39 protein-coding genes and 7 pseudogenes are annotated in these 43485 nt (G+C 69.5%); 17 read left to right on the top strand and 29 right to left on the bottom strand.

The features are described from left to right. The 5 genes from RIF68_RS01440 to RIF68_RS01415 form a co-directional block, all read left to right on the top strand. The coding region (locus tag RIF68_RS01440; RefSeq protein ID WP_309049228.1) for an ATP-binding protein at positions 1 to 214 on the top strand (214 nt) is incomplete at its 5' end. 361 nt (positions 215 to 575) lie between these two features. Beyond that, positions 576 to 2027, top strand: a complete 1452-nt coding sequence (locus RIF68_RS01430) for a DUF6531 domain-containing protein (RefSeq protein ID WP_309049227.1) — start codon at positions 576 to 578, stop codon at positions 2025 to 2027. A gap of 31 nt (positions 2028 to 2058) precedes the next feature. Next, complete coding sequence (locus tag RIF68_RS01425) at positions 2059 to 5943, top strand: RHS repeat-associated core domain-containing protein (protein ID WP_309049226.1); 3885 nt, start codon at positions 2059 to 2061, stop codon at positions 5941 to 5943. Next, positions 5943 to 6251, top strand: coding sequence for a hypothetical protein (locus tag RIF68_RS01420; RefSeq protein ID WP_123985553.1), 309 nt, complete (start codon positions 5943 to 5945; stop codon positions 6249 to 6251). The genes RIF68_RS01425 and RIF68_RS01420 overlap by 1 nt, the downstream gene beginning before the upstream one ends. A gap of 64 nt (positions 6252 to 6315) precedes the next feature. Then, a complete protein-coding gene (locus RIF68_RS01415) occupies positions 6316 to 7248 on the top strand; it encodes a hypothetical protein (protein WP_309049232.1) in 933 nt (310 codons plus the stop codon). Here the strand turns inward: RIF68_RS01415 and RIF68_RS01410 are convergent. Together RIF68_RS01410 and RIF68_RS01405 are read right to left on the bottom strand one after the other, a co-directional pair. Beyond that, positions 7211 to 7498, bottom strand: a pseudogene (locus tag RIF68_RS01410) (transposase); the annotation flags it as partial. The gene RIF68_RS01415 and the pseudogene RIF68_RS01410 sit on opposite strands and share 38 nt — an antisense overlap. Before the next feature lie 59 nt (positions 7499 to 7557). Beyond that, positions 7558 to 9060 (bottom strand): MFS transporter, encoded by a 1503-nt coding sequence (locus tag RIF68_RS01405; RefSeq protein WP_076681829.1) that lies wholly within the window; start codon positions 9058 to 9060, stop codon positions 7558 to 7560. Positions 9061 to 9219: 159 nt separating this feature from the next. Between RIF68_RS01405 and RIF68_RS01400 the strand changes: the two genes are divergently transcribed. Further along, a complete protein-coding gene (locus RIF68_RS01400) occupies positions 9220 to 9696 on the top strand; it encodes a MarR family winged helix-turn-helix transcriptional regulator (protein ID WP_375165659.1) in 477 nt (158 codons plus the stop codon). A gap of 350 nt (positions 9697 to 10046) precedes the next feature. Here RIF68_RS01400 and RIF68_RS01395 read toward each other — a convergent pair whose 3' ends face one another. The 4 genes from RIF68_RS01395 to RIF68_RS01380 form a co-directional block, all read right to left on the bottom strand. Beyond that, complete coding sequence (locus RIF68_RS01395) at positions 10047 to 10289, bottom strand: hypothetical protein (RefSeq protein ID WP_076681839.1); 243 nt, start codon at positions 10287 to 10289, stop codon at positions 10047 to 10049. A gap of 129 nt (positions 10290 to 10418) precedes the next feature. Beyond that, entirely contained in the window at positions 10419 to 10571 is a 153-nt protein-coding gene (locus RIF68_RS01390; protein WP_309049225.1) for an integrase core domain-containing protein, read from the bottom strand. A 24-nt stretch (positions 10572 to 10595) separates the two neighbouring features. Beyond that, the gene (locus tag RIF68_RS01385; protein WP_309049224.1) at positions 10596 to 11228 is read right to left on the bottom strand and encodes an IS3 family transposase; all 633 of its coding nucleotides are present in this window, start codon (positions 11226 to 11228) and stop codon (positions 10596 to 10598) included. Then, a complete protein-coding gene (locus RIF68_RS01380; RefSeq protein WP_309049230.1) occupies positions 11225 to 11524 on the bottom strand; it encodes a transposase in 300 nt (99 codons plus the stop codon). Before RIF68_RS01380 ends, RIF68_RS01385 begins: the two co-directional genes overlap by 4 nt. A gap of 9 nt (positions 11525 to 11533) precedes the next feature. Between RIF68_RS01380 and RIF68_RS01375 the strand changes: the two are divergent. Both RIF68_RS01375 and RIF68_RS01370 read left to right on the top strand, forming a co-directional pair. After that, a pseudogene (locus tag RIF68_RS01375) lies at positions 11534 to 12223 on the top strand (ISL3 family transposase); the annotation flags it as partial. A gap of 164 nt (positions 12224 to 12387) precedes the next feature. Next, positions 12388 to 12804, top strand: coding sequence for a DUF4259 domain-containing protein (locus tag RIF68_RS01370; protein WP_076681844.1), 417 nt, complete (start codon positions 12388 to 12390; stop codon positions 12802 to 12804). A gap of 151 nt (positions 12805 to 12955) precedes the next feature. Here RIF68_RS01370 and RIF68_RS01365 read toward each other — a convergent pair whose 3' ends face one another. Both RIF68_RS01365 and RIF68_RS01360 read right to left on the bottom strand, forming a co-directional pair. Next, positions 12956 to 13492 (bottom strand): GNAT family N-acetyltransferase, encoded by a 537-nt coding sequence (locus RIF68_RS01365; RefSeq protein ID WP_076681847.1) that lies wholly within the window; start codon positions 13490 to 13492, stop codon positions 12956 to 12958. 149 nt (positions 13493 to 13641) lie between these two features. After that, positions 13642 to 13917, bottom strand: a pseudogene (locus RIF68_RS01360) (ATP-binding protein); the annotation flags it as partial. A 4-nt stretch (positions 13918 to 13921) separates the two neighbouring features. On the opposite strand from RIF68_RS01360, the gene RIF68_RS01355 reads away from it, so the two are divergent. Both RIF68_RS01355 and RIF68_RS01350 read left to right on the top strand, forming a co-directional pair. After that, entirely contained in the window at positions 13922 to 14254 is a 333-nt protein-coding gene (locus tag RIF68_RS01355) for a hypothetical protein (protein WP_237283273.1), read from the top strand. 51 nt (positions 14255 to 14305) lie between these two features. Beyond that, entirely contained in the window at positions 14306 to 14689 is a 384-nt protein-coding gene (locus RIF68_RS01350; RefSeq protein WP_309049223.1) for a hypothetical protein, read from the top strand. A gap of 533 nt (positions 14690 to 15222) precedes the next feature. Here the strand turns inward: RIF68_RS01350 and RIF68_RS01345 are convergent. The 5 genes and pseudogenes from RIF68_RS01345 to RIF68_RS01325 form a co-directional block, all read right to left on the bottom strand. After that, positions 15223 to 15630, bottom strand: coding sequence for an STAS domain-containing protein (locus RIF68_RS01345; protein ID WP_162933529.1), 408 nt, complete (start codon positions 15628 to 15630; stop codon positions 15223 to 15225). Between the two features lie 1067 nt (positions 15631 to 16697). Then, positions 16698 to 17174: pseudogene (locus tag RIF68_RS01340) on the bottom strand (transposase); the annotation flags it as partial. 87 nt (positions 17175 to 17261) lie between these two features. Next, the gene (locus RIF68_RS01335; protein WP_309049222.1) at positions 17262 to 18179 is read right to left on the bottom strand and encodes a hypothetical protein; all 918 of its coding nucleotides are present in this window, start codon (positions 18177 to 18179) and stop codon (positions 17262 to 17264) included. Positions 18180 to 18585: 406 nt separating this feature from the next. After that, entirely contained in the window at positions 18586 to 19704 is a 1119-nt protein-coding gene (locus RIF68_RS01330; RefSeq protein ID WP_076681860.1) for a YncE family protein, read from the bottom strand. A gap of 195 nt (positions 19705 to 19899) precedes the next feature. After that, positions 19900 to 20788: pseudogene (locus tag RIF68_RS01325) on the bottom strand (IS481 family transposase). Between RIF68_RS01325 and RIF68_RS36380 the strand changes: the two are divergent. After that, positions 20763 to 20855: pseudogene (locus RIF68_RS36380) on the top strand (helicase associated domain-containing protein); the annotation flags it as partial. The pseudogenes RIF68_RS01325 and RIF68_RS36380 sit on opposite strands and share 26 nt — an antisense overlap. Positions 20856 to 21067: 212 nt before the next feature. Here the strand turns inward: RIF68_RS36380 and RIF68_RS01320 are convergent. Beyond that, positions 21068 to 21502, bottom strand: a complete 435-nt coding sequence (locus RIF68_RS01320) for a DUF6892 domain-containing protein (RefSeq protein ID WP_076681863.1) — start codon at positions 21500 to 21502, stop codon at positions 21068 to 21070. Positions 21503 to 21701: 199 nt separating this feature from the next. Here RIF68_RS01320 and RIF68_RS01315 point away from each other — a divergent pair, with 199 nt between their 5' ends. Next, on the top strand, positions 21702 to 21872 hold the full coding sequence (locus RIF68_RS01315) for a hypothetical protein (protein ID WP_162933530.1): 171 nt from the start codon (positions 21702 to 21704) through the stop codon (positions 21870 to 21872). A 388-nt stretch (positions 21873 to 22260) separates the two neighbouring features. Here RIF68_RS01315 and RIF68_RS01310 read toward each other — a convergent pair whose 3' ends face one another. After that, entirely contained in the window at positions 22261 to 22560 is a 300-nt protein-coding gene (locus tag RIF68_RS01310; protein ID WP_076681865.1) for a DUF6342 family protein, read from the bottom strand. Positions 22561 to 23209: 649 nt separating this feature from the next. On the opposite strand from RIF68_RS01310, the gene RIF68_RS01305 reads away from it, so the two are divergent. Beyond that, entirely contained in the window at positions 23210 to 23527 is a 318-nt protein-coding gene (locus tag RIF68_RS01305; protein ID WP_309049221.1) for a hypothetical protein, read from the top strand. 500 nt (positions 23528 to 24027) lie between these two features. On the opposite strand, the gene RIF68_RS01300 is transcribed toward RIF68_RS01305, so the two are convergent. Together RIF68_RS01300 and RIF68_RS01295 are read right to left on the bottom strand one after the other, a co-directional pair. After that, a complete protein-coding gene (locus RIF68_RS01300) occupies positions 24028 to 25116 on the bottom strand; it encodes a hypothetical protein (protein WP_162933514.1) in 1089 nt (362 codons plus the stop codon). Next, complete coding sequence (locus RIF68_RS01295; protein ID WP_205576567.1) at positions 24999 to 25469, bottom strand: replication-relaxation family protein; 471 nt, start codon at positions 25467 to 25469, stop codon at positions 24999 to 25001. The genes RIF68_RS01300 and RIF68_RS01295 overlap by 118 nt, the downstream gene beginning before the upstream one ends. Before the next feature lie 36 nt (positions 25470 to 25505). Here RIF68_RS01295 and RIF68_RS01290 point away from each other — a divergent pair, with 36 nt between their 5' ends. From RIF68_RS01290 to RIF68_RS36375, 3 genes and pseudogenes are all read left to right on the top strand, one after another. Continuing rightward, complete coding sequence (locus tag RIF68_RS01290; RefSeq protein WP_309049220.1) at positions 25506 to 25745, top strand: TnsA-like heteromeric transposase endonuclease subunit; 240 nt, start codon at positions 25506 to 25508, stop codon at positions 25743 to 25745. 945 nt (positions 25746 to 26690) lie between these two features. Next, positions 26691 to 28241 carry a hypothetical protein gene (locus RIF68_RS01285; protein WP_076681886.1) on the top strand — a complete coding sequence of 517 codons (1551 nt, stop codon included), beginning with the start codon at positions 26691 to 26693 and terminating at the stop codon, positions 28239 to 28241. A 287-nt stretch (positions 28242 to 28528) separates the two neighbouring features. Further along, positions 28529 to 28698, top strand: a pseudogene (locus RIF68_RS36375) (IS5/IS1182 family transposase); the annotation flags it as partial. Positions 28699 to 29074: 376 nt separating this feature from the next. Here the strand turns inward: RIF68_RS36375 and RIF68_RS01275 are convergent. After that, entirely contained in the window at positions 29075 to 29371 is a 297-nt protein-coding gene (locus RIF68_RS01275; RefSeq protein WP_309049229.1) for a lantibiotic dehydratase, read from the bottom strand. Between RIF68_RS01275 and RIF68_RS01270 the strand changes: the two genes are divergently transcribed. Then, positions 29333 to 29608, top strand: a complete 276-nt coding sequence (locus tag RIF68_RS01270) for a hypothetical protein (protein ID WP_309049231.1) — start codon at positions 29333 to 29335, stop codon at positions 29606 to 29608. The two genes, RIF68_RS01275 and RIF68_RS01270, sit on opposite strands and share 39 nt — an antisense overlap. A 346-nt stretch (positions 29609 to 29954) precedes the next feature. Here the strand turns inward: RIF68_RS01270 and RIF68_RS01265 are convergent, their stop codons facing one another. From RIF68_RS01265 to RIF68_RS01215, 11 genes are all read right to left on the bottom strand, one after another. After that, positions 29955 to 30332: an integrase core domain-containing protein gene (locus RIF68_RS01265; RefSeq protein WP_375165658.1), complete on the bottom strand. Its 378-nt coding sequence runs from the start codon at positions 30330 to 30332 to the stop codon at positions 29955 to 29957. 273 nt (positions 30333 to 30605) lie between these two features. Further along, complete coding sequence (locus RIF68_RS01260) at positions 30606 to 30842, bottom strand: hypothetical protein (protein ID WP_076681898.1); 237 nt, start codon at positions 30840 to 30842, stop codon at positions 30606 to 30608. 46 nt (positions 30843 to 30888) lie between these two features. After that, a complete protein-coding gene (locus RIF68_RS01255) occupies positions 30889 to 31602 on the bottom strand; it encodes an alpha/beta fold hydrolase (RefSeq protein ID WP_076681900.1) in 714 nt (237 codons plus the stop codon). Positions 31603 to 31650: 48 nt separating this feature from the next. Then, the gene (locus tag RIF68_RS01250) at positions 31651 to 32541 is read right to left on the bottom strand and encodes a helix-turn-helix domain-containing protein (protein ID WP_309049219.1); all 891 of its coding nucleotides are present in this window, start codon (positions 32539 to 32541) and stop codon (positions 31651 to 31653) included. A 62-nt stretch (positions 32542 to 32603) separates the two neighbouring features. After that, positions 32604 to 33455 carry an alpha/beta fold hydrolase gene (locus tag RIF68_RS01245; RefSeq protein WP_237283279.1) on the bottom strand — a complete coding sequence of 284 codons (852 nt, stop codon included), beginning with the start codon at positions 33453 to 33455 and terminating at the stop codon, positions 32604 to 32606. A gap of 152 nt (positions 33456 to 33607) precedes the next feature. Then, positions 33608 to 34855: a helix-turn-helix domain-containing protein gene (locus RIF68_RS01240; RefSeq protein WP_309049218.1), complete on the bottom strand. Its 1248-nt coding sequence runs from the start codon at positions 34853 to 34855 to the stop codon at positions 33608 to 33610. Positions 34856 to 34993: 138 nt separating this feature from the next. Then, positions 34994 to 37807 (bottom strand): AAA family ATPase, encoded by a 2814-nt coding sequence (locus tag RIF68_RS01235; protein ID WP_309049217.1) that lies wholly within the window; start codon positions 37805 to 37807, stop codon positions 34994 to 34996. Positions 37808 to 37908: 101 nt separating this feature from the next. Next, entirely contained in the window at positions 37909 to 38523 is a 615-nt protein-coding gene (locus RIF68_RS01230; protein WP_076681910.1) for an FMN reductase, read from the bottom strand. Continuing rightward, positions 38520 to 39605: an LLM class flavin-dependent oxidoreductase gene (locus RIF68_RS01225; RefSeq protein ID WP_309049216.1), complete on the bottom strand. Its 1086-nt coding sequence runs from the start codon at positions 39603 to 39605 to the stop codon at positions 38520 to 38522. Before RIF68_RS01225 ends, RIF68_RS01230 begins: the two co-directional genes overlap by 4 nt. Positions 39606 to 39643: 38 nt before the next feature. After that, positions 39644 to 40480 (bottom strand): alpha/beta fold hydrolase, encoded by an 837-nt coding sequence (locus RIF68_RS01220; protein WP_076681914.1) that lies wholly within the window; start codon positions 40478 to 40480, stop codon positions 39644 to 39646. A 134-nt stretch (positions 40481 to 40614) separates the two neighbouring features. After that, complete coding sequence (locus tag RIF68_RS01215; RefSeq protein ID WP_309049215.1) at positions 40615 to 43374, bottom strand: AAA family ATPase; 2760 nt, start codon at positions 43372 to 43374, stop codon at positions 40615 to 40617. Between the last annotated feature and the right edge of the window lie 111 nt (positions 43375 to 43485).

Raw genomic sequence — 43485 nt, 5'->3', positions numbered from 1 at the left:
GGAAAAGAACAGCATCGCGATCGCTTCCAACGAGGCGTTCACCGGCTGGAGACGGACCTTTACCGACCCACGGCTCTGCGCAGCGATCGTTGACCGCCTCACGTTCAACGCCACCATTATCGAGACCGGAACCGAGTCCTACCGCCTGGCCCGCACCAAGGCGCAGCAGAACAACGACACGAAATCCACCATCACGGCGCAACGGAGTAACTGAGATCCGTCGCGGTGAACGAGGCAGGCACCAAACGCAGCCACATTGTGCCTCGTTCGCCTGGATCATCATGCAGGTAGTGCACGAAACGCTCGTCCCACAAAGCCTCGTCCGCACCCAAGTAGCGGGCAAGCTTGCGCCGCCCCCTCGGCATCACACGCCCCGGCCCCACCGGGCAGTTGTGTTCACGCCAAGTTGACCCCAGGCTCTCCGGAGCTCGGCTCCCCGAGCAGAAACGTTCCCCCTTCGCCCTCTCCGACCCGCCGTCGACATCCGGCCGAACCCGTTCTCGCGCGTTAGTGCGAACGGTTTGCGGACCAACATCACCGAGGCTCTGTCCACTGCTGCCTCACAGGTGATGACCATGCGCTCACAAGCGCGAAGACTCGTCCTGGCCTTCCTGGCCTTCGTCCTTCTCTCGACGGCGAACGCCGCCCCCTCCTGGGCGGTGTTCCCTGACCGGTCCGACGCCGCGTCCGCGGCGGGCGTCGCCCAGGTCGAGCCGCGTACGGCGGAAGACCTGCCCGACCCGCCCAAGGCCATGACACTGGCCGAGCGCCGCGCTCAGCTCACGAAGAAGCGGCACCAAGTGTCGCCCATGCGGGCCTACATGAACGCCCCCGAGCGGACGGCCAAGGGTGGCACACCTCACCGCCTCCCCGAACCGGTGCGCGGCAAACAGGGCATCGATCGCGGCCCCGCCGCCGAGGCGCCCGCCCGGCGGCTCGTGGCGGCGCCCGGGAACCCGACCTCGGTGTCGGCCTGGGCGAGCGCCTACCCCGGCATGCTGTCGATCGGCGGGCAGGTGAAGCTGCCGAAGCGGGGATCGACGTACAGCGGCCTGTGGCTCTACGTGATGGACGAGGCGGGCAAGCCCATCGTCCAGAAGGAGATCAAGAAGGCCACGGACAACCCCCAGGGGGACACCCCCGACTCCGGCGCCTGGTGCTACGACTGGTGGTCGAGCAACTCCTACCCGACCGACCAGTGCTTCTGGTGGGCGGGCAGCCAGCTGGGCGGCATCCTTCAGGACGGCAAGAAGTACTACGCCTGGGTCTTCCTCAACAGCTCCGACGGCTCCTCAAGCCCGGGCGGCACCAAGTCGCCGCTGGTGGAGGCGTTCTACACGCCCGGCATCCCGGGCGCGGCCGCGGGCATCTGCACCTGCTACGCCCAGGCCCACCGCGCAGACCCCGTCAACACGGCGACCGGCGTGTTCTACGAGCAGCTCACCGACGCCTCCCTGACGGGGCCCGGCGTACCGCTGACGCTGGAGCGCACCTACCGCTCCGACGTGACCGCCACCGGCCTCCTCGGGCGCGGCTGGACGACACCCTTCGACGCGCGGCTCACCCTCGCGACGGGCAAGGCGACGTACCGGACGGGGGACGGGGCGTCGTTCGTGTTCACGCAGGCGAGCGACGGCACGTACACCGCCCCCGCGGGCTCGGCGGCCAAGCTGGTCGAGGGCGCCGGCACATACACGGTCACCACGCCCGACCACACCGCGCGCACCTTCGACAGCGGCGGTCTGCTGACCTCCGTTGTCGGCGCGGCGGGCAAGGGCCTCAGCCTGACCTACGCCTCGGGCAAGCTCGCCTCCGTCAAGGACGCGGGCGGCCGCACCACCACCTTCACGCCCGGCACCGGCGGCCTGCTGTCCGAGGTGAGGCTGCCTGACGGCACGTCGGTCTCGTACGGCTACACCGGCGGCTTGCTGACCTCGGTCACCGACCCGGCGGGCCGCAGGTCCTCGTACGCGTACCTACGACACGGACAAGCGCCTGAAATCCTACACCGACCCCGCGGGCGGTGAGGTCAAGAACGTCTACGACAGCGCGGGCCGCGTGAAGTCGCAGACCGACCAGCGCGGCAAGACCACCACGTTCACCTGGGACGGCAAGAGCGGCGAGTCCCACACCACCGCGCCCGACGGCGGTGTGTGGACCGACGTGTACGCGGCGAACGTCCTGATGAAGACGGTCGACCCGTACGGCAAGAGCATCACCTACGACTACGACCGCAAGCTGCGCCCCAGCGCCATCACCGACCAGCGCGGCAACACCACCGAGATGACGTACGACGGCGCGGGCCGGATGGAGACCCGCACCTCCCCGGCCGCGCTCGGCTACAAGGAGAGCTGGGGCTACGACACCGCAGGCAACCTCACCAGCCACACCGACGGCCGCGGCCACAAGACGATCTACGGATACACCGCGAACCGGCTTACGTCGGCGACGGACCCGACGGGCGGCAAGACCCTCTACAAGTACACCGGGTTCGGTCAGCTGGAGACGGTGACCAGCCCGCGCGGCAAGGTCACCACGTACGGCTACGACTCCGCGGGCAACCGGACGTCGGTCACCACGCCCCTCGGCGAGAAGACGACGTTCACGCACGACAAGGCGGGCCGCGTCCTGACCAGGACCGACCCGCGCGGCAACGTCTCCGGTGCCGACCCGGACGCGTACACCACGACGTACACCTACGACGGCCGCGGCCTGCTCAGCACGGCCAAGGACGCGCTCGGCCGCACGACGGCCTACGAGTACAACGGCGCCGAGCAGCTCTCGTCGGTGCGCAACCCGGCGGGCGACACCGCCACCCTCGGCCACGACGACGCCGGGAACCTGACCCGCACCACCGACCAGGCGGGCAAGAGCCTCACCCGCGCCTACGACCCCAGCGGACGCCTCGCGTCGCGCACCGACGCCGAGGGCGGGAAGACCACCTACACGTACGACAAGGCGGGCCGTCTTCTCACCAGTGTCTCGGCGCGCGGCAACGTCTCCGGCGCCGACCCGGCCGCCTACACCACGACATACGAATACGACGCGGCCGGCAACCTGACGCTGACCACCGGCCCCACCGGCGCGAAGACGAAGACGACGTACGACGCGATCAACCGGCCGTCCGTGGTCACCGACCCGCTGGGCCACACCACCGGCTACGGCTACGACGCCAACAACAACGTCGTCAAGACAACGGACGCCGCGGGCAAGTCGACCACCGCCGTCTACGACAAGAACAACCGCCTCAGCAGCAGCACCGACCAACTCCGCAGGACCACGACCTACGCCTACGACCTCGACGGCAACCTGACCGGCCGCACCTCGCCGCTCGGTCACAAGTCGACCTGGACCTACGACGGCGACGGCCGCCGCGCCACATCGGTCGACCCGCGCGGCAACGCCACCGGCGCCGACCCCGACCAGTACACGACCACCTACGGTTACGACGAGGCGGGCAACCCCACCAAGGTCACCGACCCTCTCGGCGGCGTCACCACCACCGCGTACGACGCCCTCAACAAGGTCGTCGAGCGCAAGGATGCCGACGGCCGCACCACCGCCTACGGCTACGACGACCTGGACCAGCTCACCAAGGTCACCGCCCCCGGCGGCGCGATCACCGGCTACGGCTACGACAAGCTCGGCAACCTCACCGAGCGCACCGACGCGAACGGTCACGTCACCGCCTACGGCTACGACGCGGCGCACCGCCGCACCTCGGTCACCGACCCGCTGAAGCGGAAGACGTCCTACGCCTACGACGCGGAGGGGCACGTCGCCGAGAGGACCACCCCGCGCGGCACCACCGCCTACAGCTACGACCCGCGCGGCCTGCTCACCAAGACCGACTACTCGGACGGCACCCCCGACGCGACCTTCGGTTACGACGACGCCGGGCAGCTCACCGCCCGCACGAACGCCAAGATGTCCGAGGACTTCGGCTACGACCCCGTCGGCCGTCTCACCAAGACCCGCGGCTTCGGCTACACCTACGACGACGCCGGGCAGCTGCTCACCCGCAAGTACTCCGACGGCAACACCCTCACGTACACGTACGACGACGACGGCCGCACCGAGACCCTGGCCGCCGACGGCAAGACCACCACGTACACCTGGGACCCGGCGAACCGGCTGGCCAAGTCGGCGCTGCCGAACACCCAGACCGAGAGCCGCAGCTACGACCGGGCCGGACGCCTGACCGCCGTCACCTCCGCCAAGTCGGACACCACCGTCACCAAGACCTCCCTGACGCTGTCCGACGCGGGCCTGCCCGAGCGCGTCGACGTCACCCGGGCCGGTATCGGCACCGGCGGCTACGACCTCACCTACGACGCGGCCGGACGGCTCGCCTCCGGCTGCGCGCCCCAGCCCTGGGCGGCCGGATGCCCCGCCGCCCGCGCCACCACCTACACCTACGACAAGGTCGGCAACCGGCTGACCTCCACCCTCGGCGGGGCCTCCACCGGCTACGCCTACGACGACGCCGACCAGCTCACCTCCACCACCACCGGCACCACGACCACCGGCTACGAGCACGACGCCGAGGGCAACCGCACCAAGGCGGGCGCCGACACCTACACCTACGACCTGGCCGGACAGATCTCCGCCGCTACCGTCGGCGGCACCGCGTACAGCTACGACCACGACGCGAGCGGCAACCAGGTCACCACCCGCAAGGGCGCCGTGGTCACCTCCCGCACCCAGTGGGACCCGAACGCGCCGCTGCCGCTCCTGGCCACGGAGTACGACAGCGACTGGAAGATCCAGCAGTCCTACCGCTACGACCCCATAGGCCAGCCCATCGCCACCAAGAACGGCACCGGGGCGCTCTTCTTCTACCACCACGACACCCAGGGCTCCCCGGTCGACGTCACGTCCGGCACCGGCACCCTGCACCAGCGCTGGTCCTATGACTCGTTCGGCACCCGTGTCCTCGCCACCGCCACCGGCGGCGCGCCCGCGAGCACCCCGGGGTACACCGGTGCCCGGCACGAACCCACCACCGGCAACCTCGACCTGCACGCCCGCCAGTACGACACCACCACAGGGCGCTTCACCCGACCCGACCCGGCCGCCCGGGATCTGACGGCGCCCTACGTCTCCGCGTACGCCTACGCCGACAACGTGCCGAGCGCCCTCACCGACCCCAGCGGTCTGTCCCCGGACGACCCCGACAACGACCGGGTCGACAGCGTCGGCGAGGCCGCGGGCATCTTCAAGGACGCCTTCGTCGACGTCGCCAAGTCGCCGTTCGTGTTCCTCAAGGACATGAAAGACGCCGCCACCGGCGAGAACGGCGGCGCGGGCGGGTTCGTCGACAAGTACCTGCCCGTCCGTCCCGCGTACCGGCTCTACCGCGCCGAGAACATGCTCCGCCAGCAGGGCTGCGACGCCCTCGCCGACCTGTACTCCGACACCGCCGACGAACTCGTCCAGCAGCTCGTCCTCTCCGGTGTCGGCGGCCTCACGGGGTGGCGGCGGACCGCCGTCGCCACGGAGCCGGATCTCCAGTCCGGCGGCACGTCCTTCCGCAGGCCCCACAGCGAGACAGACTTCTGGATGGAGTGGGCGGACCACGCCTACGACGCGATCCGCGCCGACGCCCGGCTCGACCGGGTAGCCCAGTCCGCCGCGTCGCACGGCTACTCTGCCGCCGACATCAACCAGATCTACCGGCACCTGTTCATCGAGACGCACCAACTCGACGACGGCGTGCAGCGGTTCCACTCCAACCCCTATATCGCCAGGGCCTGGGAACGGCTCCAGGACGGAAACCCGCACCCCAGCGACTTCGACCTGCTGGCCCACGAGTTGTACGAGTCCAGCTGGATGCGGGAGCACGGCGATCAGAACTACCGCCGGGCTCACAAGGCGACCCTGGACGCGGGCCATGTCTGGGACGAGAACGCGCCCGCGGCCGACGGGATAGGGTTCCGGTGATGACAGCATCCTTCAGCTGCAAAATGATCGCTTCCCTGGACACCGGAGCGGGCGTCTACGCGTGGACGACCGTGGAGGGGATCACCGGGAACATCCTGATCGACCCGGAAGGGGTGATCGCTCGTCCTTGTACGGCGGCGGGAGATCCTCTCGGTGACACGCTGCTCGACAAGAGGGTCGGGAATGTGCAGAACCCCGACCCGGACCCGGGAGTCCGGACCGCTTTCCTGAAGATCGCGGCGGTGCTCTTCATGGAGAAGGAGCGGCAGGGGCGGCTGCCTGACGCGGTCACCCGCACCTACTGGTAGGAGTGGCACCTTCTGAGAGGCCGGGTCCCTGGCGGGCCCGGCCTCTCGGCGTGTGCGACGTCAGATGAACAGCATCGCCATGGCGCACACCGCGGGGGCCGTCGTGCCTGCCGACGGCCGCCGCTGGCTCATCACTCCTGGGAAACAAGACCGCCATGGCGGCGGAGGAGGCTCTTCCCGGCGAGCTGCTCGTCGCCCGCATCCGGGATGCGATGCTCGGCCTCGGCAACGCCCCCGACCCGTCATCGGCCGTGACGCCGATGCGGACTTCGCCCATACGCTCGCCGACCTCGACGCCTGCCGTTATGCCTCCCTCGCCGTCCGGCTGCCCCGGCTAATCCGCTCCGGACACGCGCTTTCCGGCAGCCGCGGCGAAACCCAAAACTGCCAGCTCCTGGCCAAGAGCTACCTGCTGGCCACCCGCATGCTCATCAAGATGGACGAGCAGCAGCTCGGCTGGACGGCCGTCGACCCTGCCCGCCAGTTGGCCAAGGCCGGCGGCGACATCCTCGCGGTCGCCGAGTCCGCCCGCCAACTCGCCGTCCTCGCACGAGGAGCGGGATGGCGTGACGAGGCCCTGTCGATCGCACTGTCCGCCGCCGACCACCCCGACCTGCGCGACACTGGGCGAGCTGGCGCCGCCGCGCGTGGACTGCTCATCCAATCCGCCACCTACACCGTGGCGCGGCGGGGCGACAAGGATGGGATGCGGCAGCTGACCGACGAGGCCGCGGGCATCGCCAAGGACCTCGGAGGGGAACGCTGTTGCGCGACCACGGCGAGGTTTCAGCCCGCTCACCGTGCAGCTCCGCCGCATCTCCGCCGAGAACTACGCCGGCCCCCCCTGGCAGCGCTCGCCGCCGCCCGTTCCATCTCGCTCAAGGAGCTGCCCAGCATCGAACGCCGCTCCCGCGCCCTAAAAGAGCGTTTTGTCCCGGCAGGGTTGTTTGGTTCGAGGTCCAGGTGTCGCGCCAGTTCGGGGTGGATTCTCGGGTGAGGCGTCTGCTTATGAGGTCGATCATGGCGACGTGGATCATGGCTTCGGATCGATGAGGGTGGGTTTCGTAGTCACGGGCGAGGCGGCGATGGCGCATGAGCCAGCCGAAGGTCCGCTCGACCACCCAGCGTCGCGGGATCACCTTGAAGCCTTTGGTTCCGGGTTCGCGTTGGACGACTTCCACGTCGATGCCGAGGCGGGCGCCGTGTTCGATGGCTCTGGTGCGGTAGCCGGTGTCGGCCCAGGCTTTCGCGGTTGCGTAGGACGTTGGCCCCGGGCTCCCTTGTCGTGCGCGTCCCCGGCCGGGGCTCAGATGGCGAGGTGCTGCTTGGCGCCGGAGCCGTCGGCGGTCGTCTCGGGGGTGACGCCGTGCTGCTCTTCTTCGGGGCGGCTCTTCTTGGGCAGCAGGAAGGTGATTGCGAAGAAGGCCCCCAGCAGGCACGCCTGGACGATCAGCGCGTGGTGGAAGCCGCCGCTGAAGTCACCGGTCTTGGCCTGGGCGAAGAACACCGAGCCGAAGACCGCGACGCCGATGGAGCCGCCGACCGCCTGGACCGCCGACAGGACGCCGGAGGCGGATCCGATCTCGTCGTCGTCGACCGCGGCCAGGATGAAGCTGAACAGGGCGGCGATCACCATGCCGGCGCCGATGCCCGCCACCGTCGTGCCGGGGACGATGTCCCAGATCGAGAACGAGGCTTCGTTGAGGCCGTGGAGCTCGAACCACAGCACGGCCGCGCCGGCCAGCTGGACCAGTGGTCCGATCTGGAGCACCTTGCGGCCTATCTTGTCGGCGAGGAACGCGCCGCTGATGGCGCCGCCGATCGCGGTTCCCACGGCGAGGGGCAGATTGCCCAGCCCCGCGTCACCGGCGGTGAAGTGCTGGCCGATCTGGAGGAACAGGGTCAGCACGAGCTGGGTGCCGATGAGCCCGCCGAAGAACAGGGTGATGCCGCCGAGGCCGACGGTGAAGGCGGGCTTGCGCAGCAGGCCCGGGGTCACCAGCGGCTCGCGGCCTGCGGCGGCCGTGCGGCGCTGCTGGAGGGCGAAGAGAGCGAGACCGATCACCGAGGCGGCCATGGACAGCCATGTCCACAGTGGCCAGCCCTCTTCCTGCCCCTGATTGAGCGGCAGCACCAGCAGGGCGCAGGACGCCACGATCAGAGCGGCGCCGGCCATGTCCACCCGAACCGTGCGGTCGCCCGCCTTCCTGGGCACGAACTCCGCGGCGACGACCAGCGCCGCGATGCCGATGGGCAGGTTGACCAGGAACACCGACCGCCAGCCCAGACCGAAGAAGTCGCCCTCGATGAGGAAACCGCCCAAGACCGGGCCGATGATGCCGCCCAGGCCGAGGACGGGGCCGAAGATCGCGAAGACCTTGGTGAGCTCGGGGCCGGAGAAGTTCTCCCGCAGCAGGCCCAGGCCCTGGGGCAGCAGCATCGCTCCGGCAGTGCCCTGCAGCAGGCGGAAGGCGATCAGCGACTCGATGTTCGGCGCGATCGCGCACAGCAGGGAGGCCGCGGTGAAGGTGGCGAGTCCGATCAGGAACATCCGGCGCCGGCCGTAGCGGTCGCCGAGGCGGCCACCGAGGACGAGCCCGGCGCCCAGGGTGAGGGCGTAGCCGCCGATCACCCACTGCAGTCCGACCGAGTCGGCACCGAGGGATTTCTCCAGGTCCGGTCCGGCGACGTTGACGATCGAGGCGTCCAGGAGATCCATGATCTCCGCGACGATCATCACCGTCAGGATCAGCCACCGCCACCGGTAGGGCTCGGTTGTCTCCTCGGGGGTGGGGGACGGATCACGCATTCCAGATACCTCCATGGTGAAGCAATTCCACCATGAAGGTAAAGTGGTGGCGGTAGGTTGTCAAAGCGGAGTGGCAGCGCGGACCGCGTGACAGGAGAGAAGGGCGAAGGCGTGGAGGAAGCAGTGCGCGACGGTGTCGCGGAGCAGCGGGAGCGGCTGATGGAGTCGCTGAGGATCTACGGCGGCCACTACGCCGAGCTCAGTCGGCGCTTCGCCGCCTGGCTGGGCCTGCACTCCACGGACGCGACCGCGGTCCTGGAGATCGCCGCCGCCGAGGAGCGCGGTGCCCCGCTGTCGCCGGCGCGGCTGAGCGAGCGGATCTCCCTGTCCACGGGCGCCACCACCGCGCTGCTGAACCGCCTCGAAGCGGCCGGGCACATCACGCGAGCCCGCGAGCACTCCGACCGGCGCATCGTCACACTGCGCAGCGGCGGGCACATCCAGGAACGGGCGGACGAGTTCTTCGGCCCGCTCGCCCACCGCCTCGACGGCGCGATGTCGCACTACCCGCCCCGGTTCCTGGAACAGGTCGAAGCGTTCATGGCCGACCTGAACACCACCATGGACAGGCACCTCACGGAACAGGACGCGGTGACACCGCGCTCCCCCCACGTCCCAGAGGGACGAACTCCCTGACCGGCTCGCTCCCAGCCACGTTTCCCTCACCCGCTCATCCTCTTCGCCCGCGGCCCGCCCTACGCACTCGGGGGGCAGCCGTCTTCGCTACGGGGCTGACCGGGGCCACTCCTCCTCGTCACCGTCCTCGGGCGCGTCCGGATCACGGAAGGGCCGCAGGCCCTGGTCCGGACCGCTGGCAGTGATGTTGAACAGGTACCGGCCCAGGAACCCGCTTCGGCGCCGTCCGGCTGCTCGTCGGGCCGGGGCTGTGGCCGGCTCGCCACTGCGCGGGCCGGACGCCGAAGCCGCCACGGCGGCGACGAGGTCCAAGTGGGAATTTATGTTCAGTTCGAACCGGCCGTACGGATTCACGTGCGTCCAGAACAGCGAGGGCAGGGCCGCCGGTCGGCGTCGGTGAGCTTCTTCTGCCATTTCTTCTCGGCGAGGATGTCCTGGAGGAGCTTGGTGTTGGCGTGCATCAGCCCGCTCCACTCATACCCGTCCAGCTCGGACGCGGGCACCCGTACCTGCCGGGCGACGAACTCCACCGCCTCGCCCGGCAGCTCGAACCGGCCCCGGGGTAACCGGCCGTACTGCGTGTAGGACTTCACAACACGGCGAAGGGCCTTGACCCGGGTCTTGGACGCGGGTTATGCGGCTGGGGTCAGCGTAGTTGGTGTTGTCCGGGGCGCTGCTTCGTGGGCGATAGGACTGCGTTGTCCGAGGCAGGAGTGACGGCGTCAGGTGTTGTAGCGGTGCAGCCAGCCGAAGGTTTCGAGGGGGGCATCGCGCTCGCTGGACCAGTGCTTGCGGCCCTGGAGCGTCTCGCGTGTGAAGGTCGCGTTGAAGGACTCGGCGAGTGCGTTGTCCGCACTGGAGCCGATCGCGCTCATCGACTGGCGGATGCCGACCTGACGTCAGGCAGCGGCGAAGGCCCGGCTGGTGTACTGGGCCCCGTGGTCGGTGTGCATGACCGCCCCGGTGAGGCTGCCGCGGGTGCGTTCGGCGGCGGCCAGGGCGTCGGTGACGAGATCGGTGCGCATGTGATCCGCGATCGCCCAGTCGGTCAGACGGCGCGAGGCGAGGTCGATCACGGTGGCCAGGTAGAGGAACCTGCCGCGCTTCAGCGGGAGATAGGCGATATCGCCTACGTACTTCGTGTTCGGCTCACTTGCGGTGAAGCGCGGCCGATCAGGTCCGGGGCCTTCGCTGCGGCCGGGTCCGCGGTCGTGGTGCGGTGCCTGCGCCGCAGCCGCACGCCTTGCCAGGCCGATGCTCCGCATCACCCGGACGATCCGCTTGTGGTTGATGCGCTCGCCCCTCTCTCGGAGTTCGGCGGTGATCCTGGGGACGCCGTAGGTGCCACTCGATTCGTGGTGCACGGCCCGTATCCGGGTGGCGAGACGGATGTCGGCGGCCTGGCGGGCGGCCCGGTCCTCCGCGGTCCGACGCCAGCAGTAGAAGCTGGAACGAGCGATGCCCAGGACGGCGCACAGCCGCTTCACGCCGTAGCGGCGCTGGTGGTCGGCGACGAACTGGAAGCGGTTCACCAGCGTGTCTCCCCGGCGAGATACTCGGCCGCCTTGCGCAGGATCTCGCGTTCTTCCTCCAGCTCACGGACCTTCATGCGCAGAGCGGCGTTCTCCGCCTCCAACGGCGTCGGCGGCTCGGTGGGCACCTCCGCCCGGCGTCCCCGCAGCCGGCTCACGCCAGCCGCCCGGACCCAGTTGCGCAAGGTCTCGGGGTTGATTCCCAGATCGGCGGCAACCTGCCGGATCGTCGCCTCCGGCCGCGACTGGTACAGCGCGACCGCGTCCGCCTGGAACTGCGGCGGACAGTTCTTCATGACCACGAGATGTCCGTTCTCAAAACCCAGGCTCCAGTGTCTCGTGTGTCCAAGGTCAGGGGTCAAGGCCCGTTCGCCAAACGCATCCGGGCCGGACACGCCACCGTCCACGCCCTGCTGGAAGCCGGCCACAGCCACCGCTCCATCGGGCGTCGGCTCCACATCACCCATCGCACCGTCAAGAGCCTCGCCGACACGGCCAGGCCGGAAGACCTCTTCCGCGGGCAGTGGCAGCACAACCGGACCTCCGCCCTGGACGAGTACAAGCCCTACCTGGACGAGCGCTGGGACGAGGGCTGCGCCAACGCCTGGAAACTGTGGGAGGAGATCACTCCGCTCGGCTACCGGGGCAGTTACGGCATTGTCAGCGCCTACATCAGGAAGAAGCGCACCTCTCCGGTCACCGCACAGCCGCCGGCACCCGGCGTGGTGACCGGGTGGATCCTCAGCCGCCCGGAATCCCTCACCGAGATCGGACAGCTCCAGCTCAAGGCCGTCCTGGCCGACTGCCCCGAACTCGACGCCCTGATCGATCACGTCCGGTCCTTCGCCCGGATGCTCACCGAGTGCCAGGGCGAACGACTCCCGCAATGGCTCGACGCCGTCCGCCAGGACGACCTGCCCAGCCTCCACACTCTCGCGGAAGGCATCGACCGAGACCGCGACGCCGTCATCGCCGGACTCACCTTGCCCTGGAACTCCGGAGTCGTCGAAGGACACGTCAACCGGATCAAGATGCTCAAGCGCCAGATGTTCGGACGTGCCGGCTTCGCACTGCAAGCGAGTCCTCCTCGCCCCATGACCTATGTCAGAGGCGCCTGGAATCCCGCCTCCATCCGAGACAGCCATACCAGGAGCCATGCATGGGAACGTGGGGAACCGGCCCGGTCGACAGCGACCTCGCCGCAGACTTCGTCGATGAACTTGAGGAACTCACCCACCAACTGGTCATCGACGTGCTTGAGCAGGCATTCCAACGAGTCACCAGCTCAGGAGCACGCGTCGGTGGCGGAGACGGCACCGAGGCCGTTGCTGCTGGTGCCCTCGTCGCCAGCACCATCCCGGACAACCCCATCGCGATGGATCCAAAGGACGACCCGAGGGAACCGCTTCCCAAACTACCGGCGGCACTCCGCGCGTCGGCCAGGCTCGCACTGGACCGGGTACGTCAGGCCGGATCAGAAATGGCGACGGGGTGGGTGGACAGTACCGACGCCGACCAGTGGCATCAGGAAGTGCAACGGATCTTCCAGGCACTCGAAGAACCCACTGGTCAGTAATCGTGACCACGTCACGGAAGGCGAGCCAGAACCCGAGTCTGGGCAGCGCTTGTCGATCGCAGAGCCGGAGAATGTTGGTGAGAACTGACACCGGCGCGAGATGGGCGAGCCCTGTGTCGCCGCGCTGCGCGGCTCTTGCTGAAGGGGCCCGTCACATGGGGAGTGAGAACAGCCGTACCGGCCCTGATGACCACCGGGCATCGTCGCACAGGGGCGTCACCATGGTCCGCAGCGGCATGGTCACGAGGCGGCCTCCGGGTTGTTCGACGAGTACGTCCTTATCGAGCGGGTGCCATCCGAGGCGCTGGTAGAGCGACACGAGGGGAGGCCGGCAGAAGAGGAGTGCGTGTTGAGGACCCATCGTTCGGGCATGCTCCAGGGCAGCTGTGACGACAAGGCGAGCGAGGCCCTGACCTTGCATGCCGGGTGAGACGGCCACCCCGCCGACGCCCACCACCTCTGTCTCGGCGTCACCGATCGCAACAGGCAGTCGCAGCAGGCCGGCATGTGCCACGAGGCGGCCGTGGTGCCGGATGCCGAAGTGGTTTTCTTTCGGCATCCAGGTCAGACCGGTCCAGGCGACACCGAAGGGATCATCGCTGTTGCCGAGGATCTCCTCCTGGTCCGCCTTCGTGTACTGGGCGAGCCGCACCACAGTCGGTGCCACAGTGGATCGGTTCTCAGACATTCCCACATGATGATCTCTCCGTCGAGCACGGGCCAAGCAATTCCCCAGCCGATCTGTGCCGTCCAGAGCAGGGAGTTCAGGCCAAGTGGGCATGGTTCGCCTCCGAGGCCGGATCCCTTCCTCGGTGCCGTGATGATGGCCGCACCTGTTCAAGAAGGGCCACGTATGACGTCAGCCTGCGGTAGCTGCCCGTGAGGCGGCCCGGGCCTGGGTGAGGGCACCAGGCGGTAGGATTCGGCGCCGGTTTGGATGAGGTTGCCGCCGAAGGTGAGCCGGTCGACGATGGCCGCGCAGAGCCGGGGGCCGGTGAACGTTTTGGTCCAGCCGCTGAAACTTTCGTTCGAGGCGATGGCGACGCTGTTCTTCTCCTCACGCTCCGTCAGCACCTGGAACAGCAGCTCAGCGCCCCTGCGGTCCAGCTCCATTTGCGTGCACCCCATCCCGTCTGAGGATGCCACCAAGTGGCGCGTCGGCCAGCACTACTCGCACACCATCAACGCCGGAACCAGCGGCCCCGACGCGAAGGTGAAGACACCGCAGACCACCAGCCGGGACGAACTGCAGGGCGTGTGGGACCGCGATCCACAATGGACGCTCACCTACACCTCACCCGACAAGGGCGCCTTCGACCCGAAAGACGATCAGCGCGTGGACGCTCTGATCACGATGGATCTGAGCGTGGACTCCCCCACGCCACCCCCTATCCCGACGGAGTCGGCGCCTACCGCTCCAACGCGCGCTTCGACTACGCCGGGCAGATAGCGGGCAAACACAAAGGCGCCGCCTTCACCCGAGGCCCGCTTCCATCTGACGATGAGCAGGAAGGATCCCGAAGTCAAGGGGAGCGCCCTGCAGATCTATGACGCCCAAAAGCGCCCTGAACGGACCTTCCCTTCCTTCGTCGGCAAGAGTGTGCCCGGCGAGAAGAAGCCCCTGCACCGACTGGTCGACAAAGACAAGCAGGACGAGAACCGGGCCAAGTCCATCAGCGAGTGCAAGAAGGTCTGGGGCAACTACACCGGCAGCGGCCTGGAAAGCGATGAGTACCCCTGCGCCTCCACAAGGGAGGGTCCACCAAGGGCGACAACGGCTTCTCCGTCCGCCTCATCGATGGCAGGGACAACGGTGCAGGCGGGAAACGGATCAACAAGATGTACACACGGAATCGCTTTCTTGACGGCGACCCCTTCTACGTGAAGATCACCGACTAGCCGGGAAACGACATGCCGCTCCTGCACGAGTACACCTGCACGGCCACACCGGGCCGCCGCCTCCTGGAGTTGACGGAGCGGGGATCTCCTGGCCCCTCGTCGGGCCGGCGGAAGGCGCGACCAGAGCGTGTTCGGGGGCGTGGACTTCGGCCTCAGAGAGCTTGTTGATGCGGGCGCCGTGGTCGTGGAGCGCGATGGTCGAGGTCCCAGGTCGCGGGCACGTGCGGTATCGGGCTGGGTGCCGGAAGCCACGGAACGTCGCTGGCGATCTGGGCTGCCAGGTGCGGGCGGGTGAGACGCCGGACGACTTCGGCGCGTCGGAACGCTTCGCCACCAGCACGAGACCTTGTGCAGAGCGGCCTCGATCCTGTTCCTTCCTGTGGCTGCGAGCACAATCCCAAGGAAGGCGGGCACCCCTCCCCGGTGCACAAACCCCCGGGCGGGTAGTACGGCCAGCCCGCCCCCTAGCAGTACAACCCCGCCAGCGCAGGGCGAGACGGTGCAGGAGCAAGGTGTTCGCTATGCCCGTCGAGAGAGGTCCTCACCTGACCAGGGCTGGTCAGGTGGACGCCGGCCCGAACGAGGCACAGCCGTCTGCGAAGCCAGCAGGATGCGGGTGCCGGTCAGGTCGAGGATACGTTCCATCGCCGGGCTCATCGCGCTGATGACGAGAGTCTTGCCCTGCTGTGTGGCCTGCCGGTGCAGGCGCAGCAGGAGGTTGACTCCGGAGCAGTCGCTGAAGGTGACGGCGCCTAGGTCCAGGTCGAGGCCTGCTGCGGAGTGCAGGAGGACGTGGAAGAGGTCGGGCTGGAGGCGGGTGACGGAGTCGATGTCGAGTTCGCCGTACAGGATCCTGCGCGTTTGCTCCCCTGGCGTCGTGCCGGCGGCCTTGGACGTCCAGGGGGCAGCGGAATGAGCCAGGGGCATGCACATTGCTGGGCTCGCCGTATCCACCATGGCCGTCTCCTCCTGGTCCCGCGGCACCTGTCAGGGTGCTGCCCCGGAAGCACACGCGTCAACCAATGCACGAATCATCGTACGCATTTCGTGGCCTGCGGCCTGCAACGGCCACCGCCACGCCGCGACGGCTGCCTCGCGCCCTGGTCGTCCACACCGGTCGTAGGGCGCTCTGCGTGTCTCGCGCGGAACACCCCCCGAATGGACACGGCAGGAAGGGAATCGGGGAGGTGACGTGCAGATGGTGGTGACTGCCGACAGCCACCACCATCGCTCTGCGGCGCGAAACCCGCTGCCGCAGGGGCTGGGCGGCCGCCAGGCAGACGGCTCTTGACCGCCGCCTCCACGAGCCTCGCCGCACCAGCATCCCGCGACCGCAGACCTCGCCGCAGGGAAACGAGCGACTACCTGAGCCCGGACGGCCACCGCAGTCCACCGTCCTTGATCGTCACTCCGAGGCAGGCGGGCGGCCGGCAACCCGCTGCAAGTTGGTCCCGTAGAAGATTCGAGTGCCTAGACACGGCCCGGGGTGACTACGCACCGGACATCCTCGCGGCCGACAAGGCCACAGCAACAGCCCCGTCCTCGGGTACCTGCGACGGGGAATCCACTACACCGTCCCGCAGAAGACCGACAGCCAAGCCGCCCGAGGGGTCAGCCGCAGGTGCAGCCGGTCCCACGCCTGCGCGGTCGCTTTCCCGTCACGGCTTGCTTCGGCGCCTCAAGTTGCGGAATCGCCGAAGACGAACTCGCCACGTACTTGGGTGGCGGTGAACGCACACCGGCCTCCACCACTTCGCCGCCACTGCTAGCGACCGGTGCGCGCTCATCGGCGTGTTCGAGGTGGAGCCGAGAGCGGTGTGCTCCGACCTCGACGCGCGGGTGACGCGGCTGGGACGGCAGGGGCGGCACCCGCTGCCGCCGCTGCGCCGCACACCGCTTCCGTACCGATTCGCACCAGTATCCGACCTTCGCCGTGGATGCCCCCTACGCATCGCCTCTCATGATCTTTTCGGTGAGGGAGGCGAAGTCGAGCGCGCCGGATATATCACCGAACGGTGGGCCTGCACCTCGCCGGCGGTCAGGCCCTTCGCGGCCAGCGAGATGACCATCTCCTCGACGCCTGTCAGGCCCTTCTGCCGCTTCTTGACGATCTTCGGCTCGAAGGAGCCGTCGCGGTCGTGGGGCACGACGATCTCCACCGGGCCGACATCGGTCAGCACGGTCTTGGAACGTGTGCCCTTGCGGGAGTTGCCGTCATTCCTGCCCGCCGGATCGTGCTTGTCATAGCCGAAGTGGTCGGTGATCTCGCCCTCCAGGGCGGACTCCAGCAGTAACTTGGTCAGCTGCTGCAACAGACCGCCCTCGCCGCTCAGCTGCACTTCCTCGGCCCGGGCCCGGCTCACCAGCTCGTCGATCAGCTGGTCATCCACGGTCTTCGCCGACCCAACCGCCGCGGACTCGGCAGCATCCCGCTCGGCCACGTTCTCACTGGCCGTCGATGCATCCTCCATGATCGGGAGTTACACCGAACGGTTTACAGTCCCGAATCCTCTCCGTCCGCGAAGCCGCGCCAGAGGGGGGTGGCGTCCTCGCTGGACTCAGGTCAGTGGGGTGTTGGCCAGGACCCGGCGCAGGATGGCCCAAGAGAGGTCGGACTCGGTGGCGAAGGGGCTCTGCTCCTTGGACTCCTCGTCGATGTAGTTGAAGGCGTCACGGCTGTAGCTGTCACCGTCCTGGTCCTCGACGGCGGTCTGCTCCGGGTTGAGGTAGACGTGGAAGCTGGCGCCGAAGTCGGCGGAGGCGTTCATGTAGCCTGGGCCGGTGGTGCCGCCGCCACCGTCCATCGGGCAGTACACCCGGTGCACGGCGTAGTTGTCCCTGGACAGCCAGGCGCACTGGCCGGGGGTGAGGGTCAGCAGGCCGAGTTTGCGTGCGTCCCAGTCGAGGTGCTCGTAGACCATGACGTCGAGCTGGCCGGCGAGGCAGAAGACGATGCCGGTGGTGTGGCCGTGGGAGTGGATGGGCGAGTAGTGCTGGGCGGGCCAGATCTCCAGGACTACGGGTGAGCCGATGTCGCCCTTGGGGTGGTCGTCGGGGTGGAGGTGCCCGTGTTCGGCGGCCAGGTGGTCGTAGTCGCCCCGGCCGGTGCAGGCGACGCGGATGTACGGCGGGTGAGTCTTGTCGTGGTTGTACTTCTCCACCATGATCTGGCGCAGCAGTCCCACCTTCTCGCCGGGTGCGGTGGCGGGGGCGAGGTGTTTGCGCATCGCCTCGATCTCCCACGCCGACAGGCGCAGGTCCTCGGCCTTGCGCGCGAGGTCCATGACGGCCGGGGGGATCATCAGCTGGCGGGCGTACTCGTCGAAGGACGTGGCCTGCCCGATCACGAGGGACGGGGCGGCCTCGGCACCCCTGATACGCAGCTGCCGTTCTTCTTCTTTGGTGATGTGGAAGGGGTACTGTGCATCGCCGTATTCCGGTTGTCCGGCGGGCGTCTGGGCGGCGGTCAGGCTCATCAGTGGGGCCTCCTTTGTGTGTATGTGTGCCGCTGTGTGTATGGGTGCCGCGGCTCGGCGCGGCACCCATACACACAGCGCGCTGAGCTGGGGCTGGACTGGAGAGGCGGGTGTTCGGGGTTGACATACCGGTGTGGGTGTACTGGGGCGGCGCACTCCGTCCGGGCGGTGTGACGCAGGTGCGGGCACAGATGGCGGCTCGGGCACATGGTGGGGCAGCTTGCACCGGCTGCGACGCGATGCGCTCGGCAGCCCGTGGGTGATCTGGTGTCCGCGCTTACGGATCCGGTGGTGTTGACGCCGCTTCGGTGGCCGCCGGCCACTGCGAGGGGGCGGCTGCGCGCGAGTGAGGCGCCGCCCTGCGCAGTGGGTGCGCGCCTTGTGGGGAGGTGTCTCTGGTGTCGTGTCAGTGGCTGGGCAGACGGGTGGCCCTGAGGCCGTCGAGGGGGTATTCCTGGGGCAGGCGAGCCGGGTCGCCCGGCACGATGATCAGCACGGTGATGGGCCGGGACGTGCCGGCAGCGAGGAACTGGTCGCCCACCGAGTCCAGGTATGCCTTGCCATCCTGGGCGATGACCTCCACGCCGGATGCTTCGGCTTTCGCGGCCTTGACCGTCGGCAGGTCGAAGGAGATGCGGAACTTCCTGACGTCCTCCGCCGTGCCGCTGTCCTTGCCAATGGCGGTGAGCGTGAGGTCGAAGCTGTAGACCCGGCCCCGGGGCTCGCTGTTCTCCCATGTCCGGTTGAACTTCTTCGTCACGGTGATCTCGTCGTAACTGGGCGGGACGGGCAGAGGGGTGATGCTCCCGGCGCCGTTCATGATCTCCAAGTTGCCGACGGGCACCCTGCCCCGTCCGATGCGCTGCGAGTGGTCGGGGATCGTCTCCGTGGTCAGGTCGAGGTGGTTGACGTTGCCGGCGGAGTCGACGGCGTAGAAGTTGCCGTCCTGGTCGAAGAAGGTGGCCGAGTATGCCTTGCGGGAGCCTGCCGCGGTGCTGGCTTGCGCGGGCGGGAAGACACCCTGCTTGAGGACGGTCTTCATGGGCTGGCGGCTCGGGTCGATGAGCAGCAGGTCGCCGTTGTCGCCCTCCACTGAGTACAGTCGCCCGTTCGTGGGGTGGTAGGCGAAGTCGTCCCACCGGCCGCCTCCCGGTGCGTTGCGGGGGGTGGCCTTGCCGACTGCCACGTCGATGGCGTAGCTGGGTGTGCCGGGGTTGCTGACGGCGAAAAGAGTCTTGCCGTCGGGATCCATGTCGCCGTCGAACCAGGGCCCGTCGGGCAGCCCGTCGATGACGTGTTCCTTCAGAGTGCCGGCCGCCACGTCGATGGTGATGAGCTTGTTGCGACTCACCGCCAGCAGCAGGGGCTCGGTGTCGTCGCCGCGGTACTGCGCCCCCATGGCGGTGTAGCCGGCCTCGTAGGGCCGCACGTTCTCGACGACACGGGTGTCACCGTCGATGGGGTCGAAGCGGTAGATCCGGGTGCGGGTCCGGCCGACGGCGAGATACACCTTGCGGTGAGCCATGTAACCAAGCGTCCTTCCATGTGACTTCGGAACGCTTCAAGGACTGCCCCTGATTCACACGGGCAAGCACGCTAGGTATTCGTTCGAATACAACAAGCCACAACGGTCAGCAGCGGGAGCACCATTGGTAAGAGCGATGCTGCGTCTGGTCAACCAGGGGTACCGGGTGGGCGTCTTCCTCAAGGACCGCGCGGGCTAGCTGTATTGCCCTGTGAGGTTGGGGACGCGACTGGCGGGTGGTTTGCCTGCGAGCGGGATGTCTCCACGGTGGTGATTGTAGGTGTGCAGCCAGTGCGGGAAGGCGTCGCGTCGTTCCTGCTCTGACTGGTAGGGGCGGGTGTAGGCCGATTCGTCGAGCAGGGCGCGGTTGAGGCGTTCGACCCTGCCGTTGGTCTGGGGCCGGTAGGGCCGGGTCCGCTTGTGAGTGATCCCGGCCGCTGCCAGGACATCGCGCCAGGTGCGGGAGCGATGGCAGCTGCCGTTGTCCGTCAGGACGCGTTCGATGGTGATGCCCGCGTCGGTGAAGTAGGCGTGGGCCCGCTGCCAGAAGCCGGTCGCTGTGTCCCTCTTCTCCTTCTCGTCGGTGTGGATCTCGCTGTAGGCGCGGCGGGAGTGGTCCTCGACGGCGGTGTGGATGTAGCTGTAGCCGGCGTTGTTGCGGGTCTTGCGGCCCGCCTGGCGGCCCAGGGCTTTGTGTCCGCCGCCGTCGGGGGATGTTGCCGAGTTTCTTGATGTCCACATGCACGAGTTCGCCGGGCCGTTCGCGTTCGTAGCGGGCCGGCCGGTAGCGGGTCAGTACTCGGTGAACGGTGGAGGGCACCAGGCCGAGCAGGTGTGCGATGCGGGCCGGTCCCCATCTGCGCAGGACCCGGACCTTGATGATCCGGCGTTCGGTGCGGGTCGGTGTCCGGCGCGGGCTTGTGGGCGGGCGGGAGGAACGGTCGGACATCCCGGCTTCGCCGAACTGCCGGTAGCGCTTGGCCGTGGTGGGTGAGACCTGGAAGCGTTCGGCGGCCCGCCGCAGCCGCCAGCGGTCCTCGACCACGCAGCGGGCCACTGGGGCCTGGATCGGGAACCAGCGCAGCCGAACCGCGACACTGTCCCCAGAGCGGATGGAGCAGTTGTCCGCGATCGGGACGCGGTGGTCGTAACAGGCATGGCATAGCGCCCTTCCCGACCGCACGACGCGCGTCCGGCCACGCGGCTCACTTCAAGGCCGTGGCGGGGCCCCGCAGATCCACCAGGTTCTGCACATTCGTGTCCAGGCACCGATCTTCAGCAGCATGACGAAGTCAGGCTCCCGCGGAGTAGCGGGGCTGGGCTGGGCTTCGAGATTCATTCAGCGCTGCCGAAGTGACAGGGCTCATTCGGTGTCGATGCCGCGCGCGGCGAAGATCTTGGCCGCGTTCGGCACGGCCAGAACGCCGTCCTCTACGAAGGTGACCTCCTGTAGGTTGGGCAGCAGGGCGAGGTCGTCGAGCGAGCGAACGTCGAACAGGTCGTCCTCGCCGTCCCAGGCGGGAGCGCAGTGCCGGAAGACTTCCGCCCCGGCGTCGAAGCACAGTTTTTCGACGTCGGCGAGCAGCTCCGCCGGGATCTCCAGGGCCTCGAAATGGGCCCGGGACTCGGGCAGCACCTCGGTGTGGAAGCTGTTCTCCAGGACATGGGACGCGGGGTCGCCGATCCCCTGTTCGGCCAGCCGAGCGGGCAGGTCGTAGACCGGGAGGAGCGGCTCGGGGCAGTACATGAGCTCCTCGATGACGAGCAGCTTGAGGTTGAAGTCGCGGAACTGGTTCATGGGAGATGAGTACCACGGCGTTAAGACACTGGGCCCCTGCACCCGCTGTCCCTCGGACGCCGGGGTGGTGGCCGGGGATTGCACCTGGAGCTCCGAGAGCCGCCCCGGACACTTCTGGCGGGCGTTTCAAGGACGGTTGCTTCACCGGCGTCCGCGACGTCGCCCTCTACCTCTGCGCGTCGCCGATACCAGCGCCCGGATGCAGCACGGGCGCGCCGCCTCCAGCGCCATGCTGCTCGTCCACCTCCAGCAACCCGCCTCCCCCACCCCGCAGGAGACTCCGGTAAAAGATCCCGTCCCGGCCCCGGTCTCGGTGCCGCCGCTGGAGGCGAAGGACATCCTGGCGGCCGTAGAACGCGGACGGCGGTGACTTCCTGGACGTCGCTCTGAGCGCGGCACGTCGCCGAGAAACGCGAGGGGTACATCGAGCGCCTGGAGGCGTTCGTGGTGCAGCACCGCGCCCGCCTGGAGGGGATGGGGACGCACGGGCCGGGCAGCAGGCCCGCCTCGCACGGCCGGTACACGCTGATCGGACAGTCCGAGACCTGGTCATCCTGGAGCGGATGGAGACCAACCCGTTCGGTCTGCGCAGCCAGCGGACCGCTCTCAACTGAGTGACTCCGTCGTGTCCGCCGACCCCCGTGCACGGGGGTCGGCGGGGCCGGCTCCTCGAAGCCGTACCCCTCAAGCGCGAGCAGGCCGGACTGCACGGCATCACCGCCGTGCTGCCCGGCCGTTGCGCGCCGTCGGAACGAAAACTAGAACTGCAGGTTCTTCTGGTCCGTGAGGAGCTTCCCGGCGATGCTCAGGTTGCCGTTGGAATCGAGCACGGCGATGACCTTCTTCGTGCTGCCGTAGTGCGTGGTGAAGTAGACCTTGTCCGCTTCCTGCGAGCTGGAGAAGTCCGAGTTCAGCTCGATCTCGACGCTGTGCGGCGAGGTGATCGCCACGTCCTTCTTCGGTGAGCCGGGGTAGGCCCGGTTCGGCACCAGCTTGACGCGGCCGTGGGTCTCGCCCTCGTCCCAGTCGGTCGCAAGTCCGAGATCGACGTCAGGCATGTGGATTTCCCCCTCCAGTTCGGTAGGGCGCTCCCCTCGCACCGGCTGTTGCACATGGCCGTCCAGCCTGACAGGAAACATCCCTTGAGCAGCTAAAACACCGGACAGGGGATATGGAACAACCCGTCCGCTTGAGGAGCCTATGCGGGAGAAGTGTGCGAAGGAGACCGTTCCGCAGACAGTGACCACATCTGATCACAACGACCTGAACCGCCCTCTTGAAACCAGAGTCACGGTTGTGCCATCGGGAGACCGCTTCAAATGCGGGAAGAGCAGGGCCGCCCACTCCGTCCGGTTGTTCCGAAGCGCGCTGTATAGCGAGGACACGCACGTGGGACGCGGGACGTCCAGTGACGTCCTGGCCGTGCTCGCGCTCGGCAAGGCCGTCCCCCCGCGACGTCGAGAACGGGCGGGCCGCCTTATCCGGGAGCTCGGCGTTCCCAAGCTGGGCGCGGGCCGGGCAAGGCCGATGACGGTCACGCTGATCTGTCTCATCGAAGGTGGGCTGCAGGCGCGCGACTAGGGTCCGTCTTCAAAAACCATCTAGTTGGTGGATCATGGTGGGGCGATACGCCGCCATGAACTCACCGACCGGGAGTGGGAGTTGCTCGCTCCACTCATACCGCGGGCCGCGACAGGCCGTCCGCGAGTGGAGGACCGGCAGGTCATCCTGATGATGACCGTCGTCGTCAGCGCGGCCGCCGCGCTCGCGACCGGCTATCTGCTCGGACAGCTGCGCCCCTGGCAGCGTGCGGGCGACTGGGCGGCCGACCAGGTCCGCCACTCCACCGGGGCGTGGGTCCAGGGCGGCGCAGGGCGGCAGGCCGTCGTCGTCCTGGTCCACGTCGTCACCGCGCCGCGCACCAGCTGGCGCATCATGCGCGCCCCGGCCACCACCACAGAGCCGACGGCGCCCGTACGCGATCCGGACTGGGTCGCCAACCGCTCCCGGCAGGAGCGCGAGTAGACGGAAGGTCACCGACTCCCTTACTGGCAATCGACACGCTAGACCCCTTTCGACAGAGCAAGGCCCGGACCCGCGTCCGGGCCTTCGTCGTGCCCCGGGGATCTTTCTTCCCGGCCGCTGCTGTCCGGGTCCCGGCTTCCGGCTCCAGGGAGTGAAGAAGCCGTGCCCAAGGAGGACGAGACGCAAGCACCTGAGCCCTGTCACTGTCCCGCCCGCCCTGTCGAACTCACGCCGGAGGCAGTACCGATGTTCACCCGCCAGACGCCCGGGGCAACATCCGCGCCGATCGCCGCTACGCGGAACACCCCCCGGGCCGGGCCGAAACCCCACAGGGACGCTCTCAGGCAGAGAGCCGCAGCAGGACCGCCGACCGCGAGGCGCGCACCACCCTCACGCGGACGACACCACCACAGGTGGCCGCTGTCCTCGATCCCCCTGCTCAAGGGAGCAGCATCATGACCCGGGACAACGTTCCCGCGCCCGTCCAGCCGCCTGACCCCTCAGCAGCCCGCCGTGGGTGCCGGTTTGACCGCCGCGATAGGCCAGGATGCCGCCCGTGCCATCACCGACCGGCTGGTGGACAAATACCCGCCCGACTGGCTCAGAGCCCTGTGGCACGCGCTACCACGACCCTGGGAGTAGCCGCCACGGCCGGGCAGGACGGACCTGCCCGGCCGTGGTCTCCGTCCGGACTTGAGCCGCGGAAGCGGGGAGAGCCAGGTGCCGCCGGCCTTCTGTTCTGGCACGGCCTGGCCCCGCCCTTCGTGCCGGGGCTCGTCCGCCCAGACTTGCTGGACGTCGGTGACGTACGGCTGGTCGCAGTACCTGCACAGCGTCGGGCGGACCTCCATGAGAAGGCTGCCCCAGCCGGTGCGCTCCACCGCCTGCCACCGCTCGTCGGTACACGCCGCTCTCCATTCGGTGCAGCGCGGACGACGGGGGTAGCACATGAACTCCCGACGCTCCGCCCATCCAGGGAGCGGCTCCTGGTACTCCTCCTGCCTGCTGGACGTGGGGACTGCGCTCGCGAGGGCGGCGGCCTTGTGTTGGCAGCCGTCGCACAGGTGCGGGTGGGAGTCCTTCGGGGTGCCCCGGTCCGTCGCCTGAGCCGTCCTCCACCATTCGTCGGTGAACTTCGCCCCGCAGCCGGCGCACACGGGACGGCGCGCCTCCCGTTCGGCTGCCTGCTTCGCCGCCTGCTCCTGCGTCGCGCGCTCCACCTTTGCCTGGTACTCCTTTTGAGCACGCGCGGTCTCTTTCCGGGCGCGAGCTTCGGCGGCCTCACGGCGGGGGTTGCCGACCGCCTCCCACAGAGGCTCCATGCGGTCGCGGCCAAAGGGGAGGAACACCGGCCCGGTCGGGCCGTGCTCGCTGAGGTTCCTCAATCCGGTCGCGATGATCGGGATACATCCGTCGTAGACGTCGAAGCCCTTCCGCCGCTGCCCCTGCCACAGGTGACGGGTCACCTCCATCAGGCACGGGAAGGTGCGGTTGGGGTTGCGCTCGCCGATCCGGTTGAACACCAGCAGCAGGGGCGGGACGTCGCGTCGGCGGCCCAGGTGGCCGGAGCGCTCCAGCGGGTGCGCCACATCGGGCGCTCACGGCCGTCGGTGTCCTTCCCCTTCCGCCGGAAGAAGCGGCCGTACTTCTCCAGCTTGGCGGCGATCTGCTCCGCGGTCTCGTGGCAGTTGTCGACCTCGGTGAACAGCAGCGGCGCCCGGTCCTGCGGGGCTGTCAGAACAAGGTCGGCCTGGGCGCCGCCCCTGCCCGGCGTGTTCCACGTGCCGGTCGCGGGCAGAGGGACCTCGGTCCAGTACGAGGCGATCGTTCCGATCCCGTCCGGTCCGTCGGCGGCGGCCTGGACATACGGCGGGTCGACGGCGACCCTGGCCATGTTCGGCTTCGGGCGCAGCAGTGCGATCACCGTCTCGTTGACGGCCATCGGGTGTGAGGCGCCCCCCTGCCGGAGGTCCGGGCGGTGCCGTTCGAGCACGCCCCTTCCGTACGCGCCTTCGCGTCGTACCGCCGGGAGCACAACCTGCCGGGCTTGTGGTGGTCGGCGACGACGGTCGGGCATGTCGGGTACGACTCCTGGTTGGAGCGCGACCACGTCATGCTGCTGGACTTCGACCCGGCGGTGGTGGGCATCTCCTCGCAGCCGTTCTGGTTGTTCTGGTCAGCGGCGAAAGGGCGGGCGGTCTCGCACACGCCGGACTAGTTCGCCCGTCGCGACGACGGGACGGCCGTGGTCGTCGACTGCCGCCCGGCCATGCACCCTGAAGGGCTGGCGCCTGCTACGGAAACCCCCGCTGTGGCACCAACCGGATCACCGACATCATGAAGGCCGTCCTGGTCCTCCACCACGTCTCAGCCTGATGAGGTTGGAAGAGGCTAACTGCCGCTCCACGCCCGCCAAGCCTCCAGCCCTTCTTCAGGAACTCCGTCTCATAGACGATCAGTATGCCATCGTGAGCGCCGAGGTTTTCGAAGACGTAGGCGCGAACGACGGCGCGAACTTCATCGGCATGCCTGCGGGCGCATCGCAGCAGCTACTGCGTCAGGCCAGCCCGTTGAGGACCCTCGTGCGCTCATTCGTCCCACCCCGTATCCACAACTCCCCAGGCCGTCGGCCCTGCATGGACATCAAATCAGATCGGTGAAGTGCGACTGTCATACTAGACATTTAAATTATTCACTCTAACGGTGTAACGCCTGACAGATCACGGGATAGTACATTAAGCACAGCGACAAAAATGACAGGTGACTGATCGTCGGGTATCCCAATGCCCGGAGCGTTCGACGCAGTTCGCCCAGCACCGGTAGCAGTAGCAGTAGCAGAATCACGACGAGGGGCCGGCACGGCTCCTTCTTGTCCCACACACGGACATGACCGGCTGCTGCGGGAACACCTAGCTGGATGACGATCGACGTCATGTCAGCCACGACCGGGCCAGCAGCCCACCAGAGGGTTTTCGACCTACTCCTCGGTTACGCAGCCGGCTCAGATCCGCCGGTATCCCTCATTACGGCTTTCACAGCTCAACCTTCATCCGTTCCGGGCCGACGAGCCGGCACACCACCTTCCCCTGTCCCGACCGCGTCACAACGGCAAGGCGCACACCCCCTCACCGCCACCGCCCCACCTCACACCAGGAGTTGGCCCATGAACGGATGCGGCTGCGGGCAGTCTCCCATCACCATCAGCGACTGCCAGCCCCCCAAGCCAGCCTGTCCCCCCGCTATCAGCGACTGCCAGCCCTCCAGGCCGGCCTGTTCCCCTGTTGCCTGTCCCGGCTCCAAGCCATGCGAGCACTGCGAGACGACCCCGCTGCGCGACTCCGCGGCGTACCGGGTCACAGCTACTGCGACCAGCACCGACCCGACGCCGTACTACACCATCGCCAACACTCGTGCCGCCCTGGACCCTGTCGTTGCCCAGACCATTCTGAACAGCGGCACGGGCACGTTCCCGGCCGACGACGGGACGCACAACGGCCAGCACACCTGGCTTGCCGGTGTCGTGCACATCGACCCCGCGTCCCTGCGCGGCAAACCCACCAGCGTCACGATCGGCGCCTCGGTCCATGTCCACAACGACGGCAGGAACACAGCCTGCCAGCTCTACGGCCGCTTCGCCCTGTGGAACGGCACGACCCCGATCCGCACCGATCTTCTGGGACCACCCGATCTGCCGGCGGGCGGTGACGGCAACGGCGTCATCCCACCGACCACCGTGCCTCTCGCGGACGTCCTCGCGGGAAAGGTCGTCGTCGAGCTCAACCTGGAAACGGGCAACGACGACACCTGCCACGTCGGCCCCAAGCAGTGGACCGTCGACAGCTTCGTCCTCACCGTCCAGGCATCCACCCCGGGCTGCGGCAGGCTGTTCTTCCGTACGACCTGCCGTAACTGTGAGGGCGCAGTCACCTGCACGACCGACACCCTCGACGGCTCGACCCCCTACGCTCCGGTCCCGCCGGTCGTTCCGGTCCCCTCCTGCCAGGACGGATGCGCCACCGCCTGCCCTCCGTGCGTCTCCACCGACCGGGGCAACGCCCTCACCCGGGGGAGCGACGGGTGTCTGTACGCGCCCGACACGCCTGCTCTGGACCCCTCCCCGTGCAATGCCGCACGGAACACGACCGGTGGACTGCTCGTGCCGCGGATCGACCTGACGGGCATCGCTCCCGGCGGTAACATCAGCATCCAACGGTCGGTGGACATCGACGTCACCGGGGCGCCCGGCTGCCCCGAAAGGTGGAAGGTCGGCGCCCGACTCACCCCGGTGAGCGCGTTCCTCAACTCCGAGCGGCAGCACGCCAACCTCCTGGCCCGGGCCGGTAACGACGTGCCGATCCCCGAGTCCGACATCGTGCTCCCGGAAGCCGGGGTCTACCACATCGACAGCGATGTACGCTACGCGCTCGGCTCTGCCACCGGTGGCAGCGGCTACATCGTCGGCTGGCTCAGGGACGAAACCACAAACACCCTCCTGACGAGCTACACCCAGATCGCGGCGATCAACGCAGAGAGGCAGGAGCAGCAAGGCGGGACCACACACATCATGACCGAGTACACGCTCGCCTCCGGCCCCCGGACGGTCCGCCTGCACCTGATGTTCGTCCTCACCGGCGGCAAGATCACCAACGCCGAGGCCGGTGGCACCGACAGCAACGGCGCAACCCGGATGCGCTTCCTCAAGGTCAGGGATTAGGGCATCGCTTCGTCAGGGGAAACGCAAACACGGCCTGCCAGCCGCCTCAACCGTGGCAAGGCCGTGTGAAAGACCGACCGTGGCAGGGGGTGGCCTGCTTGCTGGACAACGAGCTGCCGCCCCCGCCATGGCGAAGACACAGCGCGCTCGGCGAGCCGCACGTCCCCGCCGCTTCGAGCAGCGGCGTCCGCAGCCGACTCAGTGAGCGCTGAGGGCCGTGCGTGGGATGCATCACGGCAAGGCGTGGTCCTCGTCTCAGTCGATGCTCATCATGGCCACGGATAGTCATGAACGTCCAGGTCGTCGCACGTCCGGACGGCACCCCTTCGTGGTTCTCCCGCGCGACGCCGGGCCGCGCGCACGACCTGACCTCGGCCCGGGCTGTGAAGGGGTGGTCATGGCATGCCCTCTCTCCTGTGTCCTGGTCGGGTCGCCAGGGGCGTTAGCGTCGGCGGGGCGCGGTTCTCAGATCGGAATATTGGCCGAGGACGGCCTCCCGCGCCGCAAGGGACCAGGCAGCTTGTTGGCGGAGGGTGAAGCCCATTCGGTTCCAGTGGAGCGTGGCCGACCCGCCATCCGGGAAGTGACTCGGAAGAGGTCGTACTCGGCGAACGTCGCCCGGCGGCCCGCATCGATGCGTGCGTGCGCCGGCGGCGAGGCGCTGCTGAGTGTGCGAGGCCACAACGCCGTCGAGGGTGTGCAGTGCGCCGACGTACCGGTCGGTGCCGTCGGCAGCCAGGTGCAGGACGAAGGTTATCGCAGGGGCCCCGAGGCAGAGGGTGGCGTCCGCGCCGTCTGTTAACGGGCCCGTCCCGGCGAGGATGCGGTGAACGTCACGCCAGTTCGCCGAGCTCACACACCGGTGCGACGGTGCCCATGCTGTAGCGCTCCAGGAAGCGGGTGAGGCAGTCACGCCATGCCGGAGAGCCGTTCGGGTACGGCGTGATACGGCTGGTCGCGTCCAGGGCGCGACTCGCCTCATCGGCGACGTGACGGGGCAGGACGACCTTGCAGTCCGGCCGCGGATGGGCTGCAAGGTTGCATTCGGTGACCCCGGTGAGCTGGTTCATCGCCGTGGTCGCCCGCACAGGGTGAGTGCGCTGCTCGTCGGGATGATCGTGCGGCGTCACATGCTCGCCCACGACCTGGACAGCCCCGACTACCGGGCCGCTGGCCTCGTGGCCGACCGGGTGGACCGCGGATGGCAGGTCTACGCGCCGGTCACCGACGGCCAGTTCAGGATCGGACGTGGTCTCTTCTACGTCGCCGACGACGAGGTCCTCGAACTTACGGACACCCAGAGCTCGTACCCGCAGCAGTACGCGGAGGAATTCGCGGCCCGGCACCGCGCGCGCTGGGGGCTGTGAGCAGGTCAGGTCCGCGGTTATGCCAGCTCCCGGTCGAGCGTCTGTTGACAGACGTGATCGCCGGCCGAGACCGTAGACGAAGCGCAGCTGGCCGGACTGGTTCCGGCGGCGCAGGATGCCCCTTTGATCGGCCGGGGTGACAAGACTGCGCAGGCCCAGGTGACCAAAGGTCCGTCGTAGGCGTGGTCGGCCCATACGATGGTGACCTCTGACCGCCGCCCAGGGTGCGGGCCGGGTCCTGCTGGCAGGTGGAGCACCCCCAGCAGTGTCTCGCCCCCGCTGCGTGTGTGCAGCGGAAGGGTGGCGGCCGGTGGGGGACTTCCACCTTGATCGTGGACACCGGTTGTCATGCGGTGATGGCCAGCGTAATTGATCTCTGTTCGAAGGCGACCGGTGCGAGGTAGCCGATCGTGGAGTGCCCGCGCCGGTGGTTGTCGAAGCCGAGCCAGCGGAAGACGGCGAGCCGGACGGCTCTTGCGGTCGGCCAGCCGTGCCGGCCGGGCAGGATCTCCCGTTTGAGTGAGGCGAGGAACCACTCCGCGGCGGCGTTGTCCGCGGAGGTGCCGACCGCTCCCATGGACCGGCGGATTCCGGCGCGGCAGCGGGCGTCGGCGAACGCCTTCGACCCGTACTGAGCCCCGTGATGGCTGTGGGGAAATGACGCCGTCCACCTGTCCGCCGCGGGTGCGGATGGCCGCGCGGTCCGCGCTGGGAGGCCAGGCACGCCCGGGTAGTGGAGTACAGCCCCGCGAGATCGGCGCTGACCGCATGGCCGTCGAGCCGGGGGGCGACCGCCTCGGTGAGCGCGACCGCACTACCGGGCCCTGCTGATGCAGGTCGACGCCGGCGTATGCGGTCGGCTCGTAGCGCTCGACGCGTGCCCCGTCCGGGCCAAGCAGCAGCAGATGCCCACCCGGCACCCGCGTCACCTCGCGGAACAGGCTGCGGCTGGAGAGCACGTCGGGCTGGCCGCAGGCGAGACGGGCGGCGAGCGCGGTCACGTCGACCGAGGTCCCGTCCACGCGGCGAGCGCGGACGCGGCGGTCGCCCACCAGATGCCGGATCCGTCGGTGCGGTAGTACACCGGATGCTGCCCGGCCAGATCGCCGATCACCACCAGGGGGCTGCCGCTGCGCGCCACCAGGAGGTAGGAGCCGGGCCAGCGGGTCAGCGCCCGCCAGCCGCGGGCCCGCACCACCGGCAGCTTGTCCCGGAGCTGGGGTGTCGTCGGCACCGCACTCGCCGATCACGGAGGGGGGCCGGGCGGACCGCTTCAGCCGTCAGCTCGTCGCGCATACCGCGTCCCTGATCAGGTCGGCGACCCGGGTGGGCTCAGAGAGGGCGACGGCGTGCGAGGCGTCCGGAAGTTCGACGACTACGGCGCCGGCCCGTGCGGCGCCGAAGCGCTGGACCTCGGGGCTGATCGTGCGGTCCGCCCCGGTCACCAGGGCCCAGGACGGTTTGGTCCGCCACGCCGCCGCGGACGCGGTCTCCGTGAAGGCGGCCGTGGCGAGCGGGCGTTGGGCCGCTGCCAGGACGGCGGCGACGCTCTCGGGCACGTCCGCCGCGAACACGGAGGGAAAGGCCGATTCCTCGATGGTGACCTCTACTCCGGAGTCGCCGTCGAGGAGCGGATAGGTCCACGCCTTCAGGCTTGCCGTCAGCGGGGACTCGGGAAAGCCCTCCTGGAGCTGGCCGAGGCTCTCCCCCTCGTGGGGCACGTAAGCGGCCACGTATACGAGCCCCACCACGTTCTCCGCGGCGCCGGCCACGGTGATCAGCGCACCGCCGTACGAGTGGCCGACGAGTACGGCGGGGCCTTCGACCTGAGCCAGGACGGAGGCGAGGTAGGCGGCGTCCGACGTCAGGCCCCGGAGCGGATTCGACGGGGCGATCACCGCGATACCGCTGTGCCGCAGTTCCGAGATGACGCCTATCCAGCCTGTCGCGTCGGTGAAGGCACCGTGCACGAGGACGACGGTGGGGTTGGTCATGCGAGTTCTCTTCTCGGTGTCGGGCCAGGTGTGGGGCGTCGTCACGCCTCAGAGCCTTCGCTCGTCCTGGGCGCCGGCAGGTGTCGTGAAGGCCGAGGTCGCCAGCGCCTGCCATTCGCTGGGACTCATGCCGTAGGCCCCGCGGAACGTGCGGCTGAAGTGCGAGGGGCTGCTGAAGCCCCAGCGGTGTGCCACCGCCGCCATGGTGATCCTCCGGTTGGAGCGTCCCAGTTCGAGCCGGCAGAACTCGAGCCTGCGCCGCCGCACCCAGTGGCTCACCGTGCTGCCGTCGTTCTGGAAGAGTTTCTGCAGGTACCGGACGGAGATGTGGTGGGCGCGTGCGATCGACTCCGGTGAGAGGTCCGGGTCCATCAGATGTTCTTCGATGTAGCCGTGGATACGGGACAGCATCTCGTTGCCGGCCCCGGAGGCGTCCTCGGCCTCGCCCGTCGTGTCCGCTTCGAGGAGCTCCATCACCAGAACGGAGAGGAGGTGCACGGCCGTCCGGGCACGCCGGTCGCCGATCGTGGACCGGCGGAACTCGGCCTTGGCGGCGAGCGCGGTCAGGAAGTCGGACGCCAGCGCCCCGATCCCCTCCCCGCCGCGTACGGGTACACCGAGCACCCGGTTCAGTTCCGGCTCCGTGACGCCCAGATAGCAGCGGGGCACCCGGAAGAAGATCATCCGGCAGTCCTCGCCGAACCGCAGCAGGTGCTGTCGCACCGGGTCGCAGAAGACCAGGTCGTTCGGCTCCAGCAGGGTCTCGGTACGCCCGTGGACTACGGTGACGGGCCCTCGGACATGGACGCCGAGGTAGACATGGTTCCGGTCGTTCGTCTCCGGCATCTCGGAGAGCATCTGGACCAGCCACCCCGAGCGGGGGGAGGGCGAGGCGGGATCGGGCGCTTGTCGGGGCGTCCGTTCGGGCACACGAGACATCAGTGTGAGGGTCATGGGGGTCCTAGCCGTAGGTGCGTGGCGCGTGCGGGCGAAGGGCGGAATCACACCCCGTTCGCCGTCTCCTCAGCCAGGAACTTCTCCAGCACGGCATTGAAGGCCGGCGGGTTCTCCAGGAAGGGGAAGTGCGAGCTCGCCACGTCGGTGGTGAAGACGTGCAGGCGTGCGCCGGGAATCCGCTCGGCGACGAAGCGCTGGGAATCGGGGTGCACATGGCTTCCCTCGCATCCGATCACCAGAGTCGGCACGTCGATCCGGGGAAGCACGTCGCGCCAGTCCTGCGCGCAGTGGTCGAACAGCAGCGGTACGCCCGCGTAGGCGGGTGTCGACCGGATCTCCTCGTCGACGAAGGCGAGCACCTCGGGGTCGGGCTCGCCGGAGAACATGCCGCGCACGAATTCGGCGCGGACCGTGTCGCCCTCCGCCCCCGCGAGGGACGCGCACAGGTACAACAACCCCGACACATCGAAGATGGCACCGGAGTCCCGCTGTTCCCGCTCGGTCGTCCAGGGCACGGCGGCGACCGCCGCGGGCTGGTCGACGGCGACGAAGCGCCGGATCCGTCCGGTCCCGCACTGGTCGACGAAGCTCCACCACACCGAGACACCCATGGACCAGCCCAGGGCGTCGAAACGGTCGAGACCGAGATGTTCGACGAGTTCGGACACATCACGGGAGAGCCGGGCGATGCGGTAGCCGTGCCGCGGCTTGCCGGACTTCCCGTGGCCGCGAAGGTCGACGGTGACGACGCGGCGGCCGGGCGCCAGCCCCTCGACCTGGTGGCGGAACATCGCCTGCGTCTGCCCCCAGCCGTGCAGCATCACCAGCGGGACGCCCGCGCCGCCGGTGTCCTGGTACGCGAGCCGTGCGCCGTCCGTCGTGATCAGTTCCTTCATGACCTCTCCCCTGGTCAGAGGCGGCACATCGGTACCGCCCGTCTCGCACATCATCGAATGGGGCAGGCCGCCCGCACCACCGCGAGCTGTAGGAATCGAGGCGTGAATCCTTCTCGCTTTGTCGAAGCCGCGTCGCCGGAGCGCGTCCGTGGTCAGACCGCCCCGTCGGCGCCCGGGGCGAGGAGTTCCTCGATCCTGAGGCCGAAGTGCAGCGTGAGCCGGTGGGCGCCTTCGTCGAGGTCGAGTCCGGTGATCTCCTGGATCTGGCGCAGGCGGTAGTAGAGCGAGGTGCGATGGATTCCCAGCGCGTCCGCGGTCCGGGGTATCGATCCCGCGTGTTCGAGGAAGCAGCGCAGGGTGTCCCGCAGGCGGTCGCCGCCATGAGTGCCACTCAGGACACGGAGCGGCTTCGGGATCAAGGAAGCGTTCAAGGCGTGCTCGGGGAGCTGGAGCAGCACCGCGAACTCCCCGAGCAGCTCCCAGTCACCGGCGCTCTTCAGGGTGGGCAGCCGGCGCGCCGCGCGTGCCGCCACGAGCGCCTGCTCGTACGACGTCCAGGCGTCGTCCAGGCCGGCGTGCCGGCCGCCGACGCCGATCACGGCGTCCGCCGAGGGGCCGAGGAAGGTGCGGAGTTCGTCCAGAATGCGGGCGGACTGAGCGGTGACCTCGTCCTGGCCGGGTGGGTGGTCGCGCAGCTGGAGCAGTGTCGCCCGCTCCTTGTCGACCGCGATGAGGCCCTGGGCCGAACGCGTCTGCCGGAACCCCTCCAGAGCTCCCCACAGGGCCGCCTCGCACTGCCGCACGAGCTCCGTCGCGCAGCTCAGCCGGACGATGGTGACCATGACGTGCTCGGCCGCTCCGAGCAGTCCGAGCTCCTTGCCCCGCCGCCGTGCGGTGGTACGGGCGGCGGCGTCGGTGCCGACGAGTTCGAGGACGAGGTCCCGCTCGTCGGCCTTCCGGGTGTCGCCGGCGATGTGCTCTCCGTGCATCTGGGCAGCCATGGCGTCCGCGGATCGGGCGATGGCACGTGTCTCGTCCTCCGTGAGCGTCTTTTCGGGCACGACCACCATGAGCAGTCCGAGGAGATGCCCGCGCTCGCGCAGGGGCACCACGTAGCGGGGCAGCAGTCCGAGGTCGTCGCGGCCGTCGATGAATCCGGCCCGGGACCACTGGGTCACGCCCTGGGCGAGGACGTACCGGATGGCCGCGTTGTCGGCGCGGCCCTGCAACAGGGTGCCGATGCGGACCCGGTCCTCGTCGCCGAAGTGGCGGCTCGTGCAGACCATGCGGACCAGCGGGTCGTCGACGGCGACGGACCGGCCGAGCCGTTCCGCGAGCTCGTCGACGAGCGCCTGGAGCTCAGGGCTTCCCGGGCGGGCTCGCTGGAGCCTTGCGGTCATGTGCTGTTCCTCTCTCGACCAACGTTCCCCGCGGGCTACTCCATGTCCGCGGCTCTTGACCAGTCTGAGGAAAGCGACGGCGTCGGCACATCACACGAATCGTGCATTGTCATGACGCCCGCAGGGGATACGAAGCGACTACTCTCCGCTGTCACGCTTCTTCACAAGCCGGGTCAGCGCCACGCGCGAGGTGATGTCGAGCTTGGTGAAGGCCCGGCGCAGGTGCGAACCCACCGTGTGCGGCGAGAGGGAGAGGTGCTCGGCCACCTGTTGGTTGGTCAGCCCGCGGACCACGAGCCGTACCACCCGTATCTCCGCGGCTGTCAGCTCGGGCCACGTGCCGGAGAGCCCGGCCGTCGAGGGCCGGCGGCGGACACCGGCCGCCCGAAGGCGCCGGCGGACGCGTGCGACGTCCCGCTCGGCGCCCGCTCGCGCGTAGAGCGCGAGGGCCGCCTCGAAGTACGGCACCGCTTCGGACCTGCGGGTGGCCGCCAGCTTGCGTCCGGCGTCCTCCAGTGCCGACGCCCGGGCCAACGGCCGGGGGCAGTCCTCGTACAGCCGGACGGCGCGTACGAGAGGGGCGAGGTCGTTGTCCAGGAGCCCGCGGGCGTGCGCGGCGGTGGCGGCGAGCAGCGTGAGGCCGGGGTTGAGCGCGGCCATGCGCTCGGCCAGGGTCACTGCCTGCGCGGCCCGTTCGTGCGCGCCGGCACGCAGCGCAAGGCGGACGAGGACCGGGGCGTCGGCGGGGTCGACCAGGCCGGCGTAGGCCGGTCGGTCCGCGGCGGGTGACGTCATCGTCTCGTCGAGTTCGGCCATGGCACGGTCGGGCCGGCCTTCGAAGTCGGCCATCAGCGCCAGCATCCAGGAGCCGAAGTGCCGGACGACGGGCGCGTCGTCGCTCCGCATGCGCCGCGCCTGCGCCGCGTACACCCGTGCGGTCCCCCGGTCGCCGGTGTGGAGGGCGACGCGCATCATCACGTACCGGAGCGTGACATCGGCGAGGTTGCCGGGGCCGGGATCGTCGGCCGTCGCGGACGCGGCTTCGGCGTCCGCCCGGGCGTCCGCCAGCCGTCCGGCCTCCAGAAGGATGCGGGAACGGGTCATGAGCCACATACGGGTGGCCGCCGTCCGGCCCTGCTCCCCGGTGATCCGGATGCCATCCTCCGCGGCGGCGAGCGCCTGCGCCGAGCGTCCGGTGGTGTTCGACAGGAGAGCGTGCCACAAGGCCTCGGGGACCCACAGCGAGGTGCTTACGCCCAGGGCGTCGGCCAGCGCGGCGGCCCGCTCGGCCTGCCGGAACGCCTCGGTCAAGTCCATGTGGTGGAAACTCGCGGCCGAGCGGACCGTCGTCAGCGTGGCCTCGGCGGACCGGTCCCCCGCTGCCGCCGCGGTCTCCCACGCCTGCGCGGCGGCCTGCTCGGCCGCCGCGTGCTCGCCCGACATCGACAGGCCCACGGCGAGCATGGCGAGCAGCCGTCCCCTGACGTCCACGGGGGTCCCGGGCAAGGCCGCCCCCGCCCGAGCCTGCCGGATCGCCTCGGAGAAGTCGAACGGTACGGCGAGGCGTGCCAGGGCGAGGCGTATGCGCGCCTCGTCCTCCGGTCCGAGACCGCCGGCCGCCAGTGTGGCGGCTCCCAACTCACGCGCTGGGGCGGCCCGGCCCGTCTGCCAGAGCAGCGGGATCGTCTCGGCGACGATCCGCGGTCGCTCCGGGGCGTCCGCGGTGGTGAGTTCGAGGGCCTTGAGGCTCCGTTCCGCGGCACGTCCCGGAGCGGTGGCCGCGAGTTCCGCCGCCTCGGTGCGCAGCCGGCAGGCCTCCGTCGCGTCTTCCGGCCCCGCTCTTCCGGCCGACGGCCCGGGACGCCCGACAGGGAAGGCCACGCTCTCCGGCGGCGGCTCGGCGGCCCGGTCGTGCCCGGTTCTTCGCAGGGCCAGGGGGAGGCCGACTTCCACGGCCTCGCGGATCAGGTCGTGGCGGAAGGCTAGGTGGTCGCCGTCTTCGGCGAGCAGATCGGCATCGAGGGATTCCCGCACCGCGGTGATGAGCCCCGCCGAGGACCTGCCGAGCAGGTCGGCCAGCAGCGCGATGGTGACCGGGCCGCCCACGGCTGCCACCGCCTCGACCAGCTCCCGTGCCTCGTCGGACAGCTGGTCGAGGCGGCGCACGACCGAGGGGAGCTCCCGTGGGGCGGGGGGTCCGGCCGACAGCCTGGCCGTGCCGTTCTCGATCGTCACCACCTCCCGCAGCGGGCCGAGCAGCTCGACCAGCAGCTGCGGGACCCCTTCGGCGCGGCGGACGACGCGGAGGACGTCCGGGCCGGGAGCGGCGCCGAGGACGTCCTCGGTGATCCCCGCGGCCGCCCGCTCGTCGAGCGTTCCCAGCGCCAGCTCGTGTGCGCCCGCCCGCCGGATCCTGTCCAGGGTCGTGCGCACTCCCGACGGCACGCTGCCACCGCGCACGGCGACCAGCCACAGGATGGCGTGCGAGGAGAGTCCGGCCGCGAGGGTGTTGAAGGTGAGAAGGGTCAGGTCGTCGCACCACTGGAGGTCGTCGAGGACGACGAGCAGGGGGCCGTTCCGGGCCGTCTCCCTCAAGCGGTCCCCCAGTTCCTGGAGCAGCCAGAAGCGCCGGCCGGGTGTCGTGGCGAGGTCCCTGAGGCGGACGGCGCCCGACAGCGGTTCCTCGCCGGAGAGCAGACCGTCGAGGAGCGGGCCGAGCGGCACGAACGGTTCGCCGGGGGCCGCCGCTCCCTCGAACACCCTCGTTCCGCGCCGCCGCGCGGCTGCCGCGGCCTCCGCGAGGACCCTGGACCTGCCGATGCCGACGGGGCCCTCGACGCGGATGATCCCGCCTTCGCCCCGGTCGAGCGCGTCGAGCCGCGCCTCGATGAACGCCAGTTCGGCGTCCCTGCCGTGGAGGGGAGCCCGTACACGCTCGAGGTCGCCGGGCACGGTCCTCGTCCTCACTCGGTTCACGCTCATACGGCGGAACAGTATGAACCATGCAAGCCCACCACTGGCGCCGTGGCCCGGCACCCGGCCAAGGGCCCGTCTCAGTCCAAGCGCAGGTCGGCGAGTTGCCTTTCGAGCACGGTGACGTCGTCCTCGGGCTCCGCGCCGGCCGGGCGCGCCGCCATGAGCGTGGCGAGCTCGTCGCCCGCCCGGTGGACGCGGCCGGACAGGCCGTGGGTGTACTCGTCTCCGCCCGAGCCCCAGTCCTCGGAGGCCGCGAACACGGCGGTGGGCACGACCACGGCGCGGAGATAGGCGAAGAGCGGGCGCACGGCGTGCTCGAGGACCAGGGAGTGGCGGGCGGTGCCGCCCGTCGCCGCGGTCAGGACCGGCTTCCCGGAGAGGGCGTCCGGATCGATCACGTCGAAGAAGGACTTGAAGAGACCGCTGTAGGAAGCCGCGAACACGGGGGTCACCACGATCAGGCCGTCGGCCGTCGTCACCGTGTCGATCGCGGCGCTCAGCCGCGGCGGCGGAAAACCGGTCACGAGGTGGTCGGCGATGTCGCCGGCCAGTTCCCGCAACTCCACGACGTCGGTCGACGGCGCCTGCCCCCGGGCGGCGAGTTCGTCGCGGGCCGCCTCGGCCAGTCGGTCCGCGAGCAGGCGGGTGGAGGAGGGGGTGCTCAGCCCCGCGGAGACGACGGTCAGCTTCATGCGGCGGACACCTCCTGGACGGCTCGCAGTGACGCGTGTGTGGGAGCCGCCGGCACTTCGGCCGGCCGGCCCTCGGCGAATTCCCTCCGCAGCACGGGCACGACCTCTTCGCCGAGGATGTCCAGCTGTTCGAGGACGGTCTTCAGGGGCAGGCCCGCGTGGTCCATCAGGAACAGCTGGCGCTGATAGTCGCCGACGCTCTCCCGGAACGACAGGGTCCGCTCGATGACCTGCTGGGGAGAGCCCACCGTCAGCGGGGTCTGCTCGGTGAAGTCCTCCAGCGACGGGCCGTGACCGTACACGGGAGCGTTGTCGAAGTAGGGACGGAACTCGTTCACGGCGTCCTGGGAGTTCTTGCGCATGAAGACCTGTCCGCCTAGGCCGACGACGGCGTCCTGATGCCGGCCGTGGCCGTGGTGCGCGAACCGGCGCCGGTAGAGCTGCACCATGCGCCTGGTGTGGTCGGCCGGCCAGAAGATGTTGTTGTGGAAGAAGCCGTCGCCGTAGAAGGCGGCCTGCTCCGCCATCTCGGGGGACCTGATGGATCCGTGCCAGACGAAGGGCGGGACGCCGTCCAGGGGCCGGGGTGTCGACGTGAAGGACTGGAGCGGCGTACGGAACGTGCCCTCCCAGTCCACGACGTCCTCGCGCCACAGCCGGCGCAGCAGCGCGTAGTTCTCCTTGGCGAGGTCGAGGCCCCGGCGGATGTCCTGTCCGAACCACGGGTAGACCGGACCGGTGTTGCCACGCCCCAGCATGAGGTCGACCCGGCCGTCGGCCAGGTGCTGGAGCATCGCGTAGTCCTCGGCGATCTTCACCGGGTCGTTGGTGGTGATCAGCGTCGTGGACGTGGAAAGGATCAGTTTCTCGGTGCGGGCGGCGATGTGGCCGAGCATGGTCGTCGGCGACGACGGGACGAACGGCGGGTTGTGGTGCTCGCCCGTCGCGAAGACGTCGAGGCCGACCTCCTCCGCCTTGAGGGCGATGGCGACCATCGCCTTGATGCGCTCGTGTTCCGACGGGGTGCGACCGTCGGTGGGGTCGATGGTCACGTCACCGACGGTGAAGATGCCGAACTGCATGGGGTGTCTGCTCTCCTGGGTTCGTCTCAACGGGGGCGTCAGTTCGCCAGGAAAGCGAGGAGGGCGGTGTTGACCTCCTCCGCGTGGGTCCACAGCAGACCGTGCGGGGCGCCCTCGATCTCGACGTACTCGGCCGACGGGAGCGCCTTGTGGAACGGGCGCGCGGTGCCCTCGGCCGGCAGGACGCGGTCGGCCGTGCCGTGCAGGATCAGGGCGGGCACGTCCACGGCGGGGATGTCGGCGCGGAAGTCGGTGTACCAGGTCGCCGGCGCGGCGGACGCGGCGAAGGAGCCGCCGCGGGCCGCGGTGTTCCAGCTGTGGCGGACCGCTTCCTCGCTGATGCGGGAGCCGAGGTTCTCGTCGAGGTTGTAGAAGTCGTTGAAGAAGGCCGTGTAGTAGGCGTAGCGGTCAGCCTTCACGGCGGCGACGATGCCGTCGAAGAACTCCTTCGGGGCGACGCCGTCGGGGTTGTCGTCGCTCTTCAGCAGGCAGGGTTCGAGCGAGGCGAGGAAGGCGACCTTGGCGACGCGGCCGGAGCCGTACGTGGACACATAGCGGGCGACCTCGCCGGTGCCCATGGAGAACCCGACCAGGACGGCGTCCTTCAGGTCGAGGGTCTCAAGGACGGTGTTCAGGTCGCCGGCGAAGGTGTCGTAGTCGTAGCCGGTGGTCGGCTGGGAGGACTGCCCGAAACCGCGGCGGTCGTACGTGATCACGCGGTAGCCGGCGTCGAGGAGCGCGGCGCTCTGGCGCTCCCAGGAGTGGCCGTCGAGAGGGAAGCCGTGGATGAGGACAACGGGTTGACCGGCGCCCTGGTCCTCGAAGTACAGCTCGACGGGGTTGGTGTTCTCCTGGCCCACGGTGATGTACGGCATGGGGATGTCTCCTCGTTTCGGGTCGGCTGGTCCGCGCGTCGGAGCGGCGCGGCATGCCCGTCACGCTAGGACCGCTCCCGCACCTCCTGTTGCCGTACCGCGCACCACACCTTGCACGGGGACGCCGAGGTCACTCAGCCGCCGGTGTCTGTTCCGGCGTCGTCCTCCGCGAGCACGAGCCGGGCCAGGTGGACCCGCGAGCGCACCGAGAGCTTGCGGAAGATCGACGCCAGATGGGTGTTGACCGTGTGCGGCGAGACGACGAGGACCTCCGCGGCCGACCGGTTGGTGTGGCCTGCTGCGATCAGCCGGGCCACCTTGCGTTCCGAGGCCGTGAGCGCCTCCCAGCCCTGGCCGAGGCGCGGCCGGGGGCCTCCGGTGCGTCGGCCGGAGTGGCTCGTGGCCCGCTTTAGGTCGGCCCGCACCCGCTCTGCCTCGGCGTCGGCCCCCGCCCGGGCGTAGAGGTCGTGCGCCCTGGTCAGGGCGGGTGCCGCAGCGGAGTCGCCGGCCGCGAGAAGCGCGCGCCCGAGGTCGGCGGAAGCGGCGGCGAGGGGCAGCGGCCTAGGGCCGGTGAGCAGCACGCGGACCGACCGCTCCAGGAGCCCGTGGTCGGCGTTCACCAGGCCGGCCACGTGGGCGGCCGTCCCCTGTGCGGTCGGCACGGAAGGGTTGCGGACGGCGTGCTCCGCCGCCTGGGCCGCGAGGCCCTCGGCCAGCTCCCGGTCCCCGCCGCGCAGGGCGATCCGCACGGCCTGGATGACATGGGGGCGCAGGAGCCGCCAGCGGAAGAAGGGATGGTCGCGCTGCACGGACCGGACCAGTTCGGCCGCCGCCGCGTGGTCGCCTCCGGCTTCGGCGACGACGGCCTCGAAGTACTGGTGCGTGGCGTGGTTGCCCGTGTTCGGCCGCTCGGCCACGGCCGCCCGCACGACGTCCAGGTGTTCCAACGCGGCTTCGCGGTCGCCGCGCAGCATCGCGAGGATGCCGCGGTTGACGCGGATGTTGACCAGGTTGCCGGGCACGTGGAGGTCCACTTCGAGCCGCTCGGCGGTGACGAAGTCGGCGTCCGCGTCGTCGAGCCGGCCGAGCCCCATGTTCAGGGTTCCCTGCGCCCAGATCAGCATGGCGGGGCGCAGGGGCGCGTCGCCCGCCGTCCGGAGCAGTCGCCGTACGGTGTCGAAGTCGTCCAGGTGGATGCGGGCGACGGCCTCCTCGGGCAGGAAGGCCGTGTCGAACACGCTCAGCGCCGTGTGGTGTTCCGCGGCGGCGGCGCAGTCGCCCGCGTTGAGGGCGATCTCGCCGAGACCCCACAGCGCGAGGACACGGGCCTCCCTGTCGCCGGACCGCTTCGCCTCGGCGAGCGCCCGTTCGCCGGTCTCGCGAGCGGCCCCGAGGTCGCGCCCGCGGGACCGGGCGAGGGCCTGCCGGGCGGTGAGCCGGGCGCGGATCACCGGGTCGGTGACGGCTGCCAGCGCCGCCGTCGAGCGGCGGGTCAGCTCGTGGACGTCGTCGAGGTGCCACAGCGTGTCGCCGAGCACGGACTGCAGGCGGGCGAAGACGTCCAGGGGCGGCTGCCGGGCGAGCAGCATGTCCCCGGTGTCCCGTGCCTGGATGTACCGGCCCGCGCGGGTCAGCGCGACGACGGCCCGTTCCCCCACGTCGAAGACCATGGGCGCATGGGGCGGTACGAGTTCCAGGGCACGTACGGCCAGGTCGGCCGCGAGGTCGGGCATCACGGCGATCACGTCCGCGGCAGCCGTGCCGAGCAGCGCGATCGCCTCCCGGTCGCCGGGTTCGGCGCTCTTCAGCAGATGCGGGACCGCGTCGGTCGAGCTCCGGCCCGCCGCGACGAGCCGGCTCGCGGCCTCGCGGTGCAGCGCCCGGCGTACGGAGGGGACGAGATCGGCGTACACCGCCTGACGGAGCAGGTCGTGGCGGAACAGGAGACGTTCGCCGTCGTCGTGGAGGAGGGCTGCCGTGATCGCCTCGCCCACTTCGGCGCTGAGGCCGGATGCGGGCCGGCCGCACAGGGCGGCGGCGTCCGCGAGCGAGAACGCGCGGCCGAGGACCGAGCCGATCCGCAGAAAGTGGAGGGTGTCCGGCCGGAGATCGGCCAGCCGGTCGCGTACACCGAGGATCAGCCGCTCCGTCGTGTCCGCGCCCGACGCCGCGACGCCCGTGAGCATCTCGGCCGCGAGGAAGGGGTTGCCTCCCGCCCCGTCGAGGAGTTCCGCGATCCGCGTCGGCACGTTCCCGCCGAGGACGTCCCGTGCCAACTCGGCCAGGGCCGTGCCGGACAGCGGCCGGAGGGGGAGGGTCGTCGTCCGTGTCCCCTGCCCGTACAGTTCCGGGTCGTTCCTGCCCGTGAGCAGCCAGAGGACCGGGGAGCTGAGCAGCCGTGCCGGCATGACGCTCAGGGCGAACCGGCTCAGCGGGTCGGCCCATTGGACGTCGTCGACCGCGATCAGTACGGGCGCGTCCGCCGAGCGCTCCTCGATCAGCTGGGCCAGTCGTTCGACGAGCCAGACGCGCTGGTCGTGGTGGCCCGCGAGGTCCGCGAAATCCGTGCTCGACAGCAGCGGCGGGTCGCCGTGCAGGAGGCCGGAGGCCAGCGAGGCCAGCGGTGCCAGCTCGTGCAGTTCCTCGGCGCGTCCGTGGCTGACGTGGAACCCGTGCGCCCGCGCGATCGAGACGGTCTCCTGCAGCAGTACGGTCTTCCCGATCCCGGGCTCGCCCAGGAGCAGCGCGATCGCTCCTCCCTCGCCATCGCGCACCGCGTCGACCAGGGCGCGCAGCCGCTCCAGCTCGGCTTCGCGGCCCCGCAGCCCGGGCCGGCTCAGCGCCGCGCTCCCGGGCACCGCCCTGCCTTCCCCCTCGTGCCGGCCGGGGCTCATCCCTTGACCGATCCGGCGAGCAGTCCCCGTGCGAAGTGCCGCCGGAGGGCGAAGAAGACGAGCAGCGGGACGAACGCCGCCACGAAGGCTCCCGCGGTGAGCCGCTGCCAC

Source organism: Streptomyces sp. (assembly GCF_031178505.1).
In the GTDB taxonomy this organism is placed as follows: Bacteria; Actinomycetota; Actinomycetes; order Streptomycetales; family Streptomycetaceae; genus Streptomyces; species Streptomyces gulbargensis.
The sequence above is the reverse complement of the archived record's forward strand: the minus strand, read 5'-3'. Positions and strand labels throughout refer to the sequence as shown.

What these genes read in the sequence shown, in the direction of transcription:
- RIF68_RS01430 (WP_309049227.1), top strand. Translation starts at nt 576, where the DNA reads ATGCGCTCACAAGCGCGAAGACTCGTCCTGGCCTTCCTGGCCTTCGTC.
- RIF68_RS01420 (WP_123985553.1), top strand. Translation starts at nt 5,943, where the DNA reads ATGACAGCATCCTTCAGCTGCAAAATGATCGCTTCCCTGGACACCGGA.
- RIF68_RS01415 (WP_309049232.1), top strand. Translation starts at nt 6,316, where the DNA reads ATGAACAGCATCGCCATGGCGCACACCGCGGGGGCCGTCGTGCCTGCC.
- RIF68_RS01405 (WP_076681829.1), bottom strand. Translation starts at nt 9,060, where the DNA reads ATGCGTGATCCGTCCCCCACCCCCGAGGAGACAACCGAGCCCTACCGG.
- RIF68_RS01400 (WP_375165659.1), top strand. Translation starts at nt 9,220, where the DNA reads ATGGAGTCGCTGAGGATCTACGGCGGCCACTACGCCGAGCTCAGTCGG.
- RIF68_RS01390 (WP_309049225.1), bottom strand. Translation starts at nt 10,571, where the DNA reads ATGAGCGCGATCGGCTCCAGTGCGGACAACGCACTCGCCGAGTCCTTC.
- RIF68_RS01380 (WP_309049230.1), bottom strand. Translation starts at nt 11,524, where the DNA reads ATGAAGAACTGTCCGCCGCAGTTCCAGGCGGACGCGGTCGCGCTGTAC.
- RIF68_RS01370 (WP_076681844.1), top strand. Translation starts at nt 12,388, where the DNA reads ATGGGAACGTGGGGAACCGGCCCGGTCGACAGCGACCTCGCCGCAGAC.
- RIF68_RS01365 (WP_076681847.1), bottom strand. Translation starts at nt 13,492, where the DNA reads ATGTCTGAGAACCGATCCACTGTGGCACCGACTGTGGTGCGGCTCGCC.
- RIF68_RS01350 (WP_309049223.1), top strand. Translation starts at nt 14,306, where the DNA reads ATGAGCAGGAAGGATCCCGAAGTCAAGGGGAGCGCCCTGCAGATCTAT.
- RIF68_RS01345 (WP_162933529.1), bottom strand. Translation starts at nt 15,630, where the DNA reads ATGCCCCTGGCTCATTCCGCTGCCCCCTGGACGTCCAAGGCCGCCGGC.
- RIF68_RS01335 (WP_309049222.1), bottom strand. Translation starts at nt 18,179, where the DNA reads ATGAGCCTGACCGCCGCCCAGACGCCCGCCGGACAACCGGAATACGGC.
- RIF68_RS01330 (WP_076681860.1), bottom strand. Translation starts at nt 19,704, where the DNA reads ATGGCTCACCGCAAGGTGTATCTCGCCGTCGGCCGGACCCGCACCCGG.
- RIF68_RS01320 (WP_076681863.1), bottom strand. Translation starts at nt 21,502, where the DNA reads ATGAACCAGTTCCGCGACTTCAACCTCAAGCTGCTCGTCATCGAGGAG.
- RIF68_RS01315 (WP_162933530.1), top strand. Translation starts at nt 21,702, where the DNA reads ATGCAGCACGGGCGCGCCGCCTCCAGCGCCATGCTGCTCGTCCACCTC.
- RIF68_RS01310 (WP_076681865.1), bottom strand. Translation starts at nt 22,560, where the DNA reads ATGCCTGACGTCGATCTCGGACTTGCGACCGACTGGGACGAGGGCGAG.
- RIF68_RS01295 (WP_205576567.1), bottom strand. Translation starts at nt 25,469, where the DNA reads ATGGCCGTCAACGAGACGGTGATCGCACTGCTGCGCCCGAAGCCGAAC.
- RIF68_RS01285 (WP_076681886.1), top strand. Translation starts at nt 26,691, where the DNA reads ATGAACGGATGCGGCTGCGGGCAGTCTCCCATCACCATCAGCGACTGC.
- RIF68_RS01255 (WP_076681900.1), bottom strand. Translation starts at nt 31,602, where the DNA reads ATGACCAACCCCACCGTCGTCCTCGTGCACGGTGCCTTCACCGACGCG.
- RIF68_RS01250 (WP_309049219.1), bottom strand. Translation starts at nt 32,541, where the DNA reads ATGTCTCGTGTGCCCGAACGGACGCCCCGACAAGCGCCCGATCCCGCC.
- RIF68_RS01245 (WP_237283279.1), bottom strand. Translation starts at nt 33,455, where the DNA reads ATGAAGGAACTGATCACGACGGACGGCGCACGGCTCGCGTACCAGGAC.
- RIF68_RS01240 (WP_309049218.1), bottom strand. Translation starts at nt 34,855, where the DNA reads ATGACCGCAAGGCTCCAGCGAGCCCGCCCGGGAAGCCCTGAGCTCCAG.
- RIF68_RS01230 (WP_076681910.1), bottom strand. Translation starts at nt 38,523, where the DNA reads ATGAAGCTGACCGTCGTCTCCGCGGGGCTGAGCACCCCCTCCTCCACC.
- RIF68_RS01225 (WP_309049216.1), bottom strand. Translation starts at nt 39,605, where the DNA reads ATGCAGTTCGGCATCTTCACCGTCGGTGACGTGACCATCGACCCCACC.
- RIF68_RS01220 (WP_076681914.1), bottom strand. Translation starts at nt 40,480, where the DNA reads ATGCCGTACATCACCGTGGGCCAGGAGAACACCAACCCCGTCGAGCTG.
- RIF68_RS01215 (WP_309049215.1), bottom strand. Translation starts at nt 43,374, where the DNA reads ATGAGCCCCGGCCGGCACGAGGGGGAAGGCAGGGCGGTGCCCGGGAGC.